The sequence below is a fragment of the Glutamicibacter sp. NPDC055354 genome, assembly GCF_053644955.1.
Genome location: NZ_JBSHMB010000001.1, coordinates 1 through 56,905, shown reverse-complemented (window position 1 = coordinate 56,905; position 56,905 = coordinate 1). Strand labels below are relative to the sequence as shown.

Genomic DNA, 56,905 nt, shown 5'->3' with positions numbered 1-56,905 from the left:
AACAGGTCATTGAAGAACGCGGCCGCTTTACTCCGCGTCAGGCGCTAAGCGTCCTTGAACAAATTTGCCACGGTCTCAGCGCCGCGCACAGCGAGGGAATCATCCACCGGGATATGAAACCGGCAAATGTGCTGCTCTCCGATACCGGCGAAGTGAAAGTTACCGACTTCGGCTTGGCCCGTGCTGCCAGCGCCCATACCCAGTCAGCCACGCTCGTCGCCACGCTGTCCCATGTCTCCCCCGAACTAGTTTCAGGGGCACCAGCCGATTCGCGCAGCGACATCTACGCACTGGGCATCATGATCTACCAGATGCTGACTGGACAAGCACCGTATACCGAGACCAATGCCGCTGCATTAATGAAGCATCATCTGGACTCCCCCATGCCCATGCCTTCGGACTTGGTTCCGGGATTGGCCGAAGATCTCGATGAGTTGGTTCGATGGTGCACCGAGAAGGATCCAGAGAAGCGCCCGCAGGATGCTTCGCTGCTGCTGGAGGAGATCATCCAGATCCGCTCAACGCTCAACGATGCGCAACTGGACCTGGGCGCCGAGGACCTCGGCGGGATTGAAGATCTCACCCCGCAAACTATGGCGCAGATGCCCACTACGCTGCAGCAGCGTCTTGATGCGATGCAACGCGAGCGCGAAGATGAGCGTGAACAGGTATGGCTGAAGCGGAATACTGCTCAGCACGAGGCCAGCTACGTTATCGATGATGCCCCCGCCGATCCTGACCAGACAACCGTCATTGCCGCGGTTGACGCCACCGAAGTCTTGGATCTTCGCGATGCACAAGCCACACTGGCCCAGCCTCGTCCCACTGATCTTGCCGCTGATTCTGGCATAGCCGCAACGTCGGTGTACACCCGCGGCCGCGATCTGGAACCGGCCCACGAGAATGACGCCGATTCCGAAGCACCTCTGTCGGTACGTGGCCAAAAGCGTGCGCAGAAGCAGGCTGCAAGAAAGTGGCGCAAGGAAGCACAGGTACCCACCCACCGGTTGCGTCAGCCTCGCTCGGGTACGCAGAAGTTCGTCATCACCGTGATGTGGATCCTCATTGTGGCTCTGGTCGCAGGTGCCGGATGGTTCTTCGGCCGCGGCCCCGGAACCGTCATCCGCATCCCGTCATTGACCGGCATGCTTCAGTCGCAGGCAGTCGCGCAAATGGATGGCCAAGGTGTTCCAGTTCGGGTAGGCACGACCTACAACGATGAGATTGCCATCGGCAGGGTGGTCGACTCGCAGCCGGGGACCGGCGAGAACATCATGAAGTTCCAGGGAATCGATCTGATCGTTTCGCAAGGCCCTCAGCTTTTTGCAGTTCCGGATTTCACCGGGAAAACCCTGGATCAGGCCACCAAGTTGCTCGATGAAATCGGTTTCGAAGATGTCCAGGAAGCCGAGGCCTACTCGGAATCGGTGACTAAGGGCGAGATTATCAGTTCCTCCCCTGCCGCCGGCAAGGAATTGCCGCGGAAGAACATCATCACCCTCACTGTTTCCAAGGGACATGCCCCGGTTCGTGTTCCTGCGGTCATTGGTCTTAGCAAGGATGCGGCCAAGGAAAAGCTTGAGTCCATGGGCTTGAAGCTGGAAACCGGTGAATCCGTCCATTCCACGACGACAGAAAAAAGCCTAGTCGCCGTACAGGACCCGGCCCAGGGCACCGTTGCGTACGGCAGCACCGTGACAGTGAATCTCTCGCAAGGACCAGAATACGTCCAGATCCCATCCGTGCTCGGCCTGGGCGTCGAGGAAGCAATCTCTGCACTGGAAGCCGCCGGCTTTTCCGTGAGGACGCACAATGTCTTTGGCGGTTTCAGCCAGACCGTTCGCATGCAGTCTCCATTGCACCAGCAAGCCGTGCGCGGCAGCGAGATCAGCATATACGCCTTCTGAGGCCTGTGCCGTTCCCCAGGCATAAAAATAATCCGGTTCCCGCTGTCGGGAACCGGATTATTCTCTAGCTGCTAGCGGTTTCGGCTGCGGCTCTGCAGCGCCGAGGAGACCAGGAAGGCCATCTCCAGGGACTGGCGGTGGTTCAGGCGCGGGTCGCACAGCGACTCGTACAGCGAGTCGAAGTCTTCCTCGCGGATCGGATCCGCTCCGCCGAGGCACTCAGCCACATCGTCGCCGGTCATCTCCACATGCAGGCCGCCTGGGAAGGTGCCCAGCGCGTCGTGCACTTCGAAGAAGCCGCGGACTTCGTCCATTACATCGTCGAAGTTGCGGGTCTTGTAGCCGTTCTGGCTGGTGACCGTGTTGCCGTGCATTGGGTCCGTAACCCACAGCACCTGGGCGCCGGAGGCCGTGACCTTTTCGATCAGGTTTGGCAGCTTCTCGCGGATGTTCTTCGCACCCATGCGGGTGATGAAGGTCAGGCGTCCTGGTTCGCGGTTCGGATCGAGCTTTTCGATCAGCGCGAGGACATCTTCCGGATCCGAGTTCGGGCCCAGCTTCACGCCGATTGGGTTGCGCACGCGCGAGAGGAAGTCCACATGTGCGTGGTCCAGCTGACGGGTTCGTTCACCGATCCACAGGAAGTGGCCGGAGGTGTCGTACGGCAGGCCGGTCCGCGAATCGGTACGCGTCAACGCACGCTCGTAGTCCAGCAGCAGTGCTTCATGGGAGGCGAAGAACTCGGTGCGCTTAAGTGCCTCGAAGTCTGCACCGCAGGCATCCATGAAGCGGATGGCCGAGTCGATCTCGCCGGCCAGCTGCTCGTAGGCGGAGTGCGCCGGGTTGGCCATGAATCCGCTGTTCCACGAGTGCACGCTGCGCAGGTCTGCGAAGCCGCCCTGGGTGAACGCGCGGATCAGGTTCAGCGTGGCCGATGAGGTGTTGTAGGCCTGCACCATGCGCTTCGGATCGTGGGCACGGGAATCGGGTGTGAAGTCGAAGCCGTTGACAATGTCGCCGCGGAATGCCGGCAAAGTTACACCATCTCGGGTTTCGTCATTCGAGGAGCGCGGCTTGGCGAACTGGCCAGCCATGCGTCCCATCTTGATTACCGGCATCGAAGCGCCATAGGTCAGTACCACAGCCATCTGCAAGATGGTGCGAACTCGCGAGGAGATCTTGTCGGCGGTTGCATCGGCAAAGGTTTCGGCGCAGTCGCCGCCCTGCAGCAAGAAGGCCTTGCCCTGGGCTGCTGCGGCCAAGCGTTCGCGCAGTACGTCGACTTCGCCGGCAAATACCAGTGGCGGACGCGAACCCAATTCGTTGATGGAGGACTGATAGTCCTTGTGCTCACGCCAAGTCGGCTGCTGGGCAATTGGCAATTCACGCCACAAATCTAGTTGCGGATCGGTGGCGGGGCCGGCTACGGAGGAGCCTGGCAATGGGGTTCGGTTTTCTTCGCTCACCTTGCCCATTCTACGTGGCATCAGCTCAAAGGACCGCGACGAATGTAACAAGTCGCCGTAACACTGCGCATAGTGGCCTGCTACTTCTTTGGTTTGCGTGGAGCATAGATGTCGACGTAGCTCTGACCCGACAGGACATTGATTGCCTTGCGGATTTCGTCGGCGCAAGCGCGAAGCGTTTCAGGATTCGCGGACCTGCCGTTCAGGTGCTCGAAGGTCAGCGGCTTGCCGATCTTGATCCCGATCCGGCCCGGATGCGGAAGGCTTTGGCCGATGGGCTGGACCTTGTCGGTGCCAATCATTGCAATTGGTATCACCGGGGCACCGGTTTCCAGGGCGAGCTTTGCGACGCCGAGCTTGGCCCGGTACAACCGTCCATCCGGTGAACGGGTGCCTTCCGGATAGATGCCCAGCACCTGGCCCTGCGCCAGTGCGTTCTTGGCACTGGCCAGCGAAGCAGCCGATTTCTGCCCGCCTGAACGGTCCATGGGCAGCTGGTTGATATTGCGGAAGAACCACGCGGTGATCCGGCCCTTGATGCCCTTGCCGTTGAAGTACTCGTCCTTGGCCAGGAAAATCACGGTACGATCCAGCGCCGCTGGGAGGAACACCGAGTCGCTCACCGACAGGTGGTTGGAAGCCAAGATCGCCGCACCGGTTTCAGGCACATTGCCGATGCCTTGGATCTTGACGCGGAAGAAAATTCGTATTAGCGGCCGGACAGCGAAACGCTTGAGGAAGTCGTACAGCACAGCGGGAAAATTCCTTCTTCTAGTTGACCAGCTACGCGGGAAGAGAAACCGCGACCTTACTGGTCGAAGCGCACTCCGCACCCTTCAATTGTGCACTACGCTCGAAGGTGAAGGCAGAAATCCGGAGGGTTCACGATGAAACTTGATGCAGGCAATACTCCGCTGGACGAGCGCAAACGTCCATGTGCAGTACTTTTGATCCACGGTTTTACCGGCTCCGCTGTTTCCATGCAGCCATGGGCGGATTCCTTGGAGCAGGCCGGATTCGACACGGACATTCCCCTTTTGCCCGGGCACGGAACGCAATGGCAGGACATGGTCGGTCGAGGTTATGGCCAGTGGATCCACGCTACCGAAGCGGCTTTTGACAGGCTCGCGCGCACGCACGAGCAGGTATTCGCCGCTGGCCTTTCCATGGGTGGCGCCCTGGCCCTGCATCTGGCGACCCGCCGCAATGTAGCCGGTGTTTCGCTGGTCAATCCGGGCCTGGTCGTGGACTCCCCCTTGTCCCCCTATACTCCTTGGCTCAAGCATGTAGTGCGCAGCGTTGCCCCTATCAGCAATGACATCGCCAAGCGCGGTGTCGATGAAGGGGCCTACCCGCGCACCCCGGTAGCAGCCGTAGCCGAACTCCGTTTGCTCTTTGCCCAGACCCGCCGGCGCTTGGAGCTGGTGAACGCCCCGGTGCAGCTTTTCCGTTCCACCGTTGACAACGTAGTTTCAGACCAGTCGGTGCGCGAGCTGGTCGAGGGCCTGAACTCGGGCACCCTGGCCGAGCACCACATGCTCTTGCACTCCAAGCACGTAGCCACCCTGGACTACGATGCGGAGCAGATTTTCCACGAATCCGCTCGCTTCTTCGCGCAGCTGGCCGCCACGGAACGGAAGCGCAAGGAGGAGCGCGCATGAATCCGGAAGATGCCCATCCTTCAAACCAGAATGATCCGCAGTGGGATGAGCTAGTCGAGAATTTCCGTCAGCTTGATGCCTCGGCACCCCGCGAACCCAGCGCCGACGAGCGCGCGGCGAAACTGGCGAAGCTCTTCAACACCGGGCCTGCCGCGGTTCGCGGACCGCGCGACTATGTTGCTGAGCAGACGCCGGAAGAGTTCGTTCCAGAAGAACCCGCCGCGCTGGGTTCGGGTGATCCGATGCTGAACCTCGCCTGGGTTGGCGCCGCTGGCGGTCCGCTTGGGTTGCTGCTGTGTGTGGTGTTTTTCCGCTCAGCTCCGGTGTTCATCTATTTCGGGCTGGCACTCGCCGCCCTGCTCGGAATCGCCTACTTGCTCAAACGTCTTCCCACTGAACGCGATCCGGGAGATGATGGGGCTCAAGTATAGAAAACGGCTTTGAGTACACCACACGGTAGGTTACTCTATAGTAATAAATATGTGATGCGGGTTACCCGCTATTGCTAATGGGGTCACACAGAGTTTCAGGAGTTGAAGACCAGATGCGCGAATACAGCTCGCCAATTCGCATTCATTCGCCACAGCAGTCGAATATTACAGATCTGCTATTACGCCACGCGAATTCAGCGGCCAACCCGGCATTGTTCTCAAAGCCGGGAACCGACGGAACGTGGAATGATGTCACGGCATCGCAGTTCGCTGCCGACGCCCGGGCTATTGCGAAGGGGTTCATCGCCAATGGCATCGAACCTGGCGACCGCATCGCGCTGATGGCCAAGACCCGCTACGAGTGGACGCTGGTTGACTTCGCCATCTGGTTCGCCGGCTGCGTCACCGTCCCCGTCTATGAAACTTCCTCCCCTAGCCAGGTTGCCTGGATCGTTTCCGATTCCGGTGCCAAGGCCGTCGTCGTTGAGGCCGCCGCCCAGGAAGCCGTGGTGCGCCGCGCCGCCCATCAGGAACAGCTCGACGGACTGGATCACGTCTGGCAGTTCGATGGCGGGCTGGAACAGCTCTCCGAAGATGGCCGGAACGTCGATGACCAGTTGCTCGAAGCCCGCCGTTCGGGCGCAGCATTGGATGACATCGCCACGATCATCTACACCTCGGGCACCACCGGCCGCCCCAAGGGCTGCGAGCTGACCCACGGCAACTTCGTGGAGCTGGCGGAGAACGCTGTGGCTACCTTGCCTGGCGCCGTTTACCCGGGCGCATCGACCATCATGTTCCTGCCGCTGGCTCATGTTTTCGCCCGCTTCATCTCGGTAGTCAACATTGCCGCTGGTTGCCGCACCGGGCACACCCCCGATGTCAAGCACCTGCTCGAGGACCTCCAGTCCTTCAAGCCGAACTTCATCCTCGCTGTGCCACGCGTCTTCGAGAAGGTCTACAACTCGGCCATGCTCAAGGCTGAAGATAGCGGCAAGGGCAAGATCTTCCACGCCGGCGTTGACGTTGCAGTGGCATACTCCCGCGCCAAGCAGGAGGGCAAGGTTCCGCTGGTGCTGAACCTGAAGCACAAGCTCTTCGACGCCCTGCTCTACCAGAAACTGCGCACCGCGATGGGTGGCAACATCCGCCATGCGGTCTCCGGCGGAGGTCCGCTGGGCGAGCGCCTGGGCCACTTCTTCAACGGCATCGGGGTGACCATTCTGGAAGGCTACGGCCTGACTGAAACCACCGCACCGATCACGGTGAACACCCTGGACCGGATCAAGATCGGCACCGTAGGCAAGCCGCTGCCGGGCAACGCCGTGCGCATCGCCGCGGACGGAGAGATCCTCACCAAGGGCATTTGCGTGATGCGCGGCTACCGCAACCGTCCAGAGCTGCAAGATGAGACCTTCACCGATGGCTGGTTCCGCACCGGGGATATCGGCGAACTCGACGCCGACGGATTCCTGAGGATCACCGGGCGCAAGAAGGAAATCATCGTCACCGCCAGCGGCAAGAACGTGGTTCCTGCGCTGCTTGAGGACCAGATCCGCGCCGACGCGCTGGTTTCCCAGTGCGTGGTCATCGGCGAGGGCCGCTCGTTCATTGCGGCCCTGGTGACCTTGGATCCAGAAGCCCTGCCAGGTTGGCTGGCCCGTCACCAGATGGACCAGAACCTGTCGCTGGACGAGCTATCGACCCATCCAAAGGTGCTCGAAACCGTGCAGGCGGTCATCGACAAGGCCAACACCTCGGTATCCAAGGCCGAGGCGATCAAGTCCTTCCGCGTTGTGCCTGCTGACTTCACCGAGGAAACCGGTCATTTGACTCCCTCGATGAAGATCAAGCGTGCAGTAGTGCTCAAGGACTACGAGGCCGTGATCGAAGGCATCTACTCGGCGCCCAAGCCGACAGCATAGTCCAGCACTGCATTAGCCAGCTCCCACGATTCGCGAGCTGAAGCGGCCCAAGGCAACTTGAGGCCGCTTTGCTGTGTTCGGGCATAGTAGCTGCGCGGCAATACCACGCGGCTGAATGCCTGGGTGGCGTGATTCTGGTGCTCGTGGCCAAGCACCGCGTAGATCAGGTTCCCAGCCAGGTCCTTGCGGCCATTGGCCAGCAGCCATTCGACCAATTCCATGAGCCGGTCTTCCGAGTCGGCACTGGTATCGCCCACAACCACCAACACGTTGGTGCCGGTGAATTTACCGTCCATCACCGATTGCACGCGCTGCGGTCCGGCCGTGGCCACCTGGGCCTTGCAATCCAATTCACCGAATTGCTCGGCCAAGTGCTCTGCGATTTCGCAGAACGGAAGATGCGTGTCGAGGGTGAAGACCAGTACCGTGATCGGCTGGCCCTTGGATCCCAGCTCGGCAACCTGCTGCCTCAGCCGGGCGGGCACAGCCCCGGGCGTCATCTTGCTTGGGCGCATCACTGCTCCTTCTGCTTTGTGGTTCGCACGATTAGTTGGCAGAGCGCAGGGGCCCGCAACCTTGGTCACGAGCCCCTGTGCTCTGGGTACTGCGGATGCTATTTGGGTTCGATCACCAGCAGCAGATCGCCACCCTGTACCTGGCTGGTGCCATTCAGGGTTACCTGGCTGACCACGCCGCCCGCGTTGGCGGTGATGCCAGCTTCCATCTTCATTGCTTCAATGGTGGCCACGGACTGGCCGGCCTCGATCAGGTCGCCGACCTTGACGTTCACAGTCACCGCTCCCGCGAAGGGTGCAGCGACGTGGCCGTTGTTGTTCGGATCGGCCTTCGGCGCGGACTTCACGGTGGATTCTACCGATTCGTCGCGAACCTTGAGCTGGCGGGACTGGCCGTTGAGGTTGACCACGACGGTGCGCAGGCCCTTCTCATCGGCTTCCGATACCGATACCAGCCTGACCAGCAATCGAACACCGGTACCCAGCGAAATGACATGCTCGAAGCCGGGAACCAGGCCGTAGAGGTAGTCGCGGGTGTGCAGGACGGACAAATCGCCGTAGTTCTCCACCGACTTCTCGAAGTCACGGGTTGGGCCAGCGAAGAGCAACCGGTTCAGGGTACCGCGAATCGTGTCCGAATCCGCCTGCAGCGCTGCCAGGTCCTCTGCCGAGAGGTCCTCGACATGGGCCTTGACATTGCGTCCCTGCAACGCCTTGGTGCGGAACGGTTCCGGCCAGCCGCCTGGAGGGTTGCCCAGCTCGCCCGAGAGGAACTGGATGACCGAATCCGGGATGTCGTAGTTCTGCGGGTTCGCTTCGAAGTCCGCGGCTGGGACTCCGGAACCCACCAGCTGCAAGGCCAGGTCGCCGACGACCTTGGACGATGGAGTCACCTTGACCACATTGCCGAGCATGTCATTGACCGAGGCGTACATCGACTCGATGGCTTCGAAACGCTCGCCCAGGCCCAATGCAATGGCCTGCTGGCGCAGGTTCGAAAGCTGGCCGCCCGGAATCTCGTGCTGGTAGACACGGCCGGTTGGCGCTGGCAGTCCGGATTCGAATGGCTTGTACATGGCGCGCACTGCTTCCCAGTACGGTTCCAGCGACGCCACGGCATCCAGTGACAGGCCGGGATCACGCTCGGTGAACTCCAGCGCTGCGACCAGTGCAGAGGCCGATGGCTGCGAGGTGGTGCCCGCCATGGCCGCGCTGGCCACGTCGACGGCGTCCACACCGGCGTCGATGGCAGCCATCAACGTCGCCAGCTGCCCGCCGGAGGTGTCGTGGGTGTGCAGGTGCACCGGAAGATCGAAGCGTTCGCGCAGGGCCGTGACCAGCTTGGTTGCTGCCGCTGGGCGCAGCAGGCCGGCCATGTCCTTGATTGCGAGGATATGCGCGCCAGCGTCGACGATCTGCTGTGCCAGCTCCAGGTAGTAGTCCAGGGTGTACAGCGTCTCGTTGGCATCCAGCAGGTTGCCGGTGTAGCACAGGGCCACTTCGGCGACTGCGGTGCCGGTGTCGCGTACCGCCTTGATGGCCGGAGCCATCTGCGAAACATCGTTCAGCGCATCGAAGATGCGGAAGATGTCGATGCCGGCGGACGCGGCTTCCTTCACGAAAGCGTCGGTGACCTCGGTTGGGTATGGAGTGTAGCCCACGGTATTGCGGCCGCGCAGCAGCATCTGCAACGGGATGTTCGGCAGCTCCGCACGCAGCAGCTCCAGGCGCTTCCAGGGATCTTCGCCCAGGAATCGCAGGGACACATCGTAGGTGGCACCGCCCCAGACTTCCATGGAGAACAGCTGCGGGACGTTGTGCGCGTAGGCCGGTGCTGCCGCGAGCAGGTCGCGGGTGCGGACGCGGGTGGCCAGCAGCGACTGGTGCGCATCGCGGAAGGTGGTATCGGTGATGCCCACCGCCTTCGACTCGCGCAGGGCCTTGGCGAATCCTTCCGGACCGAGATCCAGCAGCTTCTGGCGCCAGCCATCGGCCGGCAAGGCGGACTTGGAGGGGCCATCGAATGGCGAACGCTCTGGCTCGTCGGTCTTGTCACCCGGGAAAGCAGGAAGCTTCTTGCGCGGGTCGATTCCCTCGACACGGCTGCCATTTGGCTGGTTCACCGTGACATGGGCCAGGAAGTTCAGCGCCTTGGTGCCGCGGTCCTGGGATTCATTGCCGGTGAGCAGATCCGGGCGGGAGTCGATGAAGTCGGTAGCGACATCACCGGCCAGGAACTGCGGATCACTGAGCACATTCTGGATGAACGGGATGTTGGTGGCCACACCGCGCACGCGGAACTCGGCCAGCGCACGGCGGGCGCGAGCCACAGCCGTCTGGTAGTCACGGCCACGACAAGTGAGCTTGACCAGCATCGAGTCGAAGTGCGGGGACACCTCGGCGCCGGTGTAGATTGTGCCGCCATCCAGGCGGACACCCGAGCCGCCGGCGGAGCGGTAGACGGTAATGGTTCCAACATCCGGACGGAAGCCATTGGCTGGATCTTCGGTGGTGATGCGGGACTGCAAGGCCCAGCCACGCACCTGGATGGTGTCCTGGCTGATCTCCAGATCCTTCAGCGACTCGCCAGCAGCGATGCGCATCTGCGCCTGCACCAGGTCGATGTCGGTAACCTCTTCGGTCACCGTGTGCTCAACCTGGATGCGCGGGTTCATTTCAATGAATACGTGCTGCCCGGCGCGGTCGCCCACGGTATCAACGAGGAATTCGACGGTGCCTGCGTTCTGGTAGCCCAGAGTCTGCGCGAACTTCACGGCGTCCCGGAACAGCGCCTGGCGAATCGATTCATCCAGATTCGGTGCTGGAGCGATTTCGACAACCTTCTGGTGGCGGCGCTGCAGCGAGCAGTCGCGCTCATGCAGGTGGACAATGTTGCCCTGCTCGTCGGCGAGGATCTGCACCTCGATGTGGCGCGGACGCAGCACTGCTTGTTCCAGGAAAACGGTGGGGTCCCCGAAGGCGGTGCCGGCTTCGCGCATTGCCGCGCCCATCAGCTCCGGCAGGTCTTCGCGCTTGTCGACACGGCGCATGCCGCGACCGCCGCCGCCGGCTACAGCCTTGACGAAGATCGGGAAGCCGATGCGATCGGCCTCGGCAATCAGGTAATCAACATCATCGCTTGGCTCGGAGGATTCCAGTACCGGAATGCCTGCCTCGCGAGCAGCCTTCAGCGCCGCTACCTTATTGCCGGCCAGTTCAAGCACGTCCGCCTTTGGACCGATGAACTTGATGCCTGCTGCTTCGGCAGCTCGTGCGAGGTCAGGATTTTCCGAGAGGAAGCCGTAGCCCGGGTAGATTGCATCCGCGCCGGCTTCTTTGGCAACGCGGATAATCTCGTCGATATCCAGGTAGGCGCGGACCGGATGGCCCTCTTCGCCGATCTGGTAGGCCTCTGCGGCCTTCTGGCGGTGGATCGAATTGCGATCCTCATGTGGGTAGACAGCAACGGTCTTTGCGCCCAGCTCGTAGCCGGCGCGGAAAGCGCGAATCGCAATCTCACCGCGGTTGGCGACCAAGATCTTTTCAAACATAGTGTCCCTACATCGAATCTGTACACGCTGGTTCAACGGCACAATCAGGACTGTTCCCCTCAGGTGCAGGCCCGCCATCCCAGCGTGTCGGGTCTCGAAAAGCAGCTAGCATTTGCCACTTCTGTGAAACACACTACACGGGGATTCTCCAGAACGTCCAAACATTTCGTCCTGTGGTCAGACCACATGAAATAATTGGATCTTTGAAGTTTTAATCACTAACTTGTGCCTAATGGCAAAAACTGACGTTGCAAAGTCGGAGAAACACGGCTCGGCACACTATGATGATGAGAGACTAAAAATTCGGTGGGACGTTTAAACTAACGAACAGTGAAAGGCGTGGTCTGGTCCGTGCACGTAGTGAGCATCAGCAGCCTCAAGGGTGGCGTAGGAAAAACCTCCGTGACACTCGGATTGGCTTCAGCAGCACTTGCCGCCGGCATTCCGACTCTCGTCATTGACCTGGATCCCCATGCGGATGCCAGCACTGGCCTTGGAGTCCGTGCTAATGGGAAGCAGCCAATTGGGCAAATGCTCAAGAACGCTCGTCGCGCCCGTCTGCAAGATCAGGTTGTCGCCAGCGCTTGGCAGTCCAAGGCAGCAGAGAAGAAATCCCGTACCCGCATTCCAGTGCTCGATGTTGCCGTTGGCGACGCATTCACCGGCATCTACGATCGACCAGATCTGCGGACCCGCGACCTACGCCGCCTCTCCCAGCTTCTGAGCCGCACCAGCGGTTACCAGTTGGTTCTCATCGACTGCCCGCCATCGCTGAACGGCTTGACCCGCATGGCATGGAGCGCTTCGGATCAGCTCGTGCTAGTGGCAGAACCCAGCTTGTTCTCCGTGGCCGGCACCGAGCGCACCCAGCGCGCATTGGAACTCTTCCGCCGTGAATTCGCTCCTTCCCTGGGACCGGTACGCGTTGTCGCCAACCGCGTCCGCAAGGACTCCGCGGAGCATACCTTCCGTTTGGGCGAAATGCGCCAGATGTTCGGCGACTCCATGGTCAAGCCCGAGATTCCCGAACACCCGGAATGGCAGCAGATCCAAGGTGCCGCGTACTCGGTGCACCAGTGGCCTTCCAAAGCTACCGCTCCGATGCTGGCGCAGTTCGACGCGTTGCTCAAGGAAGTCATGTCCGCAGCAGGCCCGAACAACACCTAGGCCCGGATACGGATAGCAGCTTAAGCAATTGACCGGATCTTCCTTCAAGGAAGATCCGGTCAATTGCTTAAGCTGTTGAATTATCTGCCGGCCCTAGCCGACGTTGCGCGCCGCCTTGGCAGCCCGACGGGCAGCCAATTCATCTTCTGGCAGGGTCTGCTGCACCGAGCTCTCTGAAGGCAGCTGGGCAAGGGAACCTTCCACCTCGCGCCAAACACGGCCTACGGCGATGCCGAACACGCCCTGGCCCTTCTGGACAAGGTCAATGACCTCATCGGCGCTGGTGCATTCGTAGACCGAAGCTCCATCGCTCATCAACGTGATCTGGGCAAGGTCCTCAACGCCGCGTTCACGCAGGTGCAAAACGGCCGAACGGATCTGCTGCAGGGATACTCCGGTGTCCAGCAGCCGCTTGACAACCTTGAGCACGAGGATATCCCGGAATGAATAAAGGCGGTGGCTGCCGGATCCCTTGGCTCCGCGCACTGCCGGCTCTACCAGGCCAGTACGTGCCCAGTAGTCGAGTTGGCGGTAGGTGATGCCGGCTGCCTTGCACACAATTGGACCGCGGTAGCCGGCATGTTCATCCAGCTCAGGCAGATCATCGGTGAAGAGTAATCCTTGGGTGCTGGATTGCTTGTTGCCACCGTCGACCCCATAGTGAGGCCCAGTCTGGCGAGACTCCATCCAATTGCTCCTTGCGTGTCAGCACGTTCCTAAACGAGTATCCAGGGACCGAATGAGAACCGCGCAGATGCGAGTGATGACCATCAAAAAACAGCTCTTTTTAAATGTCCCTATGCAAAGACGGTACGGCGATATCGACTAATGGTCAAAGACCTTCAAGCTTAACTTTAAGGCGTGTCGCGCCGGCTTGGGGAATTACCCAATTCAAGGCCAATATTCCACTGAAACCAAACGCGCGATACCTACGAAGAAAAATCTTCTGGATCAATATTGTCCAAGAACTCACGGAATTCGCGCAACTGCTCTTCGGGTGCTTCTTCGCCCTCAGTTTCATTCTCGATGGCCACGCCAGCTTCTTCCAGGACGTGCTCGGCGCACATGATCGGGCACTGGGCGCGCACGGCAAGGGCGACGGCATCCGAGGAACGGGAATCTACGCGTTTGCCGTTGGAAAGGACAAGCTCCGCGACGAACACGGCATTGTTCACCGAGACTATTTCGATCCGCTCAAGCTTCACGTCCATGCTTTCAATGACGCTGAGCAGCAGATCATGGGTCATCGGCCGAGGCGGAGTGAGTCCTTGTTCAGACATTGCGATGGCCGAGGCTTCGGGCGCACCTATCCACAGCGGAAGGTAGAGATTACGCTCAGGGTATTTGAGCAGCAACAGCGGCTGATTCGCCGGCAGTTGAATACGGATTCCGGCAAACTCCAGTTCCAGCATGCTAGCCCCTTAGAGTTGTTGTTGCCTGTTCGAATTCAGCCTAGCGATCCAGTTGGGAAATAGCACGTTGCACCAGGGCCTCGTGAATTTCCAGGCACTGGCGCGAGATTTCCTGGGCCTCTTCCGCAGCGCGGGCACGAGCGGAGACTTCAGGCTTCTTCAGTTCGTTGCCGACAATCGATTCAATCAGCGAGAACTCGCGATCAGCTGCGGTACGGAACTGCCGCAGGTGGCGAGGTTCAACGCCATGGCCCGCCAGCTGAACGGCCGATTTGGTGACCTTGATGCTGTTGGCGTCGAACAGGCCGGCAACCGGTTCGATCAAGCCGAACTTTATCAATTCGCCAACGAGCTCCTCGCTGGCACCGGTCAGCCCCTGCAGTTCAGCCAAGGACACCGAACGGGTTTTGCGCTCCACGGCCTCAGCCATGTCATCGTTGACCGCCTGTGGCGCCACCGGGGCTCCCCCAGGCAATGCTGCTGGCGCTTCACCGCGATCCACCGAGTCGAGATGGTCCTTGATGACCTTCAACGGCAGGTACTGGTCGCGCTGAACCGAAAGGATGAAACGCAAGCGGCTCACATCCGACGCGGAGTACTTTCGATATCCAGCGGAGGTGCGTTGCGGGATGATCAGTCCCTTGTCTTCCAGGAAGCGGATCTTGGACGCAGTGACACGTGGGAACTCATCCTTGAGTTCCGAGAGCACCTCGCCGATATTCAGCGCGGCCTGCCGGACGGTCTCGTGGCGTTGAGCCTCGAGACGTGGGCTGCGGGCTGCGTCAAAGATCGGCAAAGGGTCTACACCTCGGATGTATGGATATGTCGGCGTGCCAGACGCCGGCGGACAAAACCTCGAACTCTACTAGTTTAAAGGTTCGGAACGCTTTGGTAGAAATTCAGGCGGAATTTGCCGATCTGAACCTGAACACCAGTGCTCAACGGGATCTCGTCGATACGGTCGCCGTTGATGTAGGTACCATTCAGCGATCCGATGTCGCTGAGCGTGAACCGCGCGTCCGTTCGGGAGAACTTGGCATGCCGACGCGAAACGGTCACATCGTCCAGGAAGATATCCGCGTTTGGATGGCGGCCTGCGATGCTCTCGTCGGTGTCCAGCAAGAAGCGTGCGCCCTTGTTTGGTCCGGAATGGGCAATCAGCAGCGCAGAACCAGCTGGCAGGGCGTCAACTGCGTTTTTCTCATCCTCACTCAGGGTGTAGATGACCGAAGGTTCAGCACCCTTGTGCACCGCAGGAAGAGCGATATTGGTCGTCTCAGAGGCAGACTCGTTGTGCGGGTCAACCGGCCGATGTTCCGACATTATGGGGTCCTCCAGAAAATTCTGTTAACAGTTCGTGCGTGACGACCTTGAGTTCTGTGTTGGCACAGTCAGTAATACCAAACTATTTACAGATTAGCCTACTCACTGCCCAACTGATAACAGAAAAGTACATATTTTCCGCTGCAAGGGATTGCCAGTGTGGCAAGATGCCAAGAGAGACGATGATGCCTTGGCAGCCCCTGCACTTCGATCCTTTCCCACAGATGGAGGCGATGCAAGGATAAATCAGGAACTTTCAGGTGAATCATGACGAAGATACTTCTCAAACGCGCGTATACCGCGCCCAGCGTCGAGGACGGCTACAGGATCCTGGTTGACAGGCTCTGGCCGCGCGGGAAGAGCAAGGCTGCCCTTCAGCTGGATCACTGGGCCAAGGCCTTGGCACCGAGCACCGGGCTTCGCAAAGGTTGGGATCACGATGCCGACCGCTTTGGCGAATTTGCGCAGCACTATCGCGCCGAGCTAGATCAGAACCCCGCTGTCGATGGCTTCCTGGAAGTACTGGACCAGCATCCCGTGGTCACTTTGGTCTACGGAGCAAAAAATGAGCAGGCTAATCATGCTGTGGTGTTGCGTGACTATCTGCTCGATCAGCTCTCTGGTCCGTAGGCGGCACGAAGCACACGCCGTCGGCACACACCATATCCGAATCGACCACCTGCTGAAGGTCAAAGCTGAATTCCTGGCTCACCGTGGCACCTTTCATCGAAGTCCTGTCCTTTGGTGGTTCAACCACGTTGCGCCGAAAAATATTCCGCACTTCCACGCGACGCCCTGCGCAGGGAAACCGATGGCACCGCGAGATACTCGCGGTGCCATCGGTGATATTTGGAGCGAGGGCGCTACTAGTTCTGCTCCAGCAGGATCGGCTCGAAGAAACGGGCCAGCTCGTTGGCCGCATCCAATGGCAGGATGCTGGCAACATACATATCCGGACGGACGATCACGATCGCGCCATCGCGGGAGATCTGGCGCTCCACGAAGATGTCCGAGCCGTCCAATGCGGTGTAGACCTTCTCGTAATCCATCAGGCCGAATACGCCGGTGTCCGGACGGAACACCTTCGGCGCGTCATTCACGTTCATCGTGGTGTAGTCCTGCTGGTAGACCACCTTGACATCGAACAGCGCGTCGGCGTCGGCACCCTTCGGCGTGAAGCGAACCAGTGGCGAGCGCTCATTCTCCAGCAGCCAACTCGACAAGGCGGCAATTTTCTGGGACTCTCCCACCGGCTGCTGATCAGCAAAGACGTAGATGCGGTAGCGGCCGTCGGCACGATGGTGGTGGCCCAGGTGCGTTGGATTGGCATCGGCCAAGCGCATGACTTCCGAAGAGCGGAAGCGCTTGCCCACGGGGAATCCGGCGGCCAGCTCCTGGTGCTCCTTGCCGGCGACCAGCGCAGATGCCGCGTACTCGGTCATGAAGCCGGCAGGGAATTCGGCCGTGCGTACATAGAACTCGGCAACGCCTTCTTGGCCTTCAAGCTCCTTCGCAGTAGCAGCCATGATGGAGGACCACTTCTTGTCGAAGTCGATCAGGTCCTTGGCGATCACCTTGCGCTCGTCCGAGTAGGTGCGCAGCAGGCTTTCCGGAGCTTGGCCCGAGAGCACATAGCCGATCTTCCAGGCCAGGTTGAACCCGTCCTGCATGGAGACGTTCATGCCTTGGCCGGCCTTGGCCGAGTGGGTGTGGCAGGCGTCGCCGGTAATGAACACGCGCGGCTCACGGGTACCGATCTCTTCAACCGGCACATCATCGAAGCGGTCAGCCAGCCGGTGGCCTACTTCGTAGACGCTGTGCCACGCGACGTCCTTGACCTCGAGGGTATAGGGATTCAAAATCGCCTTGGCGCGCTCGATGATTTCTTCCAGCGGAGTCTCGCGGACCTTGCCGTTATCCCCTTCCGGAACTTCACCCAGGTCGACGTAGAGGCGGAAGAGCTGCCCGCCTTCGCGCGGAATCAGCAGGATCGAACCAGCCTTGGAATGGATGGCGCACTTGGTGCGCACATCCGGGAAGTTGGTCAGGCCCAGCGTGTCCATGACGCCCCAAGCGTGATTGGCCTTGTCACCGGAGAGCTTCGCGCCGATCGAGCGGCGGACATTGCTTCTGGCCCCATCGGAACCGACCACGTACTTGGCACGCACTACACGCTCAATGCCGTCATTGCTCTCGCCGCAGCCGATCAGGGTGACCTTCACCGGGTACTCTTCGCCGTCTTCAACGACCAGTTCCTTGAAGTCCCACCCGTAGTCCGGGACGGTGCGAGCTGGGGAGTTCGCCGCGAAATCAGCGAAATAGTCGATAACGCGCGCCTGGTTGACCACGAGGTGCGGGAATTCGCTGACGCCGGTTGGATCATTGGCGGTGCGGTCGGTGCGGATGATCTGATCCGGGTTCTGCGGATCAGGGTTCCAGAAGGTGGTTTCCTTGATGATGTAGGCCTCGGCGGTGATGCGCTCGGCAAAACCGAAAGCCTGGAACGTCTCCACCGTGCGTGACTGGATCCCGTCGGCCTGGCCGATTTCCAGGCGGCCGGGCCGTCGGTCGATGATGCGGGTGTGCACATCAGGGAACTGGGAAAGCTGGGCGGCGGTGATGATGCCTGCGGGACCGGCACCGACGATCAGCACATCCATGACATCGGGCATCTCCATGGGACGGTTTATGCCCACGCCAGCCGCTGGCTGCACCCGTGGATCGGCTGAAATGTATCCGTTGTGGTGAAACTGCACCGTTTCATCCCCCAATTCCCTGTGATGACCTCAGTCAATAAATATAGTGTTCGATATTAGAACTGCATGATCTTTTATCGCACACTAATCATATACAATCTGTGAGCTCAGGCACAAGTTCATGCACGCTGCGCCGGCCACCCCTAAGCCGCAGATGGGCAGAAGCCCCGGCGCAATAACCTCGCGCCGGGGCCCATCACTGATGCCAGCTGCTACCGATGCTCCCACTCGGGTCCGGCATACTCCAGCATCTGCTCTTCATTAAGTTGCGAACGCCCATAGGCTCCGTGCACCGCGTTGAACTTCCCGCCAATCTCCAAGTCGCGCGAGGACGAGATATCTCCGACCAGCCACGGCTTCCATTTGGTGGCCGACAGATAGGGGCGGATGATGCTGGCCGTGGCAGCGCAGTCCGCGGCAAATGGCAGGATCGCCGGTGGTTCCCGATCCGCTCCCTCGCGAATGAACGCAGTGGCCAAGTTCGAAAACGCCTTGGCATGCCCTGCACCGTGCGGCAGCAATGAAGCCACGAATTGGCCTGCCGAGCCTTCGGCCGGCGAGCGCGGAATAATGCCCGCTGGTGTCACGTCCAAGGGGTTCGAAACATCGAGCAGTACCTTGCCTGCCAGCCTGGAGCCCAGCTCGGCCAGGACCTTGCGTTGCGGCTGGTCCCAGAGCGTGGCCAAGACTACGACCTCTTGGCCTTCCACAGCTGAGGCCAGGTCAGCGGCCACCTGCACCTGCGCGTCTACCGCGGCCTGTCGAATCTTTTGCGCAGCTGCCTCCGCCTTGGCGGCATTGTGGTGGTAGATCACGACGCTTACCCCGTGGGAGGCGAAGAGTTCTGCGATGGCGGTTCCGTGCCGCCCCGGTCCGATCAGTGCTATTGAAGCCATGTTCATGCCTTTCTTGAGCGGCAGCTAGGCCGCGTCGCCGCTGTTGGCGAGGTAGGGGTTATCGCTCATTTCCAAGACGAGTTTTCCGCGTGAATGCTTGGCATCCATCTGGCGATGGGCCTTCACGACATCGTTGAATTCGAGGGTGTTCACCTGCAGTTGCAAGCCGCCATCCCGATAGCTGCGCACCAGCTCTGCGAACCGTTGCGCGCTGGCTCGGACGCTCACCAGTGGCAGGCCATGGGATTGCCAGGTCTCGGGAACCAGCGTGATGCACTGCGCTCCACCGCTTGCCAGTTCACGGGCCAGGTCGCCGGCTTCCATGCTTCCGGCTAAATCGATGGACGCGGCAATTGCCCGGCCTCCCGCGGCCTGGGCCACGCGCTCGCTGAGGCCCGGTCCGTAAACGACAGGAAGAACCCCTAGCTGACGCAGATATTCCTGGTTGCCTGTTCCGGCGGTACCAATGACGACCAGGCCTTGATGCATGGCGAGCTGAACCAGCATGCTTCCTAAGCCACCTGCCGCTGCGTGCACCAGAATCACATCTCCTGGTTGCAGCTCCAGTGCGGCAAGGGCTGTCAGGGAGGTCTGACCCGCACCACTGAGTCCGCCAGCCACGGCCCACGGCAGTTCCTTGGGCTTAGCCGCCAGCTTGTCCCCCGAGGCGAGAACCAGATCGGCGTCGGCGCCGACGGCACCCCAGCCCACCACCTCATCCCCCGCAGCCCAACCCGGGTCTTTCGACTCATGGACAATTCCGGAGAATTCGGTGCCAAAGACCAGAGGCACCTGGCCGCCGAAATTGCCGGCCCGGCGACGGGCATCCACGGGGTTTTGGCCCGCGGCACGTACCGCCACGCGGACCTCGCCCGCAGCCAGTGGCTGCACTGGATGATTTTCGATACTGATGACTTCCGGGGCGCCGAACTGCCTGGCCACAGCGACACGATAATGCTGCTTCATGGTTTTCCTTCCTTCGTTGCTTTACAAGTGCTTTCCGCAAATATATCTGTAATAACAGATATATTTGCAAGGATAATCCCGCTAGCCCGGATCCATTGGGCCAGCGGGATGCGGTGCGGCTATCCGGAATAGGGCTGCGAGGTGACACTTTCATGACGGGAGAGCCGGCGCGCGAAGTCCAGCAGTACCGGGACCTCGGCATCCCCGATCAGCGGGTCGAATTCCTTTGCCAGCGATTCAATGTGCGCGGCTCGGGCTCGGCTTATGAGATCAAGACCCGCTTCGGTCAGCGTCACCACCACCATGCGCGCATCCTGGGAATCACGGTCCCGGCGCACCAGGTGGAGTTGCTCAAGCCTGCTGATCAGATGGGACCCCGAGCCGGAACTGTAGAGCAGCTGATTGGAAAGCTGAGTGGCTGGCAAGCGGTTCGCCTTCGCCTCCCAGAGGTACAGCAGCGCCTCGAATTGCGCACTGTTCAACCCGAAATCCCGCTTGAGCTCAACCGATAGCCGCAGCATCATCGAGCGCTGCCCGTAGAGCAGGCCGCGCCAGATCTCCTGCCGATCGTTCAATTCCGTCTTCATGGATGCCTCCCGGGAATAGGATCAAAGTATCTGTAGTTACAGTAATTGATTCTAGTACACGGATGAAAGGCATGGAACCTAAATGACCACCAATGACAGCAAACTGGGCACCAAACAGCCGGCATTGAGCGCGCACCGCGTGGTGATCCTCGGCAGAACCGGCCGGGTCGGCGAGGGCATCGTCCGTTCCTGGCTGGCCGCCTGTGCCGAAGTCATCATTCCTACCCGCACCGAAAACCGCGGCAAGGAACTGCTGGCCCGTCTCGAGAACATCGACACCGCGAATCTGGAATTGGTCGTGGGCGAGTACACCAGTTTCACCGCAGCAACCGACATGGCCCAGCGCATCACCGGCGAATTCGGGGACGTTACCGATGTGATCGCTGCTATCGGCGGCTGGTGGCAGGGAAAGCCGCTGTGGGAAGTCACCGAATCGGAATGGCGGCGCTTCAACCTCGATCTGTCCACCGCCCATGTCGCAAATGTGCGTGCCTGGCTCCCCCTGCTGGCGCCTGCAGGCAGCTACCATCTGGTCCTTGGCGGGAGCGCTAGGACCCCGGTTCCCGGTGCATCGATCATCAACATGGAACAAGCGGGACTCTTGATGATGCATCGGGTGCTCAGCGCCGAAGCCGGAACCCAGCGCCGCGTCTTCGCCCACGAGCTCGGACCAGTGGCAACCCGCGAACGCCCATGGGTTGATCCGCAGTGGATCACCAACGAAGAACTCGGCTCGATCACCGCGGCCCTGGCCGCCCGGCCCGAGCGCCCCTCGGCGCACTACACGCTTCGCACCACGCAGGCCGCAGCGCAGCTGATGAAGGAACTGGCAGTATGAACACCAACCGCCTAGCACGATCGCACGACCTGGTGCTGCCCGACGGCTGGCCCGGACTCCCGGGCACGCTGGCCGCACGCGCGATCACCGAGCATCGGGCAGGCTATGCCATGGAACGGTCCAGCTACATGTCTGTTGGCGCACCGGCCCTGATCATCAAGGCCCGGACCGAACAGGACGTGCAGGAAACGGTGCTCTATGCAGCGCGGCTCCGAGAGCAATCGGGAACCCGCGTTGAATTCAGCATCCGTTCAGGGGGCCACGGCATCGCAGGCACCTCGACGAATACCGGGGGCATCATCCTGGATCTTTCCGCCCTGCGGCACTTCGAAATGCTCGATCCGCAACTTGGCCTGGTCCGGGTGGGCGCCGGAGCCACGTGGGGACAAATTGCCGGACAGCTAGCCGCCGAAGACCTGGTCATCAGCAGCGGCAACTTTGGCGACACCGGCGTCGGCGGCCTGGCCACGGCTGGCGGCGTCGGCTACTTCGCCCGTTCGCAGGGACTGACGCTGGACTCCATGGTGCGGGCCAAATTGGTCACCGCCGACGGAACGATCCGCTGGGTAGACACTGATCATGAGTCCGAATTGTTCTGGGCCGTGCGCGGAGATGCGACCCATGCCGGAGTAGTCACGGCCTTCGAGTTCACGGCCACCGATCTGCGAACTGCCGCCGATGACGCCAGCATCATCCACCAGCAACTGACCTACCTGACCGATTCGCTGCCGCAATTCACCGCTGATTGGGGCCAGTGGGTGCGCCAGTCGCCTGACGAGCTGGGAAGCTTCCTGATGGTGCAGGCATTGGGCGATGGACAGCACGCAATTCAGGCGCGCAATGTCTGGGCTGGCGATGGCCAGGACCAGGCAGCACCGGTCTTGCGCGAGGCCCTGGGCCTGGCCCAACTTCACGATTCGCGCACCGAGCTAGTGCCTTATCCGCTGATCGTGCCAGCCCCGAATTCGCCGCATGCCGGTCAGCAGCGCATCAAAATGCGTGATGTCCTGGTCGATCAGGCGGATGAGCAGTTGGGCGCTGCCATGGCGCAGTCATTGGCCCATCGGGCCAGCCTGGTCGGCGAATTGCGGGCCTTGGGCGGTGCCGTAGCCCGGGTTCCGGCCCACGCCACCGCCTGGGGGTCGCGGCATCAAGAGGTGCTGGCAGCTACCTGGATCCACCCGTTGGGCATCGCCGAGCAGGACCAGTCGTTCGCTGCCCTGCAGGTTCTGGGCACCGGCGCGTACGGCGCCTACTCTTCGGACGTTCGCCGTTCGGCTGCCGAGCTCGCCTGGCCTGGGCAGACCGGAACCCGGCTGCGTGCCCTGTCCGAGAGAACTGACCCGCAGCACCTGTTTGATGGCGGACTGAACTTGAGAAGCCAGAACTCCAGCGCTACCTGATCAGCTCGGCGCGTCCTGCTTCCACCCCGAGCCGATGCACCACCGAATGCTCGCGCATTTTCTGCTGCCAGCGCCGGTCGTGGCTGACCGTGACCACGGTGCCCGGATATTCCGCCAGCGCTGACTCCAGCTGCTCCACCAAAGCCGGTGAGAGATGGTTCGTCGGCTCGTCCAGGAACAGCATCTGCGCTTTGGTGCTGACCGCAATAGCCAGTTCCAGGCGGCGGCGCTGGCCTACCGAAAGCGCCATGGGGTGCCGCAGGAAATCCTGCGGCGCAAACAGGCCCAGCTGGGCCAGGGACGCACCGGCGTCCTGGACATACTGGCCGGTGGCCGCGGCGAAGGCTTCAACCAGGGTGCTGCCAGGAAAAATTCCGACTTCCTGGCGGAGCCAACCGCAGTGCAAGTTGGCAGCGCGCTCGATCTTCCCCTCGGTGCATTCCAGTTCTCCGGCGAGCATTTTGAGCAATGTGGATTTGCCAGCACCATTGGGGCCGGTGACTAGCCAGCGCTCGCCGAGCTTGATGTCGAAGCGTGGCGTGGACAGTTTCGGATCCGAGCCGCGCCGGGCGTTCATCACCTGCAGCAAGGTTTCGCCACCTGCCTGGTCCTGGGTGCTGCCGGGCATCAAGAAGGACAGCTCAGCAGCCGGCTCGGGTGCCCGGTGGGTTTCGAGGTCTTCGATTCGGGATTTTGCCTGGCGGATCTTGGAGGTCGACCCATGGCTGGAATCGCGGGCCCGGAAATTTCCATGTCCAAAACTGGATTTCTCCTGCTTGCGCGGAATGGCGCTGACGCGTGAAGCATACTTATCAACCAAGTTCTGTGAACGCTCAAGCTCCTGCACCCAATTTTCGTAGGCGACGCGGATCGCGATGCGCTCCTGCTCCTTGGCATGCAGATAACCGTCATAGCCATTGCCGTAATGCGCGACCGACCCGTCGGCAACCTCCACGATGGATCGGGCAAAACGCTTGAGGAACATCCGGTCATGGCTGATCAGCACCAGCGCACCGCGATGCTTATCCAGGGTGCGCTCCAGCCAGTTCATGGCCGCCTCGTCCAGGTCGTTCGTTGGTTCATCGAGCAGGAGCAATTGCGCACCCGAACACAGGACACAGGCCAGCGACAGCCGGGATCGCTGCCCACCGGAAAGTTGGGACACAAGGCGCTGGCGATCCAGATCTCCTAGGCCCAGCTGCTCCAAGGCGCTATCCAGGCGCGGAGCCAGCGAATAGCCGTCGGCCGCCTCATACAGGTCGGTAACCTGCTGCAGCTGCTTCATCAAACGTTCGGCGACAGGTTCTGGAGCATCTTCGAGCTTGGCCGAAACGACGCGCATCAAGCCTTCCAGTTCACGGAAGCGCCGATGATAGGAATCGATCACCTGTTGCACGCTCATGTTCGCAGCGAAGCTCGGGTTCTGCGCAGCGTAGGCAACGGCACCGGGCGCGTTCATCTTCCGCTGCCCGTGGTCGGGTTCGAGATTCCCTGCAATCACGCGCATCAGCGTGGATTTTCCCGAACCGTTATCGCCAAGTACTGCGATGCGGTCGGTACCGGAAATTGCAAGGTCGATGCCGGTCAGCACATCCCGTTCGCCGAAACTGACTGCGATGCCTTGCAATGAGCATACGTAGTCCGGTTCGGTTTCGCGCTCATGCTGGGAAGACTGGTGGATATTTTGGGACTGGGTCATGGGAGTTTCCTGCCTAGCACCGGTTCGCCGAGTAATCAGGGCCGGTGCGGTGCTGGTGGTTGGCGGGCACCACAAAGGTGCAATGAAGATGGCGTCAGCGGAGCGAAGCTCGACACTGGTTACCGCCTAGAGGAAATGGACTCCATGAATTAACGTTCCCACCATTCAAGGCTAAGCCCAAGCCATCACAACAGGCAAGGTTTTGCGCACTACAGCTCGATGATGCCCTCAATCAGGACGTTCGCGGCCCCGCCAACCCAAAACTGGCCGTCGGCCAAGTCCAGATGCACATGCCCATCGCGTCCGACTTTCGCACCCTGCCGGTTGACCAGTGGCGCGGTGGCGTGCCCGGCGGCCATCAGCCATTGCGTGGCCGCTCCATTCAGGCTTCCGGTGACCGGATCCTCGCGCAAGCCCCCGTTTTCGATGGCCAGAGCTCGGACTTCGAATTTTTCCGGTGCCGACGACTGCGGCAGTGCGCCGAAGACCCCGATTTTCCAGCGTCCTGGCCTATTGGGGATCCGCGGTGCGATGTCCAAAACCTGCTGCGAGTTTTCCAGCAGCACTGCGGCCCACCCCGGCCCGTTGTCCGTCCACTGCGAATCCACAATCTGCTCGGGCTCAATGCCCAGGATCTGGATCATTTCCTTCAGTTCGTGCGGCGCAATTGCACCGGTTCGAACAGCCGGCGGCGAAGCGAAGGAAAGCGTTTCACCTTCGATCCTGATCGGCACCAAACCAGCTTCGCACTCGACGACCAGCTGCTTCGGATCCTGCGGCACTCCCCCGGCATGCAGCCAGGCACGCGCTGTGCCCAAGGCAGGGTGGCCGGCAAATGGGAATTCGCGTTCGCGCGCAAAGATGCGGAAACGGTAATCGGCCCGCTCATCGCTGGCCGGCAGTACGTAGGTGACCTCGGAGAGATTGGACCAGAGCGAGTAGTCCTGCATCGACTCGGTATCCAGGCCCTGCCCGTCGAGCACCACGCCTAGCGGGTTGCCCTTGTACGGGGTGGCGCTGAAGACATCGACCTGCTGGAATCTGCGTTGCATTGGACCATCTTCCGGATCTTCGCCGTGGGTGTGGAATTCTGGGGAGGCACGGCAAAACCCCGCCGAGATAAACTCTCGACGGGGTTTTCCGATTGGATCGTCGGGCTAACAAGATTTGAACTTGCGACCTCCTCACCCCCAGTGAGGCGCGCTACCAAGCTGCGCCATAGCCCGATGCCCTCGCAGCCGTTATCCCCAAGTCGTGAGAACCAAGGGTGCCGTCTGCGAAAAGCTCCTTTATTAGCCTACACCAAGTGAAGGGCTAAATTCGAAATTTAGCGATTGCGTCCGCGACGCTCGCGGATTCGCATCGAAACCTCGATGGGGCTTCCTTCGAAACCGAAGGTTTCGCGCAGCCGCCGGGTGATGAAGCGGCGGTAGCCTGGATCCAGGAAGCCGGTGGTGAACAGCACGAAGCGCGGCGGACGGGCCGAAGCCTGGGTGCCGAACAGGATGCGTGGCTGCTTGCCGCCGCGCACCGGGTGCGGGTGGGCTGCGACAAGTTCGCCCAGGAAGGCGTTCAGCTTGCCCGTTGGAATGCGCTTGTCCCAGGATTCCAGCGCGGTATTCAGTGCGGGAACGAGCTTGTCCTTGTGCCAGCCGGTCTTCGCCGAGATGTTCACGCGCGGTGCCCACTCGATATGGGCAAGGTCGCGCTCGATCTCCTGGTCCAGGTAGTAGCGGCGATCCTCATCCACCTCATCCCACTTGTTGTAGACGATGACCATCGCGCGGCCGGCTTCGATGGCCAGCTGGATGATGCGCACGTCCTGCTCGGAGATGGTTTCATTGGCAGCCAGCAGGATGACGGCGACTTCGGCCTTCTCCAGCGCCGTCTGGGTACGCAGCGACGCGTAGTAGTCCGAGCCGACGGCCATGTGCTGGCGGCGGCGGATACCGGCGGTATCCACGAAGCGCCAGACTTCGCCGCCCAGCTCGACAAGTTCGTCCACGGGATCGCGGGTGGTGCCGGCCAGATCGTCGACAACCACGCGCTCGGAGCCGGCCACCTTGTTCAGCAGCGAGGACTTGCCCACATTCGGACGGCCGATCAGCGCAATGCGGCGCGGACCGCCCGATGGGATCATGCCGCCGAAAGCCGAATGGGCCGGCATTTTCTCCATGACAGCGTCCAGCAGGTCGGCGGTGCCGCGGCCGTGCAGGGCCGAGACTGGCCATGGCTGGCCGAATCCCAGTCCCCACAGCGCGGCGGCTTCGGCTTCCTGGTTGAAGTCGTCGACCTTGTTGGCCACTAGGAAGACCGGCTTGCCCTTCTTGCGCAGCATCTTCACCACAGCCTCGTCGGTTGCGGTCGCGCCCACGTGGGAGTCGACCACGAAGAGGATGGCGTCAGCGACGTCGGCGGCAATTTCGGCCTGGTCGGCAACCGAGGCGTGGATGCCCTTGGCATCGTGCTCCCAGCCACCGGTATCGACGATGGTGAATGGGCGTCCCACCCACTCGGCGGAATAGGACACGCGGTCGCGGGTGACGCCCGGGGTATCCTCGACTACCGCTTCGCGGCGGCCCAGGATGCGGTTGACCAAGGTGGACTTGCCGACGTTAGGTCGTCCGATAACAGCCAGGACCGGCGGAATGACAACGTCTTCATCATCGTCATCGAAGCTATCCAGGCCTGCAAGCAGGGCGGAGTCCTCTTCGTCCAGTTCGTAGTCTTCCAGTCCGCTGAGCAGGGCCTGGGCGCGAACCGCGGCCTCTTCCTCGCTCAGTTCGGCCAGGCGCTCGGCGATATCGTCGTCTCCAACGGGGATGTATTCCTCGTCGTGGGTGGAGTTGTTCTCGCTCATGATTTTCCCTTCACAGCGATCGTAATCTTCATCGGCTCTCGCCGAGGATGGGCACCAGCTTTAGGCTAGTTTTTCGTTGCAGTGCCGACTGCGTCAAGCACTGCGTCGATGGTCTGCTCGAAATCCAGGTCCGAGGAGTCTACGGTCATGACTCCGTCGGCAGCCTGGGTGAAGTTCACCACGGTGGAGTCCTTCGCATCGCGGGCCAGCACCTGGGTAGCCAGCTGCGACTCGTTCTGCGTTCCGCCCAGCTGCAGGCCGCGACGGCGCAGGCGGGCTTCTTCCGATGCGGTCAGCAGGATGCGCGCATCGGCATCCGGGGCGACCACGGTGGTGATGTCGCGGCCTTCGGCCACGATGCGGGTGTTGGCCGCAATGATTTCCTGCTGGCGGCGGACCAGTTCGGCACGCGCGTCCAGGTTGGTGGCAACGGCGGAAACCTGCTCGGAGATGCGTGGTTCGCGGATTGCCGCGGTCACGTCCACACCGCCGATTTCAACCAGTTCAGCATCAGGATCGACCGAGATGGACAGCTTGGCATCGCGCACGGCCTGGGCAATGGCCCCGGCGTTGGACAGATCGGTGCCATCGGCGAGCACCGAGTAGGTGATCGCACGGTACATGGCACCGGTGTCCAGGTAGGCTGCGCCCAGCTTGCGGGCGACGGCCTTGGAGACCGAGGACTTGCCCGAGCCGCTAGGGCCGTCGATGGCAATAACAAGCTTGTCGTTGTTCAAGGTGCTCACTGGGCTACCTTCCATCCGTTCTTGGTCAATACATCTATCAATTCATCGCGCCGGCCGGGCACGACCGAAACATCCACCATGCCGACCTGATGGCCTGCGGAGTGCTCCATGCGCAAATCCTCGATGTTGATCTGCGCGTCGCCGATTTCGGTCAGCAGCTGGGCGATCTGCCCCGGCCGGTCATCGATCACGACGGTGACCAACGCGAACGCCTGCGGCGGTGCACCGTGCTTGCCCGGAATCCGGGCCTTGCCGGCGTTGCCCTCGGTCATCAGCTGCGAGAGGTCCAGCAGCGCGCCGGGGCCCTGCGGGTTCTGCAGCGTGCTGATCAGCCGGTCCAGATCTTCCTTCATCCCGGTCAGGATCGGCACCAGTGCGGCGGCATTGTGCGAGAAGATCTGGATCCAGAGCTTCTCGTCGCTGGCCGCGATGCGCGTGGTGTCGCGCAGCCCGTTGCCCGCCAAGGCCAGCTGGTGGCTTTCGGCGTTCAGCAGGCGCGAGGCGATCATCGAGCTGGCCGCTTGCGGGAAGTGGCTGATCAGCGCGACGGACTCATCGTGCTCGACCACGCTCATCCGGTACATGGTCGCACCCAGGTCGATGGCCAGGGATTCGGCGGCCTTGACCCGCGAAGCCTGCGCTCCTTCATGGGCGCAGATGACCCACGGCATGGAGGTGAACAATTCGCCACGGGCCGCGGCCGGTCCGGACTTCTCCCGGCCCGCCATCGGGTGCGTCCCCACATAGCGGGACGTCTCGGCCTCACCCAGCCGCTCGTCCGCCAGCACGCCGGCCAGGATCGAGCCCTTGACACTGGCGATGTCCACCACGGTCGCGTTCGGATAGGCCAGCAGCGCGTCGCCCACCAGGGCGGAGGTGACATCCGGTGGAGCACCGATCACGACCAGTTCCGGGGCGATCTGCTGGTGCTCCAGCAGCACCCCGGCGCCAATGTCCTGGGCTACTCCGGCAGCGGTTGGCGAAATATCCGACAGGTAGACGTGCACGCCCTTGGCGCGCAGGCCCAATCCCACCGAGGTGCCCAGCAAGCCGGTGCCGATGACCAGCACCGGGCCTGCAAGGTGAGAAGACGCCATGGGCTACATCCCCACCATGGCCATGAGGTGCCCGACTTCCTGGTTGCCCAGGGAGCGGATGGTGCCCTGCTTCTGGTCGCCCAGCAGCACCGGACCCACGGCAACGCGCACCAGGCGCTGGACCGGGTGGCCTACGGCGTCGAACATGCGGCGCACGATGCGGTTGCGGCCCGAGTGCAGGGTCACCTCGACCATCACGTGCTTCGGGGTGGTGGCGATGATCTTCAGGTCATCGACCTTGATCCAGCCATCTTCGAGCTTGATTCCCTCGCGCAGCTGGTTGCTCACCGCACGCGGCAGCGGACCGGGGATCTGCACCAGGTAGGTCTTGGGGACTTCGTACTTCGGGTGCTGCAGGCGGTTGGCCAGCTCGCCGTCGTTGGTCAGGATCAAGACGCCTTCGGTCTTGTAGTCCAGTCGGCCAACGTGGAACAAGCGCAGCGAGTGGTGCTCGTTCTTGAAGTAGTCGGCGATGGTGCGGCGGCCCTCCGGGTCATCCATGGTGCACATCACGTGCTTCGGCTTGTTGAAGACGAAGTAGCGGTTTGCCTGGTTCATCTGGATGCGCATGCCATCGACGTGGATGCGGTCCTTGGCTGGATCCACGCGCGAACCCAGCTCGACGACCAGGTTGCCGTTGACCTCGACGCGGCCTTCGAGGATCATCTCCTCGCAGACGCGGCGCGAGGCCACCCCGGCGTTGGCCATGGCCTTCTGCAGGCGGATGCCGTCCTGCTGCTCGCCGTTGATCTCGCGAGCTGCCTGGCTTTCGGCACGAGCCTGGGCGCGGGCGCGCTGGGTCGGGCGCGCATAGTTGGTCGGCACGGAGTTGCCGAAGCGTTCCTTGCCGAAAGCACGCTCGGAGTTCTTGCGCGGTGCTGCGGTGTTGCGCTTGGCCGAATTCGACTTTTCCCCTGGCTTGCCCGAGGCGGACTTGCCATACGGCTTCTCGCCGAATGGCTTCTCGCCGAAGGACTTGCCACCGGTGCGGCCTGCACCGCCTGGCTTGCCGTAGGCCTTGCCGCCGGACTTGCCGCGGCCGCCTGCTGGCTTGCCGCCGAAGTTTGAATTGTTGCCGCGATCGTTGCGGCCTGAGGATGGTCCCCTGCTCATGCTTGCCTGTGTCCCTTGCTGTTACGTGTTCGCTGCGCGAGCCCGCCAGTCTTGGGGCTTCACGCGTGGTTGGTCCGTTGTAGCTGCCGGCTGGCAGCTACCTAGTCGTCGTAGGTTGCCGAATCGAGCGATTCGAGGTCGGCCACCCCGGGAAGATACGGGGACAGCGCAGGCAACTCATCAAGCGAGCCCAGTCCCAGTCGTTCCAGGAAGTATTCAGTGGTTTGGTACAGCGTCGCTCCGCCATCCCCAACTTCCGGATACTCCGTGATCAATCCGCGGGTGAGCAGCGTGCGCACCACTGAATCGACGTTGACACCTCGAATCGCCGAAATACGTCCACGCGAGACCGGCTGTCGGTAAGCGATGACAGCCAGGGTTTCTAGGGCGGCCTGTGACAGGCGTGCTGTCTGCCCGTCGAGCACATAACTGGAGACGAAATCGGCGTAATCGGCCCGCGAATAGAAGCGCCACCCGGAGGCGACGCGACGCAGTTCAAATCCGCGCGGGCGATCCTTACTATCATACTCGGTAGCAAGGGTCTCCAAAGCGGCGGCAACCCTGGCGGTGGGGACTTCGAAGATTTCGGCCAAACGCGCCGAAGATACGGGGATATCGGCGACCATCAGCACCGCTTCAAGGCCCGATTCCAGGCCTCCTGGCAGCTGGTCAATGGGTGCAATCTCACTCATGATCCACCTCACCAGCACTCCCCTCGTAGTCGTCTTGCACGGCCTGCGCATCGAAACTGGACTCCTGGACCAGCGAGATCAGCAGCGGGCCGAGCGGATCTTCCTGCGCAAAGCTAATGGCTTTCTGCCTGAACATCTCCAACAATGCCAGAAAACGCACGACCACCACCAGCTGCGCATCCGCGTCTGCCACCAGCTCGGTGAATGCCAGCGTGCCGCGGGCTTCGAGCAGGGCGGTGATCGCATCTGCTTCCTCGGCAATGGTGACGTTCGCCCCGTGCAGGTGCCCGATGCCGACCTCTGTTTCCGGTTCCGGCTTCGGCGCCAGCGCCTTGGCCGCCATCGCGGCCAAGGCGTCCGGCCCGATGCTGAACACCAGTTCCGGCAGCAGGGCCGCGAACTGCGGTTCCAGCGAGACTTCGCGGGGATGGCGCGCTCCCTCGATTCCGTAGCGTTCGCCCAAGAACTCGGCGGCCTGCTTGAAGGCCTTGTACTGCAGCAGCCGCGCGAAAAGCAGGTCGCGGGTTTCGAGCAGCTCGAAGTCCTCCTCATCGGCCATTTCGCCGCGCGGCAGCAAGCGGGCCGCCTTCAAATCCAGCAGCGTGGAGGCGACCACGAGGAATTCGGTGGTTTCATCGAGCACCCTCATCCCGTCGCTCCCCTCGGCGGCACTGGTGGCTTGCAGCTCGCGCAGGTAGGCGATGAATTCGTCGGTGACCTCTGCCAACGCGACCTCGGTAATATCCAGCTCGCGTTTGGTAATCAGGTGCAGCAGCACATCGAAGGGCCCGTTGAAATTCTGCAGGGCAAGGCGAAAACCGCCAGCCGATTCCTGCTCAGCTCCTGCTGGCGTGGTGGAATCGGTGGCGGCTTCTTCGCTGAGCGTGGCGCTCATTACGGGGCACCACCACGCCAAATCAGTTCGCGGGCGAGGTTGCGGTAGGCCTCAGCGCCCGGGTGGTTGGCGGCGTAGGAAGTAATCGGTTCGGCGGCCACGTTCGCGTCGGCGAACTTGATGGTGCGCTTGATGACGGTCTCGAAGAGCTTGTCGCCGAAGGCCTCATCCAGCCGGGTGATGACCTCGCGGCTGTGCAGGGTGCGGGCGTCGTACATGGTGGCCACCACGCCGTCCAACTCCAGCACTTGGTTCAGCCGGTCCTTGACCTTGTCGATGGTTTCCATCAGCAATGCCACCGCACGCAGCGCAAAGAACTCTGCGGTCAGCGGGATGATCACGCCATGGGCGGCGGTGAGCGCGTTGATGGTCAGCAGGCCCAGCGATGGCTGGCAGTCGATGAGCACCACATCGTAGTCGTCGATGACATTGCGCAGCGCACGTTCCAGCACCTGCTCGCGGGCGACCTCGTTGACCAGCTGCACCTCGGCTGCGGACAAATCGATGTTGGCTGGCAGCAGATCGATGTTCTCGACGTCGGTCTTCACGATGGCGTCGGTGATCTTCACCTTGCGGTCCATCAGCACGTTGTAGACGGTGATGTCCATTTCATGCGGGTTGGTTCCGAAGCCGGCAGACAGCGCGCCCTGCGGGTCGAAGTCCACCAGCAGCACCTTGCGGCCGTACTCGGCGAGCGCGGCGGCGAGATTGATGGTGGAGGTGGTCTTGCCGACGCCGCCCTTCTGGTTCACCATGGCGATCACGCGTGCCGGGCCGTGCGATGGCAACGGTGCTGGCACGGGGAAATCTGTCAATGGCTTGCCAGTAGGACCCACTGGGCGAGGCTCCTTGAGCATCCCCGCTCCGCGGTGCTTGTTTCCCTGTTCCTCGCTCACGATGGGTAAACCACACTTCCCGTTCGATAAACCTGATTCTTCGAGCTGTAAGCTCTTTTCAAGGTTATCGGTCGAAGCAAAAGATCTTGGTTTTTTGGGTTCTTCCACGGCGAGCCTTTACCTTGAACCTTAGCTCTAATGTTGTATGCGAGCTGAACGCAATCTGGCATTTACGGGAAGGGCGCGATGCGCACCATTGAAAAGCTCGCCAGCTGGGCGGAAGCCGAGCCAGGCAGCAAGCAGGCAAGGGTCCGTGTGCTCCTCCAGGCCCAACTGGACGACGGGCAATTCATCGTGGTGCTCGACGACCGCGGATGGTCCAGCAGCGAAGAATGGGCGCAGGTGACGCCGGCCGGAATCCGCGAAACCGCGTTGGTTGTGGTGGGCCCGGATGAACCGGCACCGGGGTGGAGACGGGCCGAGGAGCTGCATGCTTATTGGGAGTACATCCAGTCGATTCTCGCTGCGCAACAGCTGCACGCGTCGATCAACGAGCTGATGGCTCTGGATCATGAGGTCCAGTTCGGCCCGCGCCTGCACACCGCGGCCGGCCACTGACCTGCGTGCTTCTGGGCCGAAAACCGGAATCATCATGAACCAGGATTCCCGCGCCATGCACCGCTTGGACGGTACGCGAACTGCTTGACCACCTCTGCGATCTGGCCCTAGCCACCGGCCAGGCACTGGAGGGTGATCCTGCCGTGGAGTCCCCGGCTGGGCAGCGCCCTGGTGCCCAGCCCGATCATCCGTTGGCTATTCGGATAAGTTCTTGATCCTGGCGCATTCCGGTGGTCGAATGGTTCCACACGCGCCGGCATCCGGCGGCATAAGGGGCGAGGCAGATGTTCACGGGAATGCTCAGCAATTGCACGGTATCGAATTTGGCCCGGGCCGAGCACTGGTACGCGCGGCTCTTCAACCGGGCGCCGGACCAGCGGCCCATGGACGGGCTGCTCGAATGGCATCTGGCCCCGGGATTCGGAGTCCAGGTCTTCGCGGAGCCCGACCGTGCCGGATACAGCACGCTGGTCCTGGAAGTGGCCGACCTCGACGCGCAGGCCGCGCGCCTGCTGGATGCGGGCATCGGGCATCACGGCCCGCAGCCTGGCGGCGGAGCACGGATCGTGCAGCTGCAGGATCCCGACGGCAACCGGGTGGTGCTCGCTTCGCCCTTGCCCGGCCTCTCGCGCTGAGCCGGGCATCAGGCTCTCAGGCTTGCTCGGCCAACCAGTCGAAAGACAACGGCAGCAGCTCGCGAATGCCGATGCTGCGCGCCCCGTGCGGGGTATCGACGATGACCCGCAGCCACGGATAGCTATCAGCCATCACCTGGCGGCAGCGCCCGCACGGGCTTTTGATGCCGCGCCCCTGGTTGCCCACCGCCACCACCACCTGCGGATCCCTTGCCCCGGCCGCACGGGCCGCACCGAAGGCCACCAGCTCTGCACACGGGCCTCCGGTGAAGTGGTAGAAATTCACGCCCGCGTGCATGGCGCCGTCGGCAGCCAGCACCGCGGCACCCATGGTGTGCACCCCGTCGCCGCCATCGGGCGCGTCGGTTGCTGCCTCAATGGTCCGCCGGGCGAGTTCGACCAGTTCTTCCTCGGCGTCTGCCAGTGCACGATACTGCTGCCGGTGCGGTGTCCCGTTCATTGCTCCAGCCTAGCTGCCCAGTTCCGCAAGCCACGGGTCCCAAGCCTGGCTGGCCATCTCCGCCAGCAGGTCGTATCCTGCTGCGCGCGGGTGCGCTCCATCATCGGCGGCCACTTGGCGGCGCCACAGCTCATGTCCCGCGAGATCCCCGAACACGCTTAGATAAGGCACATTCCTCGACGCGCACCGTGCCCGCATTTGCGCATCCAGCTCGCGCAGTTCCGCGTTCAATGCATCATCGGCGATCGGCGGCGGACCGATCATGAGAACCGGCCAATTGCGTTCCTTTGCCGCATCCAGGATGGCCTCGAGGTTCTGGATCCGTTCTCCGGCGGCCACCCGCGGCTTCGCGTCCCAGCGGATCACGTCGTTGACCCCGAAGCAGAGCACCACGCCTGGCGCGTAATCCCCTGGCGGAAAGCGTGCGGCGCATTCAGCTTCGAATCGCTGCCGGATCATGGCGCTGGTATCGCCGCGAACACCGAGGTTGTAGCCGGTGAGCCCATGGCCCCGTTCGATTCCCCGGGCGACCAGCCGCCCCGCCCATCCGCGATGGGTTTCATCGCCGACTCCTGCGACGAAGGAATCGCCGACAAAGCACACTCGTACCGCTGAACCCATGATGCCTTTCCGCCTGCTGGCTGCTGCGCCCGGCTAGGCCCTATCTTGCCAAAGGCGCCCAGACGCAGAAAATCCGTTACCCGAACGTGTCGGATAACGGATTTCCAGCAAGGTCCTAGTGGCCTTCGACGCTGCTCTCGTCGAATGGAAGGCTGCCCGCCAGTACGGCCTTGGCCTGGTCCATGTCGATCTCCCTGGTCCACTTGCCGATCAGCAAGGTTGCCACGGCGTTGCCGGTGAAGTTGGTCAGCGCGCGGGCCTCGGACATGAACTTGTCGATGCCCACGATCACGCCCATGCCGTCCAGCAGTTCCGGGCGGTGCGACTGCAGGCCGGCTGCCAGGGTGGCCAGGCCGGCGCCGGTCACGCCGGCTGCGCCCTTGGAAGCGATGATCATGAAGACCAGCAGGCCGATCTGCTCGCTCAGGCTCATGGGCATGCCCATGGCCGTTGAGACGAAGAGTGCCGCCATGGTCAGGTAGATGGCGGTGCCATCGAGGTTGAAGGAGTAGCCGGTAGGCACGGTGATGCCCACGACGGGCTTGGACACCCCTGCGTGCTCCATCTTGGCGATCAGGCGCGGCAGTGCCGACTCGGAGGATGAGGTGGAGAAGATCAGCAGGTATTCGCGAGCCAGGTACTTCAGCAGCAAGAAGATGTTCAGGCCGGTGACCAGGCGCAACAGGGAACCGAGGACGACGACGATGAAGAGCGCGCAGGTGACGTAGAAGGCACCCATGAGGATCGCCATCGAGCCGATGGCGGCCCAGCCGGTAGCACCGACCACTGCGGCAATGGCACCGAAGGCACCGATCGGGGCAGCCCACATGATCATCATCATCAGGCGGAAGACCACCGCCTGGATGTGCTTGACTGCGTTGAGCACAGGCTCGCCGGACTTGCCCATGGACTGCAGCGCGAAGCCGACCAGCAGGGCCAGCACCAGGGTCGGCAGCACGGGGATGTCGCCCGGAATCATTTCCAGCAGGAAGGCCACGGTGGAGTTCTCCCCGCCGCCGGATCCCGACTCGTACGGCTCGAGCTTCAGCCCCGAACCCGGGTGGATGATGTTGCCGACGACCAGGCCGATGGCCAGCGCAAAGGTGGACATGGTGATGAAGTACAGCAGCGCCAGGCCGCCGACCTTGCCGACGGTTGCCGCCTTGGCAATGGAACCAACGCCCAGGACGATGGTGCAGAAGATGACTGGACCGATCAGCATCTTGATCAGTGCGACGAATCCGGTGCCCAGGGGCTTGAGGGCCTTGCCCACCTCCGGGGCCAACAGGCCGACCGCTGCGCCGAGCACCACGGCGGCAATCACCATGATGTACAGCCAGTGGGTCTTGTCTTTCTTCTTCGTTCCGGCCTGCGGCGAATTGCCTGCCGGCGGCATCTGGTCTGTGACAGCCATGGTAGTCCTACCCTTGTGAGCGCATGGAACCGAACCGTGCACCCTTGCACAGCCGGCATTACGTAGAATCGTTCTGTATCCATGGTGCGGTTCGAAGTGATCCGCATCTCCATTGCGTTCATATTGGTCACGCGGTGAACAGTACAAGGACCAGGCAGCACAAGGAGATGAGCGCAGTGACCGATCATTTCACCGACCTGTCGCTGGCCCGCCCCACCCGCGAGGCCGCCTCCCCCGCACCGCTCAGCCGCGACGGCTGGTCCCTGGCGGTAGTCATCTTCGCCGCCCAGATGCTGGTGGTCATCTTCGTCGTCGTCGGCCTGGCGGTCGCCACCTACCAGCACCAGGCGCAGGTGATCCAGGATGACAAGCAGGCCACGGTGGCCACGATTTCCATCACCCTGGCCAACGATCCTTTCGTGTCCCAGGCCCTGGCCGGCGATCACCCCACCGAGCAGCTGCAGCCCTACACCGACAAGATCCTGGACCGCGGGCAAGGCGTGGATTTCATTACGATCATGACCCCCGATGCCCTGCGCGTCACCCACCCCGACCCCGAGCAGCTGGGCAAGGGATATTCGGGCAGCATCAACCAGGCACTGGCCGGCCAGACCCACAACGAGGTGGCCGCGGGCACCTTGGGCCTATCGGTGCGCACCATCGCCCCGGTCTACCATGACGGCGAGCTGGTGGGGATGGTCTCTTCGGGCATCACGCTGGAGAGCCTGGAGTCGATCTACCGCAGCGAACTTCCGCAGATCATGACCGTTTCGGCGCTGGCCCTGCTGCTGGCGGGTTTCAGCTCATGGTCCTTCTCCCGCTACGTCAACCAGGCCACGCTCGGCTTCGGCCCGCACGGGCTGCGCCGGCTCTACGCCTTCTACTTCTCGGCCCTGCACTCGGTTCGCGAGGGCCTGGTCCTGCTGGACCGGCGGCACCGCATCGTGCTCTACAACCAGGAAGCTTCAAGATTGCTCGGCTTCCCCGAGGAAGTGCCTTCCGGCGGATTGGACCTCGACCAGGTGCAGATCCCCGAAACCCTGCGCACCCTGATGGCGACCGGACGCAGCTGCAAGGACGAAATCCATTTGGGCACCCATACCGTGCTGTCCATTTCCCAGGGCCCGGCCCGCCTGACCAACGCGCGATTGCCCCGCCGCGGCGGGCTGCCGGCCCGCTGGTTCGGTTCCCAGCCGGTGACCGGCCAGGTCATGACGCTGCGCGATTTGACCGAAGTGCAGGAACTGGCCGGCGAAGTGCAATCGCTGAAGACCTTCTCCACCGCCCTGCGAGCGCAAACCCATGAGCATGCCAACCGCCTGCACACCATTGCCACGCTGATCGAAAATGGCCAGAGCGACAAGGCGCTGGCCTTCGCGGTCGATGACCGCCAGCATTCGCAGAAGCTCACCGATGCGATCGTGCATTCCATCGACGACGTCTATCTTTCCAGCCTGCTGGTGGCCAAGGCCGCCCAAGCCCATGAGCGCGGCGTGAAGCTCGATATCAACGCGCAGGGCATGATTCCGGGCAATGCCTTTGCCGCCACCGACATCGTCACCATCGTCGGCAACCTGCTGGATAACGCGCTGGATGCTTCGGCGGGCACCCAGGACGCGACGGTGTGGGTGGAAGTGGCCGCGGCCGATGACGAGCTGATCATCGCGGTGGCCGATTCCGGCCCGGGCATCGAACCCGAGTTCCTCGATCAGCTGCTGCGCTTCGGGGCCAGCACCAAGGCCGGCGGCCAGCCGCGCGGCCTGGGGCTGGCACTGGTGCAGCAGGCGGTGCTGCGGCTAGGTGGCACAATGGGTGTTGATAACGATGCCGGCGCAATCTTCACCGTCACCTTGCCTTTGAGAATCAGCGACTAGCCCAGGAGGGTACCGTGCACGAATCCCCTGCAGCCACGCCCCCGCCGGGCACCGCCTCGCACAGTTTCAAGGTGCTCGTGGTCGACGACGAGCCGCAAACTGCCGCCTCCCACGCCAAGTACGTCAACCGCGTTCCGGGATTCGCCACCGGCGCCATTGCCGCCAACGGCCAGCAGGCGCTCGGGCTCCTGGCCGCGGCCCGCGATGCCCACGACCCCTTTGACCTGGTCCTGCTGGATATGACCCTGCCCGACCTGCACGGCATCGACGTCGCCAAGCGCATGCGCGGCCGCGGGCTGACCACCGACATCATCGCCATTACCGCGGTGCGGGACCTGGCTGTGGTGCGTTCGGCGGTAGCCACCGGAATCACCCAGTACCTGATCAAGCCCTTCACCTTCGCGGCGTTCAGCGAGAAATTGGAGAACCACCGGCGGTTCATTTCCGAGATCAGCTCCACCGGTCCGGATACCAGCCAGGCCGCGCTGGATAATGCGTTCTCGGCCCTGCGCACCACCAGTGCTTCCGCGTCCCTGCCCAAGGGGCTGATTCCGGAAACGCTGGCGCAGATCACCGACCATCTGCGCAGCAAGCCCGATACCTGCCTGTCAGCGACCGAGCTCGGAGAAGAGCTGGGCATCTCCCGGGTCACCGCCCGGCGCTATCTGGAGCATCTCGCCGAGGTCAAGGCCGTGGTCAAGCAGCCCCGGCATGGCACACGAGGCCGCCCGGAATACGAATACCGGGCAGCCTCGCGCAGCTAGGTTCTGGTTTCCCCTAGGCTTCGGGACGCAGCAGCGGCACCAGCTCGTCGAGCACCGCGGTGTCCTCGATGGTCGACGGGACCGAGTAGTCCTTGCCATCGGCAATCTGCCGCATGGTCTTGCGCAGGATTTTGCCCGAACGGGTTTTGGGCAGCGCCGCCACGACGGTGACTTCGCGGAAGTCGGCCACCGCGCCGATGTGCTGGCGCACCAGCGCGACGATTTCCTTCTTCAGCGTTTCCTCCTGGATCTGCACACCGGACTTGAGCACCACATAGCCGCTGGCCCGTTGGCCCTTGAGCGCGTCGGCCAGGCCGATCACCGCGCATTCGGCCACGGCGGGATGGCTTGCCAGCACCTGCTCCATGGCACCGGTGGACAGGCGGTGCCCGGACACGTTGATCACGTCATCGGTTCGCCCCATGACGAACAGGTAGCCGTCGTCGTCCAGGAAGCCGGAATCGCCGGTGAGGTAGCACCCCTGGATCTGCGAGAGGTAGGTGTCGATGAAGCGCTGGTCGTTGCCCCACAGGGTGGTCAAGGCGCCGGGCGGCAAGGGTAGCCGGACAACGATGTTGCCTTCCTGGTTCGCGCCGAGCTGCTCGCCCAGCGCATCGCGGATCTGCACGTCGAACCCGGGTACCGGGGTGGTCGGCGAACCGGCCTTGGCAGGCAGCTCTTCCAGGCCCAGCGGGTTGGACGCGATCGGCCAGCCGGTTTCGGTCTGCCACCAGTTATCCACCACGGGGATGCCCAGCAGCTTCGAGGCGAAGTGGTAGGTATCCGGATCCAGCCGCTCGCCGGCGACGAACAGCGCACGCAGCGATGACAGATCGTGGCTGGCGATCATCGCGCCTTCCGGGTCGGCCTTGCGCACCGCGCGCAGCGCAGTCGGCGCGGTGAACATCGTTGTGACCTTGTGGTCCTCGATGATCCGGCCGAACGCGCCGGCATCCGGAGTGCCAATGGGCTTGCCCTCATAGAGGACCGTGGTGGCCCCGGCGATCAGCGGCGCATAGACGATGTAGGAGTGTCCGACCACCCAGCCCACGTCGGAGGCGGTGAACATGGTATCTCCCGGATGCACGTCGTAGACCGCGTTCATGGAGTACTGCAAGGCAGTGGCGTAGCCGCCGGTATCACGCACCACGCCCTTCGGGGCACCGGTGGTTCCCGAGGTGTAGAGCACGTAGAGCGGGTGGGTGGATGGCACGGATACTGGCCCGGCCGGCGAAGCGGTCTTCGCCTGCTCATCCCAGTCCAGCCAATTGATCTCCTGGCCGTTGACCTGCTTGCCCTGGTATTCGTCCAAGGAGTGCCCGAAACCATCCCGATGGGCGACGATCACGTCCCTGACCGCAGGCTCGGCCAGGCCCAGCGCCTCGGCCACGGCCGGCAGGTATTCGATGCGGCGGCTTGGCTCGATGCCGCCAGAGGCGGTAATGATCGCGACCGGGGCGCAGTCGGTAATGCGGGCAGCCAGTTCCTTGGGCGCGAAGCCGCCGAAGACCACCGAGTGGATGGCACCCAGGCGCGCGCAAGCAAGCATCGCGATGGCCGCCTGCGGGATCATCGGCAGGTAGACCAGCACGCGGTCGCCGGTCTTCACGCCGCGTTCGGCCAGCACCCCGGCGAAGATTTCCACTTCGCGCAGCAGCTCGGAGTAGGAGTACTCGGTGACAGTGCCCAGCATTGCCGAATCGTAGATCAGGGCGGTGTTATCTCCGCGGCCGGCTTGAACGTGGCGGTCCAGCGCATTGACCGAAAGATTCAGCGTGCCATCCGGAAACCAGCCATACAGCGGCTTGCGCGAATCATCCAGCGCAATCTGCGGCGCTTTGTCCCAATGGATATCCTGGGCAGCTTGCAGCCAGAATGCGGCTGGGTCATTGGTGGCTTGGTCAAAGGCCTGACGGTATTCCTGCGCCATGGTTCTCTCCTCCTGGCCCCGGGCGTCATTACCCGGCACCTGTGTGGTGGTTGAGGTCGTCCTCTTGGCATTAACTGTATGAGTACGATCACATCATCGCAACTTCTTTGTATACATATTTCGAAAAAATCCCAAAAGAATTTGGCACAGCTCACATATTTTCGGGTTTCATGTATACACTGGAGCCATGAGAGCAAGCGACAAGGTTTACGAGAGCCTCCGTGCCGACATCGTCGAATGGCGGCTGGCTCCAGGTACCGTTCTTGCCGAAGTGGAACAGTCAGAACGCCTGGGCGTTTCCCGCACTCCGGTGCGCGAGGCCTTGGGCCGATTGGTCGCCGACGGCTTGGCGGTACAGCATCGCGGACGCGGTGCTGTCGTCTCCGAAGTCAGTGAAGACCACGTAGAAGACCTGTTCGTATTGCGCCTGGCATTGGAATGCGCCAGCGCACGCGAAGCTGCCAAGTCCGCGCAGCGATCGGCCTTCAATCAGCTGGCCGGCCGCTTCGAAGCAGCCGTCACGGAGGTGGAACTTCCCGGCTCCCGGGAGTCCTACTACCAGCTGGTGCAGCTGCTGGACGAGTCCATCGACGAAGCAGCTGGCAACAAGTACTTGTCCAACGCACTGCGCACCTTGCGGGTGAACCTGCAACGGGTGCGGCGCATGGCCAAGGACAATCCCGAAAGGCTTAAGGCTTCCGCCTCCGAGCACGCGGCCATCGCGAGAGCGATCGCCAGCGGAAACCCCGAGGTCGCAGCCGCGGCCACCACAGTTCACCTGCACCAATCCTTCACCCACATCATGGCCCACGCGGCCGGATCAGAAAGGCAGTTACCATGATCAACCACCCAGTACGCGTATACCGCTCAGAGGAAAACCTGGCTCGCGAAGACCAGCTGGCACATAAGATCGCCACGGTTGCTGCCGATCCGGTAGAGGTCACCGCAGAAGTGACCGACATGATCATCAACCGCATCATCGATAATGCTTCGGTCGCGATCGCTTCGCTGAACCGCGGCCCGATCGTCGCCGCCCGTGCCCAGGCACTGGCCCACGCCCCATCCACCGGCGGTGCGGGCGCCAGCGTCTTCGGCATTTCCGAGAAGGTCTCCCCGGAATGGGCCGCATGGGCTAACGGCGTGGCCGTGCGCGAATTGGACTACCACGACACCTTCCTGGCTGCCGAGTACTCCCACCCGGGCGATAACATCCCGCCGATCCTGGCGGTTGCCCAGCACACCGGAGCTTCCGGCAAGGACCTGATCCGCGGCATCGCCACCGGCTACGAGATCCAGGTGGATCTGGTCAAGGCCATCTGCCTGCACAAGCACAAGATCGACCACGTAGCGCACCTGGGCCCATCGGCCGCTGCCGGCATCGGCACCCTGCTGGGGCTGGATGTCGAGACCATCTTCCAGGCCGTTGGCCAGGGCCTGCACACCACCACCGCCACCCGACAGTCGCGCAAGGGTGAAATCTCCACCTGGAAGGCCCACGCCCCGGCCTTCGCCGGCAAGATGGCCGTCGAGGCTGCCGACCGCGCGATGCGCGGCCAGACCTCCCCAGTGCCAATCTACGAAGGCGAAGACGGCGTTATCGCCTGGATGCTTGACGGCAAGGATGCCGCTTACGAGGTGCCGCTGCCGGAGGCTGGCGAAGCCAAGCGCGCCATCCTGGACACCTACACCAAGGAGCACTCGGCCGAGTACCAGGCGCAGGCCTGGATCGATTTGGCCCGCAAGCTGCATGGCGAGCACCCGGAGGCCACCGACCCGGAGAACGTCAAGTCGGTGCTGATCAAGACCAGCCACCACACACACTACGTTATCGGCTCCGGAGCGAACGACCCGCAGAAGTACGATCCGACCGCATCGCGCGAGACCCTGGATCACTCGATCCCTTACATCTTCACCGTGGCCCTGCAGGATGGCGCATGGCACCACGTGGATTCGTACTCACCAGAGCGTGCCGGCCGCGCCGACACCGTGGATCTGTGGAGCAAGGTCACCACCGAAGAAGATGCCGAATGGACCCGACGCTACCACTCGCTGGATATCGCGGAGAAGGCTTTCGGCGGCTCGGTGGAAATCACCTTGAACGATGGCACCGTGATCACCGATGAAATTGCCGTAGCCGACGCGCACCCACTGGGCGCACGTCCCTTCGCCCGCGAGCAGTACATCAACAAGTTCCGCACCCTGGCCACCGGCCTGGTGGACGACGCTGAGATCGACCGCTTCATCGCGGCCGCCCAGAACCTGGAAAACCTGGCCGCCGGCGAATTGGATCAGCTGAACATCACCGCCGCAGCGGGTGTCATCGACGCCGCGGCCGCACCGAAGGGCCTGTTCTAACATGTTGTACTCAACCAAAACCCCCGCAGAAAAGCGCCTTGCGCTGCGCGAGATGCTCACCCCGGGAGCTGCGCGCCAGTTCCCCGGAGCCTTCAACCCGCTCTCAGCCAAGCTGATCAGCGAGAAGCAGTTCGACGGAATCTACATCTCCGGCGCGGTCCTGGCCAACGATCTGGGCCTGCCGGATATCGGCCTGACTTCGCTGACCGAGGTAGCAACCCGCGCCGGGCAGATCGCGCGCATGTCGGACCTGCCGGCGATCGTGGATGCCGACACCGGATTCGGCGAGCCGATGAACGTGGCCCGCACCATCCAGGAACTCGAATACGCCGGCCTTGCCGGCTGCCACATCGAGGACCAGTTCAACCCGAAGCGCTGCGGGCACCTGGATGGCAAGAATGTGGTGGATACCGACACCATGCTCAAGCGCATCGCCGCTGCCGCTGATGCACGCATCGATGAGAACTTCCTGATCATGGCCCGCACCGATATCCGTGCGGTCGATGGCCTGGATGCGGCGATCGACCGCGCCAAGGCGATGGTCGATGCTGGTGCCGACGCGATCTTCCCGGAGGCGATGAAGAACGTCGCCGAATTCGAGGCAGTATGCAATGCGGTCGACGTGCCGGTACTGGCGAACATGACCGAGTTCGGCAAGTCCGAGCTGTTCAACCGCCAGGAACTGGCCGATGCAGGCGTCGCGCTGATCATCTACCCTGTCACCTTGCTGCGCAGCGCCATGGGCGCGGCTGAACGCGTACTGGATGCCATCAGCGAGGATGGCACCCAGGCACGTGAAGTGGATAACATGTTGACCAGGTCACGTTTGTACGAGCTCGTGGACTACGAGGCCTACAACCGCTTCGATACCGGGATCTTCAACTTCCAGGTCCCAACCCTGGACATTGATTCCAACAGCGCGAACCTCTAGGCTCGCAAGCACCTAACACCCCCCCCTGCGCCGGCCGGCACCCGCCGGCCGGCGCTACCCAAAGCATTATTATTCTCCGGCAATGAAGAGGAGCAAGAATGACTGCCACCGAGGAAATCAAGAAGGGCCTAGCAGGCGTCGTCGTTGACTACACCGCCGTCTCCAAGGTCAATCCAGACACCAACTCGCTGCTCTACCGCGGCTACCCGGTCCAGGATCTGGCCGCGAACAAGTCGTTCGAAGAGGTCGCCTTACTGCTCTGGACCGGCGAGCTGCCAACGCAAAGCGAACTGACCGAGTTCAGCGCTTTCGAGCGGGCCAACCGCGCGCTGGACCCACGCGTGAAGGCAGCCATCGACCTGCTGCCAGCTGACTGCCACCCGATGGACGTGGGCCGCACCGCGGTCTCGGTAATTGGCGCCAACCACCCGGAGGCCGAGAACTCCTCCCCCGAGGCGGAGCTGCTCAAGGCCAAGGAACTGTTCGCGGCCTTCCCGGCAGTTGTTGCCTATGACCAGCGCCGCCGTCGCGGCCAGGACGTGGTAGCTCCACGCGAAGATCTGGATTACTCCTCTAACTTCTTGTGGATGACCTTCGGCGAAGAAGCAGCCCCCGAGGTCGTCGACGCCTTCCGCGTGTCAATGGTGCTCTACGCGGAGCACTCCTTCAACGCTTCGACCTTCACCGCCCGCGTGATTACCTCGACGCTTTCGGACCTGCACTCGGCCGTCACCGGGGCGATCGGCGCGCTGAAGGGCCCATTGCACGGCGGCGCCAACGAGGCTGTCATGCATACCTTCAACGAGATCGGCATCGACAAGGAGGAATCCCGCGAGGATGCCGCCAAGCGCGCCAAGTCGTGGATGCAAGACGCGCTGGCCGCCAAGAAGAAGGTCATGGGCTTCGGCCACCGCGTCTACAAGCACGGCGACTCCCGCGTGCCAACCATGAAGGCCGCGCTGGATCGCATGATCGAGCACTACGGCCGCCATGAGATGCTGGGCTTGTACGACGGCCTGGAGGCAGCCATGGACGAGGCCAAGTCCATCAAGCCGAACCTCGACTACCCGGCCGGCCCTACCTATCATCTGATGGGCTTCGACACCGAGATGTTCACCCCGATCTTCATCGCGGCACGCATCACCGGCTGGACCAGCCACATCTTCGAGCAGCGCGCAGCCAATGCGTTGATCCGCCCGCTTTCGGCTTATAACGGCGTGGAGCAGCGCTCGCTGTAGACACACTTCGACTCCCGGTATTGGCCGCGGGTATGGCACAGCCGTGCCAGCCCGTGGCCATTGCCGTGCCAGCTGCGGAACGGCATCGGCTTGCCGTCGTTGCCCGAAGTTGCAGTCCCAGGCCAATGGGCCTATCGTTTAACGATAGATACATTCCGAAGAACGATAAGGTCTATTGCCATGGGAAAATTCAGCATTATCGGTTTGAAGGTAGTTCTGGCCGTGATCCTGGCCGGCACGCTTTTTGTGCAGCTGTTCATAATCCCGATGATCTTGATCCACGAGTCGCCGAGCAACGGCACCGACAAGTTCTTTCAAGCCTCTTTCCTCGGCTACTTGCTTCTCGCCGGGCTCATCATTGAAACCTGCGTCTACAGCGTGTGGAAACTAGCCACGAGAGTTAAACGCGGCACCGTTTTCGATCCCGCTTCCCTGGGCTATGTAACGCCGATCATCATTGCCTTCACGATCGGCGCCCTATCCACTTTTGCCCTCGGAGCGATCTTCGCCGCCAGCACGGAAATTGCACCCGGAGTCGTGCTTCTTGTTGGTGGAGCCGGGGTGCTGATGATCGGCATCAGCATCATCGTGCTCGTACTGCGGCAGTTGCTCGCACAAGCGGCGATGACCGAAGCCCAAGCCGATGCGCTCCGTACCGAACTGGGCGGCGTGATCTAATGGGAATCCGCGTAGATATAGACGTGATGCTGGCCCGCCGCAAAATGGCCGTCGGCGAGTTGGCCGAACGCATCGGCATTACCCCGGCCAACCTCGCGGTGCTCAAGAACGGGCGCGCCAAGGCCGTACGTTTCAGCACTCTTGAAGCCCTCTGCCGGGAATTGGAATGCCAACCCGGCGACCTTTTGATCTTCGAAACCGAACAGGACTAGATGCAGCTCGCTGGCTAGTCCCAGTTCTCGAAGCTGATGCTCTGCACCGAGGTGTTGTCCTGCGCCAGCACGATCTCGACGGTAAATTTCCCGCCGGCTACGAGTTGCGGCAGCCACAACGGGGAATCCTGCCACATCTGCTCCAAGGGCAAGGCCGCCGGATCGGCCCACAGCGGCTCGAGCTCCTCGGTGATGTGCAGCTGGCCCGATGCCTTCCAGGCAATGAAGGTGGCGCATTCCATGTCGGCTGCCGGCTGGGCGGGGAACCGGAAATTGACCTGCGCCGCAGGCTCCAGCTCCTCCGGAGCGAGGAGCAGTCCGGTTTCCTCGGAGAATTCCCGGATGGCCGCTTGCCGCGCGCTCTCTCCCTGCTCGATCTTGCCGCCAGGCAACACGATATTGCCCTTGCCGAATCCGCGACGCTTGCGTCCGAGCAACACGTGCAGCCGTCCTTCGCGCTCCTGCAGCAGCGCCACGAGGGCTACCTGCTTGGCAGAACGCACCTGGTGGCCGGCGACCACTAGTTCACCCTCGGGTGGGCCAGCTGGTAGGCCTCACGCAGCGAATCCACGGTGACCTTGGTGTAGATCTGCGTGGTGGTGACCGATGCATGTCCCAGCAACTCCTGGACCACACGCACATCCGCGCCGCCCTCCAGCAAATGAGTGGCGAAGGAATGGCGCAGCGTATGCGGAGAAACCTCGGTGGAAACCCCGGCGCGCTCAGCGGCCTTCGAAAGCAACAGCCACACCGATTGGCGGGAAAGCCGTCCCCCGCGCTGGTTCAGGAACAACGCTGGAGTTCCCTTTCCCTTGGCGGCTAGCCCGGGACGGGCACGCACCAGATAATCGCTCACCGCACGCTGGGCATAACCGCCCACCGGAACGACCCGCTCCTTGGATCCCTTGCCGAACAAGCGCACAACGGCATCGTCGGCAAAGTGCAGGTCATCGACGTCCAGGTCCACGACTTCGGAAATGCGCGCACCGGTGGAGTACAAGAATTCCAGAATCGCGCGATCCCTCAGCCCGGCAGGGGTTTCGATGCTCACCGATTCGAGGATCCTGGTAACAAGGTCGATGGAGATCGCTTTGGGCAGGGATTGCCCGATAGCCGGAGGCTGGATCTCGCGGGCCGGGTTAGGCGCGCAAATCCCTTCGAGCTCCCAGTACTTGTGCAGTTGGCGGATGGCTACCGAATGGCGAGCGACGGAGCGGGCGCTCAACGGCTTATGCTCTTCATCGCCGCGGGATAGATCCTGCAGGTAGCCGCTGATGGCCAGCTCGGTAATCTGCTGCGGTTGTGCTACGCCGGCTGCCTGCAGCGCTTCAACGTAGCGAAGCAGATCCCTCCGGTAGGAAGCCAGTGTATTCTCGGCCAGCCCGCGCTCGATCGCCAGATGCTGCAGGTAGCGCTTGAGCGGGGTATCGAAGTGGTTGCTCATCCTTCGCGCAGGTATGGGTGCACATCGAATGGCTCGTTCGCATCGCGCAGGTCCAAGTACTTGCTGGTACGCGCTGCATGAGCGGCAAGGATCGCGATTGTCGCGGTGGGATTATGGATCTTGCCTGCCAGCACGGCTGCGACGGCTTCCTCCAGCGGCACCCAGGTGCTGATCATTTCAGCTTCCTCCTCGGTACGCTCATGGCGCTGATCGGCGGCAACCAGTTTCGCATCGCGCGCGAGGTAGACTCGCACTGCTTCGGCCGAGGAGCCCGGGCTCAAGAAGACATCGGTGAGGATCGACCAGTGCTCGGCGGTACGATCCGCTTCTTCCCATAATTCGCGCTTGGCAGCTTCCAAAGGTGGTTCTCCAGCCACATCGAGCAGCCCGGCAGGGATTTCCCACAGCCGCATGCCTACCGGGTGGCGGTACTGGTTGACCATCAAGATGCGTTCTTCAGCATCCATGACCAGAACGCATACAGCACCGGGGTGGTTGATGTAATCGCGTTCAATGGTCGCCCCGGATTCGGAGAGCTTCACCGTGTCATGGATGACGTCCCAGATCCGTCCCTCGTACACGGTTTCACGGTTCAGCAATTCACGTGGTGAGAATTCATCGGCTATAGGATGCAGCGGCACGAGGATCGTCCTTCGGTAGAAAAAGCTGGTCGGTATTCTCCAGCTTAAACAGCTACGCGCCGGTCAGTAACGACCGGCGCGCAGTGCCTTCAGAGTTTTACCTCCGGCAAGCAGTATTACTTACTTGCGCAGCTCCAGAGCTGCCTCGACCAGACCTGCAAACAGCGGGTGCGGGCGAGTCGGGCGGCTGGAGAGCTCAGGGTGAGCCTGCGTCGAAACGTAGTACGGGTGTACTTCCCTTGGCAGTTCAACGAACTCGACCAGGTTGCCGTCTGGCGAGGTGCCAGCGAAGACCAGGCCAGCTTCTTCGAGCTGCGCGCGGTACGAGTTGTTGACCTCGTAGCGGTGGCGATGGCGCTCCGCAACCTCGGTCTTGCCGTAGGTCTCAGCCAGAACCGATCCCTCAAGCAGCTTTGCGTCGTACAGGCCCAAACGCATGGTGCCGCCCAGGTCGCCCTTGCCTTCAACGATGTCCAGCTGCTCTTCCATGGTCGCGATGACCGGGGTCGAGGTTTCAGGATCGAATTCGGTGGACGATGCATCGGTGAGGCCAGCCATGTTGCGGGCGTATTCGATGACCATCGACTGCAGTCCCAGGCACAGGCCCAGGGTTGGCAGCTTGTTTTCGCGAGCGAAGCGCAGCGCGCCCAGCTTGCCTTCCAGACCGCGGATGCCGAAGCCACCGGGGACGCAGATTGCCTCTGCACCCTCAAGCGCCTTGGCGGCCCCTGCTTCGGTAGCGCAGTCATCTGCTGGTACCCAGCGGATGTTGACCTTGGCGTTGTTTGCGAACCCGCCGGCACGCAGGGCTTCGGTGACCGACAGGTAGGCATCGGGCAGATCGATGTACTTGCCCACCAAAGCTACGGTCAGCTCGGTTGCGGGGTTGTGCACGACTTCGAGCAAGCGATCCCACGAAGCCCAGTCGACGTCGCGGAACTTCATCTCCAAGGTCTGGACGATGTAAGCGTCCAGGCCCTGGGAGTGGATGACCTTTGGGATGTCGTAGATGCTTGGAGCATCGGCGCAGTTGATCACTGCTTCGGTGTCCACATCGCAGGTACGGCCGAGCTTGGCGCGCATTTCTGCCGGGATTGGACGGTCCGAGCGGATTACCAGCGAATCTGGCTGGATACCGATCGAACGCAAAGCGGCAACGGAGTGCTGGGTAGGCTTGGTCTTCAGTTCATGGCTTGGGCCGATGAATGGAACCAGGGAAACGTGTACGAAGAATGCGTTCTTGCGGCCGATGTCCTGGCGGACCTGGCGTGCTGCTTCGAGGAATGGCTGGGATTCGATATCGCCGACGGTGCCACCGATTTCCGTGATGATCACGTCAGGTGCCGACTTGCCGGCCCCTGGTTCGGTTGCTGCCAAGCGCATACGACGCTTGATCTCATCGGTGATGTGAGGGATGACCTGAACGGTATCGCCGAGGTATTCACCGCGACGTTCGCGTTCCAGAACGGTCGAGTAGACCTGTCCGGTGGTCACGTTGGCGGTACCCGGAAGGTTCTCATCCAGGAAACGCTCATAGTGTCCGATATCCAGATCGGTTTCTGCGCCATCGTCAGTAACGAAGACTTCACCGTGCTGGAAGGGGTTCATAGTACCTGGATCGACGTTCAGGTACGGGTCGAGCTTCTGCATGGTCACTGAGAGACCACGAGCTCGAAGTAGATGTCCAAGGCTGGATGCCGTCAATCCCTTACCCAGGGAAGAGGCCACACCGCCGGTGACGAAGATATGCTTTGTCGTTTCAGACGACCGAGAATCACGAGTTGAATTACGCTGCACCACGGGATTTCATCCTATCACCATTCCAATATTTCGCATCCTCATAAGACTCTAGTGCACCTCCGGCCAATGCCCTAGCATTGCCGTAATTCAGGGGCTCACCAAGACTTTTAGGCTTTCGCCATTCTCTTGGAAGTGAGCGATGACACTAGGTTCTGCGCTTCTTCAAGCAACTCCTCAGCATGCGCCTGCGCCGTGCCGGATTCCTCTTGGCCGGCGAGCATGCGCGCAAGTTCCTTGACGCGGGCTTCCTGATCCAAGCTGATGACATCGCTGGCAGTGTAGCCAGCTCCCGCCTTCGACTTGGCATCTGAATTCTTGATCACACGAATGTGCCGATCCGCATAGGCGGCCACCTGGGGCAGGTGGGTCACGACGATGACCTGCACATGCTTTGCCAGCATCGCCAGGCGCTCGCCAATGGCCACCGCCGCTTTGCCACCCACGCCCTGGTCCACCTCGTCAAAGACGAAGGTCGGCACCGGGTCGACCGCCGCTAGGACGACTTCAATGGCCAGCATGACGCGGGAGAGCTCGCCGCCGCTGGCACCCTTGCCCAGCGGTCGCGGCGAGGCTCCGGCATGCGGGGCCAGCAGCATGGAAATCGCGTCCTGGCCGAAGGCACCTGGTTCTTCCAGTTCCTTCACCTCGATGACGAGCTTGGCATCCGGCATCGCCAGGGCCTTGAGCTCGGCTGAAACCTGCGCGGAGAGTTTCTTGGCAGCCTTGCGGCGCGCGTCGGAGAGGTCCGAGGCCAGCGAGGCCACCTTGTGCTCCAATTCAACGACTTCTGTTTCCAGCTCCTCGATGCGCGAGTCATCCCCACCGAGTTCTTCCAGACGGGTACGGGATTCGGCAGCCCAGGCGAGCACCTGATCAATGCTCGGTGCGTACTTGCGCATGAGCTTGCTCAAATCGGCACGGCGGGCTTCAATCTGCGCCAAGCGCTCCGGGCCTTCCTCATCGAGGTCGGCAACGTAGGCGGCAAGATCACTGGAGAGTTCCGAGGCGAGAATGCCCAGTTCCGCTGCCCGCTCCGCGAAAGCGGCCAGCGCAGTATCATCGTCACTGGCCTGGGCCAGCACGCCGCGGGCGGTCTCCGCCAAGGTGGTAACGCCCGGGTTCTCGAAATCCTCGGAGTCGATGACGGCTTGCGCCTGCCGGCCGGCGGTGCGCAGGGACTCGACATTGCCCAGCTTCATGGATTGCTCGCGCAAGGCTTCGTCCTCGCCCGGCTGCGGATCCAGGGAATCGATCTCGTCCAGCGCCAGGCGCAAGTTTTCTGCTTCGCGAACACGGTTGCGCGATTCGGTTTTGAGCCCCGCCAGCTCCTTGGAAGCCGATCGCCACTGGCGGTAGGCTCGCTGGTAGTTGCTTAGCGTGCGCGACAGCGAGCTACCTGCAAAGCGGTCCAGGGCATCGCGTTGCGCCACCGGCTCTTTCAGGCGAATCTGGTCCGATTGGCCATGGACGGCCACCAGATCGTGCCCCAGTTCGGCTAGCAGGCCGACAGGGGCGCTGCGTCCGCCGATGGTGGCGCGTGAACGGCCTTGGGCCGAGAGCGAGCGGGAAAGCAGCAGTTCACTGTTCTCCCCCGCTGGTTCGATGAATGCGCCTGCCTGGCCTGCGGCATCGAGCACGTGGTGATCCGGCGGCAAGTGCACCACGGCTTCAGCCAGAGCGTGCTTGGCGCCGTTGCGCACCGCACCGGCATCGGCCCGGCGCCCGAGCAGCAGGGACAAGGCGGTGATCACCATGGTCTTGCCAGCGCCGGTTTCACCGGTGACTACCGTGAGTCCCGGACCAAGCGGAAGCGTGGCCTCGGTGATCACCCCAAGGTTGGATATCTGGATTTCCTGAATCAATGCCTGCTCCCGAATGTCGAGTTCAAGTCGTACCGTGCGCTTTTAGTATATGTGTTCTAACCCTATTTTTCGTAACTATGTTCGAGCGTGTGGAAAGTTTTTCTTCGAGGCCGCTATTCAGTCCTGGTCCTCGGGGCGTCCCACCATGGGAATGCCCGGTTCATCGCGGTAATGCGGATCGACGCTTTGCAGGCCTGGTCCGATCACCGGCAGTGCCGTAGTGGCCGGACGGCGCGCCTCTTCCTTCGCTGGTCCGCGCCAACCGGTAATGGGCAGCTCGAACTTGTTGACCAGGCGCTCGGAAAACGGCGTCGTGTTCAATCGCGCCATGTACACCGGGCGGTCACTGCGCGTTACTTCCACACGGGCTCCCGGCGGCAGCTCGATGGTGCGCCGTCCATCGCACCAGAGCACGGCCCCGGCATCGGTGCGGGTCAGCATTTCGACGGCCATGATCGAATCCGGGGAAATGACCAGGGGCTTGGCGAACAGTGCGTGCGCGGAGATCGGCACCATGATCAGCGCCGCCACGTCCGGCCAGACCACCGGGCCGCCGGCGGAGAAGGAGTACGCGGTAGAACCGGTAGGCGTGGCCATCACGACACCATCGCAGCCGAAGGTGGAGATCGGCCGGCCGTCGACCTCGATCACGACCTCGACCATGCGTTCGCGGTTGGCCTTTTCCACCGCGGCCTCGTTCAAGGCCCAGGTCTCGGCGAGGCAGACGTTGTCCAGCCACACCTTGACCTCCATGGTCATGCGTTCTTCCACGGTGTAGGTCTCATTGACCAGTGCTTCCACGGTGGAGGCCAGTTCGCTGCGTTCAGCTTCGGCGAGGAAACCCACATGCCCGAGGTTTACCCCCACCAGCGGCATCGGGGATTCCCGCACCAATTCCGCGGCACGCAACACGGAGCCATCGCCACCGAGCACCACGCCCATGTCGACGTCCTCGATCTGGCAATCCTCGCCGAGCACCTGCACCGAAGGCACAGCCGCGCCGATCGCTTCAGTCATCGCCAGCTGGTCCTTGCCGCGCATCACCGGGATAGCTCCGGCGGCGTTGAGCAAGGCGCAGGTTTCTATGGCCGCGGTGATGGCTTCTTGGCGTCCGGTATGGGTGAAAATCAGGATTCGGCGCAAGGCGGTCGGCCCCTCTCAGCATCGCGAGGTGCAAAATGACCGTGGTTATCGACCACGGCTAAAACACGTCACTACTAAGAATAGTCAACATCCTGCCCGATGCGTGGAACATCGGCAGGCTGTGGATCCGCTCCTGCGGCAAGCCAAAGGAAGAATTCGACATTGCCGTCCTGTCCCGGCAGCGGGCTGCGTGCCAGCCCGCGCAGGTGCAGTCCCGCGGCTTGCGCGCTGGCGACCACCGCTTCAACGGAGCTGCGGCGCAGGGCGGGATCGGTGACCACGCCGGTGCGGTTCAGGTGTTCGCGCCCGACCTCGAACTGCGGCTTGACCATCAGCAGCAGGAAGCCGCCGTCCTTGGCGGCCCCGGCCAAGGCGTCGATCACCAGGCGCAGCGAAATAAAGGACAAGTCGGCTACTACGAGGTCGACTGGTCCCCCAATATCTTCGGGGGCCAGATAGCGGACGTTCAGTCCTTCGTGGACCGTGACGCGGGGGTCTTCGCGCAGCTCGTCGACCAGCTGGCCATGGCCTACATCGGCTGCTACCACAGATTTCGCACCGCGGCGCAACAGCACGTCGGTGAAGCCGCCGGTCGAGGCACCGGCGTCCAGGCAGTGCAGGCCAGCGGGGTCAATAGTCGTAAAAGCATCTAGGGCTCCGGCGAGCTTATGCCCGGCACGGGAGACGTATTCTTCGCCTTCGCTGGGCACCAGGGCCAGCTCATCGGTGGCGGAAACCTTCTTGGCGGCCTTGGTGGCGGCCTGCCCGTTCAGCAGCACCCGCTGGGCATCGATCAGCTTGGCTGCTTCGGTGCGCGAGCGCGCCAGCCCACGGGTGACAAGTTCTTGATCCAGGCGATTCACGCGCCGTGCTCCGTACGATTCAGTTCTTGCTGCAGGCCGGCAAGCAGTTGCTCATAGATTCCGGCATGCTCGGTAATGTCATGGTCGGCCAGGGAAGACAGCGCCTGCTCCACTGCTGCATCATCCAGCCCGCGAGGGCCAGGGCTCGGAAGAGGATTCTGCGGCTGCATGCTTAGCCCCGGATCTTGCGCAGGGCATCGAGCCCGCGTTCGGTAAACCGGATTTCCGGTTCTTCGTGCCCCGACTGGCGCGGATGGGCCAGCCACCAGGCATGGCAGGCGGCGCGCCAGGCATTCAGGTCCTGGTCGCTGCCCGAGACTTCGATCGCGCCGTTATCGACCTTGGCAACCGCGTCGCCGACCTGCACGCCGTAGCCCAGTACCTTGATGGTCGGGTACGGCCGGTACAGATCAGCCATCGAATTGATGAGGTAGTTGGGGCGCTGCTCGACCGGTGCGCCCAGTGCTGTGCGCGGCGTGTCCACACCGGTCAGCACCAGCGCGGTGGAGAACCCGGCACGGAAGCCGCCAAGGATGTCGGTATCCAGGCGGTCGCCGACGACCAGCGGGCGCTGGGAATCCAGTCGGTCCGCGGCCCGAGCGAACAGGTAGGATTCGGGTTTGCCCGCCACGCGTGGTTCCACGCTCGTGGCCAGTTTCACCGCATTGACCAGCGATCCGTTGCCCGGGGCCAGGCCCTCGGCGCGCGGAATCGTCAGGTCGGTGTTGGTGGCAACCCATTGGGCACCGTGATTGATCGCGTAGCTGGCCTCGGCCAGGTTCTTCCACGAGATGTCCGGGTCGAACCCCTGGATCACCGCTACGGGTTCTTCCTTATGGGATTCGACGACTTCCAACCCGCGCACGGCAATGCATTCGCGCAGGTAGGGGGAACCCACCACCAAAACCTTGGATCCCGGATTCAATTCGCGGGCCAGCATCTCCGCACCGGCGTCGGCAGAACCGAAAACCTGCTCAGCGCTGGTTTTCACGCCCAGCTGGCGCAGGTGGGCCGCGACGGACATCGGCGAACGCCCAGCATTGTTGGTAATGAACGCCAAGGTGACATTCACTTCCGCGAGGGTGTTCAGCGACTCCACGGCGTCGTCAATGGCGTTCGGGCCAGCATAGACGACGCCGTCCAAGTCGGAGAGGACGGAATCAAATCCGGAAATCAGCATTCGGTGGTGGTTCCTACTACTTGAGGTATTTGGCTACTACGCCAAAGCTTACTTCGCCGATTCTTCTTCCACGTCAGCTTCGCCAGCTTCCGTGTCGGATTCGATGACTTCGTTCAGGTCATCTTCCTCGTCGATGCCGGTCTGCTCGGCTTCTGCCTCTTCTGCTTCTTCGGCCTCTGCTTCTGCATCTGCTTCTTCAGCCTCGGCGTCGGCATCTGCGTCTTCAGCTTCCGAAGGCTCGATCAGATCCTTGGCGCGTGGGGTTTCCTCTTCCTCATCCATCTCCGGAGCCAGGTCCATGATGAAGGATTCGGTTTCACGCTCGATGCCCAGGGCGCTTTCTGCAACCTCGACCTGAGCATTCCAGCGCTTCGCGTCTTCTGCACGGCCGGCAGCCGACAGCAGATCAGCGTAGGCAGTGAACAAACGTGGGCTGAAGGAGAAGGCACGGTTGAAGTTCAGCTGTTCCAGCGACTCCAGCTCAGCCAGAGCCTTATCCAGCTTGCCCAAGTCACCATACGAACCGGCAGCAACCATCTGCATTTCAACCTTGACGGCGCTTTCCAGATTGGCGCATTCCTCGGACTGGGCGAGCTCGATTGCCTTCTCTGGGCGGCCCAGGCCACGCAACGAGTCAGCGATCAATGGCAGGTTGTAGTCCGAACCGGAAATACGACGGTGGGTACGCAGTTCGCGCAGTGCATCGGCGTACTTGCCAGCGTGGTAGGCAGCGATGCCAACGGCCTCGCGAACCACCGCGACACGGCCGCCGCGGCGCGATGCTGCCAGGGTGTGCTCGTATGCCAGCTCTGGGTCGTCTTCCAGCAGGCGGCCAGCCATCACCAGGTGCTTTGCGACCCAGCTTGCCGAGCGCTCTTCGAGGTAACGCAGCTGGGCGCGTGCTACGCGGTCCAACTCCTTACCGGTAACATCCTCATCGATATCTGGGGACTGTTCACGATCGGCACGGTTCGAGATGCGCAGATCGCCAGGATTATGTGCGCGCGGTGCGTCACCGCGCTTATCAGCAAAGCGGTCTTCACGTGCTGGGTACTCACCCTTCGAGCGACGGTCGTCGGCACGCTTGAAGCCACCACCGCGGTTGTCATCACGCTTGAAGCCACCGCCACGGTTGTCATCACGCTTGAAGCCACCACCGCGGTTGTCATCACGCTTGAAGCCACCACCGCGGTTGTCATCACGCTTGAAGCCACCGCCACGGTTGTCATCGCGACGCTCGCCGCGGAAACCACCACGGTCATCATTGCGGAAACCGCCACCGCGGTTGTCATCACGCTTGAAGCCGCCACCGCGGTTGTCATCGCGACGCTCGCCACGGAAGCCAGCACGGTCATCATTGCGGAAACCGCCACCGCGGTTGTCATCACGCTTGAAGCCACCGCCACGGTTGTCATCGCGACGCTCGCCACGGAAGCCAGCACGGTCATCATTGCGGAAACCGCCACCGCGGTTGTCATCACGCTTGAAGCCACCGCCACG

General features: G+C 62.2%; 53 protein-coding genes, 1 tRNA gene and 1 pseudogene (1 of these 55 cut by a window edge). 19 read left to right on the top strand and 36 right to left on the bottom strand.

The window, feature by feature from the left end; genetic code table 11:
- Positions 1-1,907, top strand: the 3' portion of a protein-coding gene (locus ACWICV_RS00275; protein WP_454090943.1) for a protein kinase domain-containing protein. Its footprint begins 310 nt before the window's first position; the window shows 1,907 of its 2,217 coding nt (coding positions 311-2,217); its start codon lies beyond the left edge, outside the window; its stop codon occupies positions 1,905-1,907.
- A gap of 71 nt (positions 1,908-1,978) precedes the next feature.
- Here the strand turns inward: ACWICV_RS00275 and ACWICV_RS00270 are convergent, their stop codons facing one another.
- Both ACWICV_RS00270 and ACWICV_RS00265 read right to left on the bottom strand, forming a co-directional pair.
- On the bottom strand, positions 1,979-3,382 hold the full coding sequence (locus ACWICV_RS00270; protein WP_400290990.1) for a class II 3-deoxy-7-phosphoheptulonate synthase: 1,404 nt from the start codon (positions 3,380-3,382) through the stop codon (positions 1,979-1,981).
- Positions 3,383-3,453: 71 nt separating this feature from the next.
- Positions 3,454-4,125, bottom strand: a complete 672-nt coding sequence (locus ACWICV_RS00265; protein WP_105659066.1) for a lysophospholipid acyltransferase family protein — start codon at positions 4,123-4,125, stop codon at positions 3,454-3,456.
- Between the two features lie 135 nt (positions 4,126-4,260).
- On the opposite strand from ACWICV_RS00265, the gene ACWICV_RS00260 reads away from it, so the two are divergent.
- The 3 genes from ACWICV_RS00260 (at position 4,261) to ACWICV_RS00250 (ending at position 7,390) form a co-directional block, all read left to right on the top strand.
- Entirely contained in the window at positions 4,261-5,034 is a 774-nt protein-coding gene (locus ACWICV_RS00260) for an alpha/beta hydrolase (RefSeq protein ID WP_454090944.1), read from the top strand.
- Positions 5,031-5,465, top strand: coding sequence for a hypothetical protein (locus ACWICV_RS00255; protein WP_400290643.1), 435 nt, complete (start codon positions 5,031-5,033; stop codon positions 5,463-5,465). Before ACWICV_RS00260 ends, ACWICV_RS00255 begins: the two co-directional genes overlap by 4 nt.
- 113 nt (positions 5,466-5,578) lie before the next feature.
- Positions 5,579-7,390, top strand: coding sequence for an AMP-dependent synthetase/ligase (locus tag ACWICV_RS00250; protein ID WP_400290641.1), 1,812 nt, complete (start codon positions 5,579-5,581; stop codon positions 7,388-7,390).
- Here ACWICV_RS00250 and ACWICV_RS00245 read toward each other — a convergent pair.
- Both ACWICV_RS00245 and ACWICV_RS00240 read right to left on the bottom strand, forming a co-directional pair.
- Complete coding sequence (locus ACWICV_RS00245; RefSeq protein ID WP_105662560.1) at positions 7,363-7,905, bottom strand: hypothetical protein; 543 nt, start codon at positions 7,903-7,905, stop codon at positions 7,363-7,365. The genes ACWICV_RS00250 and ACWICV_RS00245 overlap by 28 nt on opposite strands.
- Before the next feature lie 98 nt (positions 7,906-8,003).
- Positions 8,004-11,456, bottom strand: a complete 3,453-nt coding sequence (locus ACWICV_RS00240) for a pyruvate carboxylase (RefSeq protein WP_400290639.1) — start codon at positions 11,454-11,456, stop codon at positions 8,004-8,006.
- Positions 11,457-11,807: 351 nt separating this feature from the next.
- Between ACWICV_RS00240 and ACWICV_RS00235 the strand changes: the two genes are divergently transcribed.
- A complete protein-coding gene (locus ACWICV_RS00235) occupies positions 11,808-12,623 on the top strand; it encodes a ParA family protein (protein ID WP_105659072.1) in 816 nt (271 codons plus the stop codon).
- A 93-nt stretch (positions 12,624-12,716) separates the two neighbouring features.
- Here the strand turns inward: ACWICV_RS00235 and ACWICV_RS00230 are convergent, their stop codons facing one another.
- The 4 genes from ACWICV_RS00230 to ACWICV_RS00215 all read right to left on the bottom strand — a co-directional run bounded on the left by ACWICV_RS00230 (position 12,717) and on the right by ACWICV_RS00215 (position 15,358).
- Positions 12,717-13,310, bottom strand: a complete 594-nt coding sequence (locus ACWICV_RS00230; RefSeq protein ID WP_105659060.1) for a MerR family transcriptional regulator — start codon at positions 13,308-13,310, stop codon at positions 12,717-12,719.
- A gap of 242 nt (positions 13,311-13,552) precedes the next feature.
- Entirely contained in the window at positions 13,553-14,035 is a 483-nt protein-coding gene (locus ACWICV_RS00225) for a bifunctional nuclease family protein (protein ID WP_454090945.1), read from the bottom strand.
- A 40-nt stretch (positions 14,036-14,075) separates the two neighbouring features.
- Positions 14,076-14,831 (bottom strand): transcriptional regulator FtsR, encoded by a 756-nt coding sequence (gene ftsR / locus ACWICV_RS00220; protein ID WP_426734932.1) that lies wholly within the window; start codon positions 14,829-14,831, stop codon positions 14,076-14,078.
- A gap of 74 nt (positions 14,832-14,905) precedes the next feature.
- Complete coding sequence (locus ACWICV_RS00215; RefSeq protein ID WP_400290633.1) at positions 14,906-15,358, bottom strand: FHA domain-containing protein; 453 nt, start codon at positions 15,356-15,358, stop codon at positions 14,906-14,908.
- 267 nt (positions 15,359-15,625) lie between these two features.
- On the opposite strand from ACWICV_RS00215, the gene ACWICV_RS00210 reads away from it, so the two are divergent.
- Positions 15,626-15,988 (top strand): DUF488 domain-containing protein, encoded by a 363-nt coding sequence (locus tag ACWICV_RS00210; RefSeq protein ID WP_133834491.1) that lies wholly within the window; start codon positions 15,626-15,628, stop codon positions 15,986-15,988.
- Positions 15,989-16,224: 236 nt separating this feature from the next.
- On the opposite strand, the gene ACWICV_RS00205 is transcribed toward ACWICV_RS00210, so the two are convergent.
- The 4 genes from ACWICV_RS00205 to ACWICV_RS00190 all read right to left on the bottom strand — a co-directional run bounded on the left by ACWICV_RS00205 (position 16,225) and on the right by ACWICV_RS00190 (position 20,563).
- Positions 16,225-18,114 (bottom strand): FAD-binding monooxygenase, encoded by a 1,890-nt coding sequence (locus ACWICV_RS00205; RefSeq protein WP_454090946.1) that lies wholly within the window; start codon positions 18,112-18,114, stop codon positions 16,225-16,227.
- Between the two features lie 212 nt (positions 18,115-18,326).
- A complete protein-coding gene (locus tag ACWICV_RS00200) occupies positions 18,327-19,010 on the bottom strand; it encodes an NADPH-dependent F420 reductase (RefSeq protein WP_400290629.1) in 684 nt (227 codons plus the stop codon).
- Positions 19,011-19,034: 24 nt separating this feature from the next.
- Complete coding sequence (locus ACWICV_RS00195) at positions 19,035-19,976, bottom strand: NADP-dependent oxidoreductase (protein WP_454090947.1); 942 nt, start codon at positions 19,974-19,976, stop codon at positions 19,035-19,037.
- A 119-nt stretch (positions 19,977-20,095) separates the two neighbouring features.
- Positions 20,096-20,563 carry a MarR family winged helix-turn-helix transcriptional regulator gene (locus ACWICV_RS00190; protein ID WP_400290625.1) on the bottom strand — a complete coding sequence of 156 codons (468 nt, stop codon included), beginning with the start codon at positions 20,561-20,563 and terminating at the stop codon, positions 20,096-20,098.
- An 82-nt stretch (positions 20,564-20,645) separates the two neighbouring features.
- Between ACWICV_RS00190 and ACWICV_RS00185 the strand changes: the two genes are divergently transcribed.
- Positions 20,646-21,401 (top strand): SDR family oxidoreductase, encoded by a 756-nt coding sequence (locus ACWICV_RS00185; RefSeq protein WP_454090948.1) that lies wholly within the window; start codon positions 20,646-20,648, stop codon positions 21,399-21,401.
- The gene (locus ACWICV_RS00180; RefSeq protein WP_454090949.1) at positions 21,398-22,804 is read left to right on the top strand and encodes an FAD-binding oxidoreductase; all 1,407 of its coding nucleotides are present in this window, start codon (positions 21,398-21,400) and stop codon (positions 22,802-22,804) included. Before ACWICV_RS00185 ends, ACWICV_RS00180 begins: the two co-directional genes overlap by 4 nt.
- Here the strand turns inward: ACWICV_RS00180 and abc-f are convergent.
- The 10 genes from abc-f to ACWICV_RS00130 all read right to left on the bottom strand — a co-directional run bounded on the left by abc-f (position 22,797) and on the right by ACWICV_RS00130 (position 32,802).
- On the bottom strand, positions 22,797-24,503 hold the full coding sequence (abc-f, locus tag ACWICV_RS00175; protein ID WP_454090950.1) for a ribosomal protection-like ABC-F family protein: 1,707 nt from the start codon (positions 24,501-24,503) through the stop codon (positions 22,797-22,799). The genes ACWICV_RS00180 and abc-f overlap by 8 nt on opposite strands.
- 209 nt (positions 24,504-24,712) lie before the next feature.
- A complete protein-coding gene (locus ACWICV_RS00170; protein ID WP_454090951.1) occupies positions 24,713-25,555 on the bottom strand; it encodes a PhzF family phenazine biosynthesis protein in 843 nt (280 codons plus the stop codon).
- A 100-nt stretch (positions 25,556-25,655) separates the two neighbouring features.
- Positions 25,656-25,729 (bottom strand) — tRNA-Pro (locus ACWICV_RS00165).
- A gap of 101 nt (positions 25,730-25,830) precedes the next feature.
- Positions 25,831-27,363 carry a ribosome biogenesis GTPase Der gene (der, locus tag ACWICV_RS00160; RefSeq protein WP_105659051.1) on the bottom strand — a complete coding sequence of 511 codons (1,533 nt, stop codon included), beginning with the start codon at positions 27,361-27,363 and terminating at the stop codon, positions 25,831-25,833.
- 65 nt (positions 27,364-27,428) lie between these two features.
- Positions 27,429-28,124, bottom strand: a complete 696-nt coding sequence (gene cmk / locus ACWICV_RS00155) for a (d)CMP kinase (RefSeq protein WP_454090952.1) — start codon at positions 28,122-28,124, stop codon at positions 27,429-27,431.
- Positions 28,106-29,206, bottom strand: a complete 1,101-nt coding sequence (locus ACWICV_RS00150) for a prephenate dehydrogenase (protein ID WP_454090953.1) — start codon at positions 29,204-29,206, stop codon at positions 28,106-28,108. The genes cmk and ACWICV_RS00150 overlap by 19 nt, the downstream gene beginning before the upstream one ends.
- 3 nt (positions 29,207-29,209) lie before the next feature.
- Positions 29,210-30,319 (bottom strand): pseudouridine synthase, encoded by a 1,110-nt coding sequence (locus ACWICV_RS00145; protein WP_332502657.1) that lies wholly within the window; start codon positions 30,317-30,319, stop codon positions 29,210-29,212.
- A 101-nt stretch (positions 30,320-30,420) separates the two neighbouring features.
- Positions 30,421-31,011, bottom strand: a complete 591-nt coding sequence (gene scpB, locus ACWICV_RS00140; protein WP_105659047.1) for an SMC-Scp complex subunit ScpB — start codon at positions 31,009-31,011, stop codon at positions 30,421-30,423.
- A complete protein-coding gene (locus ACWICV_RS00135) occupies positions 31,004-31,906 on the bottom strand; it encodes a segregation and condensation protein A (protein ID WP_454090954.1) in 903 nt (300 codons plus the stop codon). Before ACWICV_RS00135 ends, scpB begins: the two co-directional genes overlap by 8 nt.
- On the bottom strand, positions 31,906-32,802 hold the full coding sequence (locus tag ACWICV_RS00130; protein ID WP_013348536.1) for a ParA family protein: 897 nt from the start codon (positions 32,800-32,802) through the stop codon (positions 31,906-31,908). The genes ACWICV_RS00135 and ACWICV_RS00130 overlap by 1 nt, the downstream gene beginning before the upstream one ends.
- Positions 32,803-32,988: 186 nt before the next feature.
- Between ACWICV_RS00130 and ACWICV_RS00125 the strand changes: the two genes are divergently transcribed.
- The 3 genes from ACWICV_RS00125 (at position 32,989) to ACWICV_RS00115 (ending at position 33,995) form a co-directional block, all read left to right on the top strand.
- Positions 32,989-33,360, top strand: coding sequence for a hypothetical protein (locus ACWICV_RS00125; protein ID WP_400290610.1), 372 nt, complete (start codon positions 32,989-32,991; stop codon positions 33,358-33,360).
- A 44-nt stretch (positions 33,361-33,404) separates the two neighbouring features.
- Positions 33,405-33,575, top strand: coding sequence for a maleylpyruvate isomerase N-terminal domain-containing protein (locus tag ACWICV_RS00120; protein ID WP_400290988.1), 171 nt, complete (start codon positions 33,405-33,407; stop codon positions 33,573-33,575).
- Between the two features lie 69 nt (positions 33,576-33,644).
- Positions 33,645-33,995: a VOC family protein gene (locus ACWICV_RS00115; protein WP_105659044.1), complete on the top strand. Its 351-nt coding sequence runs from the start codon at positions 33,645-33,647 to the stop codon at positions 33,993-33,995.
- A 16-nt stretch (positions 33,996-34,011) separates the two neighbouring features.
- Here ACWICV_RS00115 and ACWICV_RS00110 read toward each other — a convergent pair whose 3' ends face one another.
- The 3 genes from ACWICV_RS00110 to ACWICV_RS00100 all read right to left on the bottom strand — a co-directional run bounded on the left by ACWICV_RS00110 (position 34,012) and on the right by ACWICV_RS00100 (position 36,490).
- Positions 34,012-34,455 (bottom strand): cytidine deaminase family protein, encoded by a 444-nt coding sequence (locus ACWICV_RS00110; protein WP_332595002.1) that lies wholly within the window; start codon positions 34,453-34,455, stop codon positions 34,012-34,014.
- 9 nt (positions 34,456-34,464) lie between these two features.
- Complete coding sequence (locus tag ACWICV_RS00105; RefSeq protein ID WP_400290606.1) at positions 34,465-35,076, bottom strand: DUF459 domain-containing protein; 612 nt, start codon at positions 35,074-35,076, stop codon at positions 34,465-34,467.
- Between the two features lie 115 nt (positions 35,077-35,191).
- Positions 35,192-36,490 carry a cation:dicarboxylate symporter family transporter gene (locus tag ACWICV_RS00100; RefSeq protein ID WP_105659041.1) on the bottom strand — a complete coding sequence of 433 codons (1,299 nt, stop codon included), beginning with the start codon at positions 36,488-36,490 and terminating at the stop codon, positions 35,192-35,194.
- 167 nt (positions 36,491-36,657) lie between these two features.
- On the opposite strand from ACWICV_RS00100, the gene ACWICV_RS00095 reads away from it, so the two are divergent.
- Both ACWICV_RS00095 and ACWICV_RS00090 read left to right on the top strand, forming a co-directional pair.
- Entirely contained in the window at positions 36,658-38,364 is a 1,707-nt protein-coding gene (locus tag ACWICV_RS00095; protein WP_166650818.1) for a sensor histidine kinase, read from the top strand.
- Between the two features lie 14 nt (positions 38,365-38,378).
- Positions 38,379-39,128, top strand: a complete 750-nt coding sequence (locus ACWICV_RS00090; RefSeq protein ID WP_105659039.1) for a response regulator — start codon at positions 38,379-38,381, stop codon at positions 39,126-39,128.
- A gap of 13 nt (positions 39,129-39,141) precedes the next feature.
- Here the strand turns inward: ACWICV_RS00090 and ACWICV_RS00085 are convergent.
- Positions 39,142-41,100: pseudogene (locus ACWICV_RS00085) on the bottom strand (AMP-binding protein); the annotation flags it as partial.
- Between the two features lie 145 nt (positions 41,101-41,245).
- Here ACWICV_RS00085 and ACWICV_RS00080 point away from each other — a divergent pair.
- The 6 genes from ACWICV_RS00080 to ACWICV_RS00055 all read left to right on the top strand — a co-directional run bounded on the left by ACWICV_RS00080 (position 41,246) and on the right by ACWICV_RS00055 (position 46,472).
- Positions 41,246-41,899 (top strand): GntR family transcriptional regulator, encoded by a 654-nt coding sequence (locus ACWICV_RS00080; RefSeq protein ID WP_400290604.1) that lies wholly within the window; start codon positions 41,246-41,248, stop codon positions 41,897-41,899.
- The gene (locus ACWICV_RS00075; RefSeq protein WP_400290602.1) at positions 41,896-43,413 is read left to right on the top strand and encodes an MmgE/PrpD family protein; all 1,518 of its coding nucleotides are present in this window, start codon (positions 41,896-41,898) and stop codon (positions 43,411-43,413) included. The genes ACWICV_RS00080 and ACWICV_RS00075 overlap by 4 nt, the downstream gene beginning before the upstream one ends.
- Position 43,414: 1 nt before the next feature.
- A complete protein-coding gene (prpB, locus tag ACWICV_RS00070; protein ID WP_400290601.1) occupies positions 43,415-44,344 on the top strand; it encodes a methylisocitrate lyase in 930 nt (309 codons plus the stop codon).
- Between the two features lie 98 nt (positions 44,345-44,442).
- Positions 44,443-45,582, top strand: coding sequence for a bifunctional 2-methylcitrate synthase/citrate synthase (locus tag ACWICV_RS00065; protein ID WP_400290599.1), 1,140 nt, complete (start codon positions 44,443-44,445; stop codon positions 45,580-45,582).
- A gap of 180 nt (positions 45,583-45,762) precedes the next feature.
- Positions 45,763-46,260 carry a DUF2975 domain-containing protein gene (locus tag ACWICV_RS00060; RefSeq protein ID WP_454152479.1) on the top strand — a complete coding sequence of 166 codons (498 nt, stop codon included), beginning with the start codon at positions 45,763-45,765 and terminating at the stop codon, positions 46,258-46,260.
- Positions 46,260-46,472 carry a helix-turn-helix domain-containing protein gene (locus ACWICV_RS00055; RefSeq protein WP_105659032.1) on the top strand — a complete coding sequence of 71 codons (213 nt, stop codon included), beginning with the start codon at positions 46,260-46,262 and terminating at the stop codon, positions 46,470-46,472. Before ACWICV_RS00060 ends, ACWICV_RS00055 begins: the two co-directional genes overlap by 1 nt.
- A 14-nt stretch (positions 46,473-46,486) precedes the next feature.
- Here the strand turns inward: ACWICV_RS00055 and ACWICV_RS00050 are convergent, their stop codons facing one another.
- The 10 genes from ACWICV_RS00050 to ACWICV_RS00005 form a co-directional block, all read right to left on the bottom strand.
- The gene (locus ACWICV_RS00050) at positions 46,487-46,993 is read right to left on the bottom strand and encodes an 8-oxo-dGTP diphosphatase (protein ID WP_332595000.1); all 507 of its coding nucleotides are present in this window, start codon (positions 46,991-46,993) and stop codon (positions 46,487-46,489) included.
- Positions 46,993-47,916 carry a site-specific tyrosine recombinase XerD gene (gene xerD / locus ACWICV_RS00045; RefSeq protein WP_454090956.1) on the bottom strand — a complete coding sequence of 308 codons (924 nt, stop codon included), beginning with the start codon at positions 47,914-47,916 and terminating at the stop codon, positions 46,993-46,995. The genes ACWICV_RS00050 and xerD overlap by 1 nt, the downstream gene beginning before the upstream one ends.
- Positions 47,913-48,557: an NUDIX domain-containing protein gene (locus ACWICV_RS00040; RefSeq protein WP_105659029.1), complete on the bottom strand. Its 645-nt coding sequence runs from the start codon at positions 48,555-48,557 to the stop codon at positions 47,913-47,915. Before ACWICV_RS00040 ends, xerD begins: the two co-directional genes overlap by 4 nt.
- Before the next feature lie 120 nt (positions 48,558-48,677).
- Positions 48,678-50,357: a CTP synthase gene (locus ACWICV_RS00035; protein ID WP_332487349.1), complete on the bottom strand. Its 1,680-nt coding sequence runs from the start codon at positions 50,355-50,357 to the stop codon at positions 48,678-48,680.
- A 107-nt stretch (positions 50,358-50,464) separates the two neighbouring features.
- The gene (recN, locus tag ACWICV_RS00030) at positions 50,465-52,219 is read right to left on the bottom strand and encodes a DNA repair protein RecN (protein ID WP_105659027.1); all 1,755 of its coding nucleotides are present in this window, start codon (positions 52,217-52,219) and stop codon (positions 50,465-50,467) included.
- A gap of 117 nt (positions 52,220-52,336) precedes the next feature.
- Positions 52,337-53,362: an NAD kinase gene (locus tag ACWICV_RS00025; RefSeq protein WP_105659026.1), complete on the bottom strand. Its 1,026-nt coding sequence runs from the start codon at positions 53,360-53,362 to the stop codon at positions 52,337-52,339.
- Positions 53,363-53,436: 74 nt separating this feature from the next.
- Positions 53,437-54,225 (bottom strand): TlyA family RNA methyltransferase, encoded by a 789-nt coding sequence (locus ACWICV_RS00020; RefSeq protein WP_400290589.1) that lies wholly within the window; start codon positions 54,223-54,225, stop codon positions 53,437-53,439.
- Entirely contained in the window at positions 54,222-54,395 is a 174-nt protein-coding gene (locus ACWICV_RS00015; protein ID WP_332487355.1) for a hypothetical protein, read from the bottom strand. Before ACWICV_RS00015 ends, ACWICV_RS00020 begins: the two co-directional genes overlap by 4 nt.
- A 2-nt stretch (positions 54,396-54,397) precedes the next feature.
- Positions 54,398-55,405, bottom strand: a complete 1,008-nt coding sequence (locus tag ACWICV_RS00010; RefSeq protein WP_105659024.1) for an HAD-IIA family hydrolase — start codon at positions 55,403-55,405, stop codon at positions 54,398-54,400.
- Positions 55,406-55,453: 48 nt separating this feature from the next.
- On the bottom strand, positions 55,454-56,905 hold a 1,452-nt coding region (locus ACWICV_RS00005; protein WP_454152478.1), incomplete at its 5' end, for a hypothetical protein.

Bases quoted from the DNA above. Each gene is read 5' to 3' on its own strand.
- ACWICV_RS00270 (WP_400290990.1), bottom strand. From the start codon at position 3,382: ATGGGCAAGGTGAGCGAAGAAAACCGAACCCCATTGCCAGGCTCCTCC.
- ACWICV_RS00260 (WP_454090944.1), top strand. From the start codon at position 4,261: ATGAAACTTGATGCAGGCAATACTCCGCTGGACGAGCGCAAACGTCCA.
- ACWICV_RS00255 (WP_400290643.1), top strand. From the start codon at position 5,031: ATGAATCCGGAAGATGCCCATCCTTCAAACCAGAATGATCCGCAGTGG.
- ACWICV_RS00250 (WP_400290641.1), top strand. From the start codon at position 5,579: ATGCGCGAATACAGCTCGCCAATTCGCATTCATTCGCCACAGCAGTCG.
- ACWICV_RS00245 (WP_105662560.1), bottom strand. From the start codon at position 7,905: ATGCGCCCAAGCAAGATGACGCCCGGGGCTGTGCCCGCCCGGCTGAGG.
- ACWICV_RS00240 (WP_400290639.1), bottom strand. From the start codon at position 11,456: ATGTTTGAAAAGATCTTGGTCGCCAACCGCGGTGAGATTGCGATTCGC.
- ACWICV_RS00230 (WP_105659060.1), bottom strand. From the start codon at position 13,310: ATGGAGTCTCGCCAGACTGGGCCTCACTATGGGGTCGACGGTGGCAAC.
- ACWICV_RS00225 (WP_454090945.1), bottom strand. From the start codon at position 14,035: ATGCTGGAACTGGAGTTTGCCGGAATCCGTATTCAACTGCCGGCGAAT.
- ACWICV_RS00215 (WP_400290633.1), bottom strand. From the start codon at position 15,358: ATGTCGGAACATCGGCCGGTTGACCCGCACAACGAGTCTGCCTCTGAG.
- ACWICV_RS00210 (WP_133834491.1), top strand. From the start codon at position 15,626: ATGACGAAGATACTTCTCAAACGCGCGTATACCGCGCCCAGCGTCGAG.
- ACWICV_RS00200 (WP_400290629.1), bottom strand. From the start codon at position 19,010: ATGGCTTCAATAGCACTGATCGGACCGGGGCGGCACGGAACCGCCATC.
- ACWICV_RS00195 (WP_454090947.1), bottom strand. From the start codon at position 19,976: ATGAAGCAGCATTATCGTGTCGCTGTGGCCAGGCAGTTCGGCGCCCCG.
- ACWICV_RS00190 (WP_400290625.1), bottom strand. From the start codon at position 20,563: ATGAAGACGGAATTGAACGATCGGCAGGAGATCTGGCGCGGCCTGCTC.
- ACWICV_RS00185 (WP_454090948.1), top strand. From the start codon at position 20,646: ATGACCACCAATGACAGCAAACTGGGCACCAAACAGCCGGCATTGAGC.
- ACWICV_RS00180 (WP_454090949.1), top strand. From the start codon at position 21,398: ATGAACACCAACCGCCTAGCACGATCGCACGACCTGGTGCTGCCCGAC.
- abc-f (WP_454090950.1), bottom strand. From the start codon at position 24,503: ATGACCCAGTCCCAAAATATCCACCAGTCTTCCCAGCATGAGCGCGAA.
- ACWICV_RS00170 (WP_454090951.1), bottom strand. From the start codon at position 25,555: ATGCAACGCAGATTCCAGCAGGTCGATGTCTTCAGCGCCACCCCGTAC.
- der (WP_105659051.1), bottom strand. From the start codon at position 27,363: ATGAGCGAGAACAACTCCACCCACGACGAGGAATACATCCCCGTTGGA.
- cmk (WP_454090952.1), bottom strand. From the start codon at position 28,124: ATGGAAGGTAGCCCAGTGAGCACCTTGAACAACGACAAGCTTGTTATT.
- ACWICV_RS00150 (WP_454090953.1), bottom strand. From the start codon at position 29,206: ATGGCGTCTTCTCACCTTGCAGGCCCGGTGCTGGTCATCGGCACCGGC.
- ACWICV_RS00145 (WP_332502657.1), bottom strand. From the start codon at position 30,319: ATGAGCAGGGGACCATCCTCAGGCCGCAACGATCGCGGCAACAATTCA.
- scpB (WP_105659047.1), bottom strand. From the start codon at position 31,011: ATGAGTGAGATTGCACCCATTGACCAGCTGCCAGGAGGCCTGGAATCG.
- ACWICV_RS00135 (WP_454090954.1), bottom strand. From the start codon at position 31,906: ATGAGCGCCACGCTCAGCGAAGAAGCCGCCACCGATTCCACCACGCCA.
- ACWICV_RS00125 (WP_400290610.1), top strand. From the start codon at position 32,989: ATGCGCACCATTGAAAAGCTCGCCAGCTGGGCGGAAGCCGAGCCAGGC.
- ACWICV_RS00115 (WP_105659044.1), top strand. From the start codon at position 33,645: ATGTTCACGGGAATGCTCAGCAATTGCACGGTATCGAATTTGGCCCGG.
- ACWICV_RS00110 (WP_332595002.1), bottom strand. From the start codon at position 34,455: ATGAACGGGACACCGCACCGGCAGCAGTATCGTGCACTGGCAGACGCC.
- ACWICV_RS00105 (WP_400290606.1), bottom strand. From the start codon at position 35,076: ATGGGTTCAGCGGTACGAGTGTGCTTTGTCGGCGATTCCTTCGTCGCA.
- ACWICV_RS00100 (WP_105659041.1), bottom strand. From the start codon at position 36,490: ATGGCTGTCACAGACCAGATGCCGCCGGCAGGCAATTCGCCGCAGGCC.
- ACWICV_RS00095 (WP_166650818.1), top strand. From the start codon at position 36,658: ATGAGCGCAGTGACCGATCATTTCACCGACCTGTCGCTGGCCCGCCCC.
- ACWICV_RS00080 (WP_400290604.1), top strand. From the start codon at position 41,246: ATGAGAGCAAGCGACAAGGTTTACGAGAGCCTCCGTGCCGACATCGTC.
- ACWICV_RS00075 (WP_400290602.1), top strand. From the start codon at position 41,896: ATGATCAACCACCCAGTACGCGTATACCGCTCAGAGGAAAACCTGGCT.
- prpB (WP_400290601.1), top strand. From the start codon at position 43,415: ATGTTGTACTCAACCAAAACCCCCGCAGAAAAGCGCCTTGCGCTGCGC.
- ACWICV_RS00065 (WP_400290599.1), top strand. From the start codon at position 44,443: ATGACTGCCACCGAGGAAATCAAGAAGGGCCTAGCAGGCGTCGTCGTT.
- ACWICV_RS00060 (WP_454152479.1), top strand. From the start codon at position 45,763: ATGGGAAAATTCAGCATTATCGGTTTGAAGGTAGTTCTGGCCGTGATC.
- ACWICV_RS00055 (WP_105659032.1), top strand. From the start codon at position 46,260: ATGGGAATCCGCGTAGATATAGACGTGATGCTGGCCCGCCGCAAAATG.
- xerD (WP_454090956.1), bottom strand. From the start codon at position 47,916: ATGAGCAACCACTTCGATACCCCGCTCAAGCGCTACCTGCAGCATCTG.
- ACWICV_RS00015 (WP_332487355.1), bottom strand. From the start codon at position 54,395: ATGCAGCCGCAGAATCCTCTTCCGAGCCCTGGCCCTCGCGGGCTGGAT.
- ACWICV_RS00010 (WP_105659024.1), bottom strand. From the start codon at position 55,405: ATGCTGATTTCCGGATTTGATTCCGTCCTCTCCGACTTGGACGGCGTC.